This window comes from Haemophilus paracuniculus (assembly GCF_002015115.1).
GTDB classification, from domain to species: Bacteria; Pseudomonadota; Gammaproteobacteria; order Enterobacterales; family Pasteurellaceae; genus Haemophilus_E; species Haemophilus_E paracuniculus.
The window spans coordinates 115344-173014 of the sequence record NZ_MUYA01000007.1; the positions used below are offsets into that span (position 1 = coordinate 115344).

Sequence of the window (57671 nt, forward strand, 5' to 3'; positions counted from 1 at the left end):
CACTCGGACATTCCCGTGGATATTTTGTGCGATGATATTCGCCAAGTGGAAATCAAAAACGCCTCAATGGTGGTGCTGAATTTTACCTTGCAATTTTTGCCAAGATCCGACCGCTTGCAGCTGCTGACCAAAATCTATCAAGGGCTAAATCCGAATGGCATTTTGGTGCTTTCAGAAAAATTTACCTTTGAAAACAGTGAGATGAACGAATTGCTGATCGACCTTCACCACACCTTCAAACGTGCCAACGGTTACAGCGAACTGGAAGTCAGCCAAAAACGTTCCGCCCTCGAAAACGTAATGCTCACCGACAGCATCGATACCCACAAACAACGCCTACAACAAGCGGGCTTTTCCCAAGTAGAATTGTGGTTTCAGTGCTTTAATTTTGGATCGATGGTGGCGGTTAAAAGATAGAACTTTTATAAACAAAAAGGCTTTTTCAAAAAATGAAAAAGCCTTTTTACTTAGATGGCTAAATTAAGCACGTTTGAAGTCTAAGTGAACCAATTTTGGCTTGGTTGGGTGGCGTTGAATCGCTTGTACTTTTACTTGCTCTTCTTTGCCAGCAACAACGATGGTTAAAACTTCGTTGTAGAACGCATCTTGTGCTTGTGCGTTGTTTACTTTGTCGTGATCTAACACGATTGATACAGGCTCTGCGTTACCACCGTAGATGATTGCAGGCACTTGACCATTATGACGCAGGCGGCGGCTCGCACCCTTACCTTGCGTTGAACGAACTTCTGCTTCAAATTTGAATGACATAGTTTACATCTCTATAAAAATGGGAAAATCCCGTTAAGTTACAAAATAGCAGGCGACCCAGCTATTTCACGAATACTTCGACTAAAAAGTCGAGGGCGAATTATAGTGAGTTTGTCGCCATTAGTCAAACTCAAAACGATAGAATAAATCGACCGCTTGGTTGATGCTCGACATCCATTGCAAATACAAACTTGGGGCGAGGCGATAACGTAAAGTCAATTCCGTGAGTGGGGCAAAAATCCCGACCCCATATTTCACTTTAAAACGTGGGGTAAAGTTACCGCTTACCACTACTTTGGTGTTATCGCCAATCCCTGCGGTGGTTACGCTAAGGTCAGAAATGCCGAATGCACTACCTACCCCACCGACTAATTTACTGCTTTTCGACAGGCTCATACTGAGTAACGCTGCGGCGATTGAGTTGCTTGACCCTGCATCGCCACTATTTTCAAGGGAACGCCCCGTCAAAATATAGGATAAGGCTTGATCCTGCGACATTGACGGCTCAGAAAATACTTTAACCTCTGGGCTATCCGCCAAGCCCGTAATGCGTAGCCCCGCCACCACATTGGGGTTTTCCATTGCTTCTGGATTGCGGATCGCCTCGATGTTGAGGGTCGGCTGAGACGGCAAGCCCGCAAAGGTAATTACCCCACGGCGAATTAACAAATCTTGCCCAAAGGACGCATAACGCCCATTTTTGAGATTGACTTGCCCGTATAAGCCCAACCCTTGTTTGCCTTGACGAACGGTAATCAAACCGTCTAAATCAGTTTTGAGATCATAGGCACTTAGTTTCACATCGTTGCCGATATTGATTTTCACATTGGCTTTAACCGCCATTCCCGAGCTTTTCGGCTGAACAGGAATATCCAATTTGGTGGTTTTCTTCGAGACATTCGTGCCGTCAATAATGATTTCATCATCGCTGACCGTTACCGCACTTTCTGGCAAACTTTCCACCTCAATTCTCGCCCACGGAATATCAATAGTGCCGCCAAGCACTAGCTCTTTCGGGTTGGCTTTTACTTCGATATTTGGGGTAAATTCCACTTTTGCCATATTCGGAATTTCAACCCTAAATCTATCCGCTTTCGCACTGATACGGGTTTGCCACGCATCCAGTTTCCGCCAGTTCGCGTCGCCCTCTAAATAAAGGGCACTTTGATCCGTTTGCACTTTTCCGCTCAAAGTCGAACTCGTGCCGTTAAAGTTAATGTTCAAATTACCGTTAGTAACGTCAAACGGCATTGAAACGGATTTCGCTTTCAGGTTGGTTAAATTAAATTGACCGAATAACAACGGCGAAAGTGCCGTTCCCCCAACGGTTAAGCGAGCATTGATATTGCCATTGACGGATTCGCCACTGGATAAGAGCGGTTTAACCAGTTGCAGATTGATTTGATCGATATTGATCGAACCCGATAACGCACGTTTTTGGGCAATATCTTTAATCACTAAATCCGTGTTCAAACGCCCATTATTCTCAATTTTAACGTCCGTTTTCAGTTTTAAATTATTATCGGCAAGGTTCGCTACCACTTTCACGGGGGTTAACGTGAGAGGGAATTTTTTGCCCTCTAATTGCTGAACGAATTTAATCCCATTGGAATTTAATTCCACGTTTACTTGGGGCTGTTTATTTTTAAACCAAGAGGCATCGCCTTTGGCATTCACTTGCCCTGTTAATTGGCTGTCTGGGCTTAAATACTCTTTGATCGCCGCCAAATCAAAATTGCGAATTTCAAACGGCACATTCCCCTCTTGTCCTGCGTTAAAGGCACGCGGGAAACAGAGGTTTAATTTCGGATTTCGCCAGCAATGTGCCGACACATTCGCATTGATCTGCTTGTTGTTATAAGTGAGGTTGATCGCCTGATCATTTTTCCAGTCGCCGACAGGGGATTGAATGGTAATGTTACTCAACTGCCCTTTCCAGACCTGTTGCAAGCGGTCGAATTTCCCCGAAATTTGCAAATTCGCCCCCACTGGCGTGCCTTTTGAGGTCAGTTGCAATTTGTGATCCACCTCACTGCCCGAAGCCAAAATGGTGGCGTTATCCACTTTCACATCGCCAAACGCAAATTGACGCACCGCCAATTCCAGATCACCTTGAATAGTTTTTTCGGTGGTTACTTTGCCTTTTGCGGTCAGGCTATTCAGTTTGAATTGATCGTAACTCACATTATTCGCCACCAAATCCAAATTCAAACTCGGCTCGCTCACTTTACCTAATAAACGCACATTGCCGTTGATGTTGGCTTTGAGATTTGGCACTAGCCCTTGCAAATTCGGGGCTTTAATATCCGCCACAAAATCGGATTTTTCGCCTAAAATCCCTTTCATTGCGATGCTATTTTCGCCGTAAATCAGCGTGGCGTTATCCACGTTGAGTAGGGTTTTGGAATCCGCTTTTAACGCACCTTGCAACTGCAAATTTTTCTGCATTAAGTTGCCTTTCATATCCATATTGGATACGTCCACCGACCATTCATCGCCTTTCTCGCCACGCCCTGCATAGCCTTTGCTATTCAGCACGCCCGACAAAATTGCCGCCCATTCAGGGGTGAGGGATTTGGTGTTAATGCCGTCCAGTTGAGCTTTGGCGTCCCACTCTACCCCATTTTGCCAATCGACTTTCCCCACCAAATTCGCTTTGCCTTGCAAGGCGTTGAGGGTTAAATCGCTTAATTCAAATTGGGTTAATTCCCCTTTGCCTTTCAGTTGCAAATCGGCAGTTGGAATCCCCATTCCACTCGCATTCAGGCTAGTATCTAACTGATAATTAAGCAAATTTCCCGATAACGCCAAATTTACATTTTTCAATTTAAGGGGATCAACGCCCTTTTCTGGGACAAATGGATACGTTACATTGTCGCTTTTTATCGTTAAATTGAGGGGCGTTTTGGGTTGCGATAATTGCACATCACCCTTAATTGAAGCCGCAACCGCCCCTTTGGTCTCAATCGCTAACTTCGTTTTGCCGAATAGTTCGCCGTCCAAGTTCGCTTTGACTTCGCTTGCTGGCAATTTAAATTCAGGCAAAGCTGGCGAATTAGCGGTAAACGCCCACGCAAGGGGGTAGTTTCCGTCTAATTTTAGCGACCCTTTGCCTGCGATATTGCCCTTGTCGGTTTTCACATCAAATTTGCGTAGCTCAACTTTTTCCTCGTCCGACTGCCCTTCAATCAATGCAGAGGATACTTTAACGAGGGATTGTGGCGAGCCAAACGAGCCGTCTTTATTTTTGACTTTTTGCTCAATCTGAATATTTTTCGCCTCAATTTTAGGCACAGCTACATTCAGCGGTAATTTGATCGGATCGAGCTTCGTCAAAATCGGTTTTGCCAGTTGGGCTTTAATCTCTTTCCAATCCACCGCTTTTTTGGCTTTTGCCGATTTTTGCTCAGAACTCACCGCTTGTGGGGCGAGAGAAAGGGTCAAGCCCTCAATGGTGGTTGGCGAAAGTTGAATATCTTTCTCTTTGCCCGAAATGCCCGATTGAAAACGTTGCAAACTTACGTCCATTTCATCGACTTTCACTTGCACATTTTCGAGCGAGATATTTTTCACGGAAACGGGAATCGGCAATTTGATTTCGCCCAGCGGTTTGCTTTCCTCTTGGGATTGTGGCAATTTGCTGGTATCGACCGCCACCGACACATCTTTCAAGGCAAGATTTTCAAGGCACGCCTCTTTTTTCATCACACATTGGAAACCAATATGGATATTCGCCTCGCCTGCATTGACTTCCACGCCGTCCATTGTGTATTTGGCGTTCGTGAGCTTTAAGCCGTCTTGTAGCGTTCCCTCAATTTGGCTGAACGTGAGCTGATTATTCAAAAATCGCTCGACCATTTGTAATGCCGTGCGTTGCCCTGCCCCTGAAATCAAAAAGGCGATCAAGCCGATTAACAACAGCAATAACAGCCCAAAAATTCGGCAAAACCAATGTTTTTTCTTCGCTTTTGGTTTGGCTGGCGGTGGCGATTGTTCTGATTGAATTTGTTCGATTTGTGGTTCCATTTACAGCTCTGCCCCTAACCCAATATAAAACTTAATGCCTTTTTCTTTATTTGGCGAACGCACTGGGGTGGCGATGTCAAATTTGACCGCCCCAATCGGCGAAGCCCAACGCACGCCCACGCCGACACCACTATTTAGGTTGGTGCTTTTGAAATCGTTCGCCGCCAAGCCCGTATCATAAAAGGCTGCCGCCCACCAATTTGGGTAAACTTGATATTGATATTCGGCGGTTGCCGTCATCAAATGTGAACCGCCCGTGAGTTTGCCGTCTTTATCCCGTGGGGAAATGTTTTTATAGCCGAAACCCCGAATGCTATTGTCGCCCCCTGCGAAGTAACGCAAGGCTGGCGGAATGCGTTGAAATTCCCCTGCTTTCATATAACCGAGTTCGCCTCGTAGGAAGAAACGATGATTATCGAAGAAAGTGCGAATCCAAGCGGTTGAAAATTTGGCACTATAAAAATTCACGTCCGACAACCAAACTTTATTACCCCAATTTACTGTTAATTTGTGGGATTCGCCCCATAGCGGAAAACGGTTGCCATCTGACCGCTTGTAACCCACGGAAGCGGTCGGATAAATCAATAAAGTTTTAAATTTGTCGTTCCCCTGCGTAAAGGCATCGTAACGGGCTTTCACCCCCGTTGAAAAAGACCAACCCGTTTCGCTGTTCCAAAAACGTTGGAAACCTAAGTTTGCCGCCGTGGATTTGGTATCGTTTCGGTTTTCTCGCTCAATTCCCCCCGAAATTTGGTAATACTGATAGATCGGATCTTTCTTCACAGGAATGTTGTAACCAAATTCAAAAGATTGGCTAGGCTTAGAGAGATAAGTGTTGGTTTCTAAGCTATGCCCTCGATCATTAAGCCACGGCTTTTTCCAGTTAAGTTGCAGGCGTGGACCGTCATCGGTGGCATAGCCGATCCCGATTTCCACATCATTTTTCTTGCGAGGGTAAAAACGAACATCAAGATCCACCACCTTATTTTTTTCGTCAATATCTGGCTCAACCAACACGGACGAGAACCAGTTACTCGAAGAGTAATCGGTGGTGAGGGTGGATAAATCGTTGGCGAGATAAGGATCGCCCGATTTAATTTTGAGGATATTTTCCAAATAATCTTCCCGAATTTGGCTATCCTTAAAGGTAATTTTGCCGTAATGGTAGCGGTCGCCTGTGTCGTAGCCCAAACGCCAATCGGCGGAATGCTCTTTCGGATAAACTTCCAAGCGATGATAAAGCCATTCCGCATCAAAATAACCCCGCTTGTAAGCCAGCCCCTCTAAGCTACTTTTAAAACTATCGTAAACATTATGTTCGAGGATCGCCCCTTTTTTCGGGGCGGTTTTGACTAACTGCTCAAAGGCTTCATCGGTTTTGCCCTGCCCTGTGATGTTGATCTCAGTTTCGTCAATTTTGACACGCTCTTTATCGAGTTCCACATTCAGCACTAACAATGGCTTTTTGCCCGCCCGTGGCGTTTCGACAAATTGATATTTGGTGTTGTAATAGCCTTTGGCACGCAGGGCTTTATCCACCTGCTGCTGTAATTGATATTGAAAACGCTCTGAGCCATCTCGTTCTTCATTGGAAAAACGATCCACGAAGATCTTCACATTATCCCACGCCTCGGGGGCTTGTTCTTTAATCCCCTTAATTTCCAAATCAACCTTTGCCTCAACTTGTTCGGTAGCTTCTTGTTCGCTTGCTTCTTGCGTTTCCGTTGAGGTGGTTTCTTCCGCTAACGCCATTGTGCTAAATGCCAATAAACAGCAAGCCGTTAAATAATCTAATCGCATTAAATTCCCCTTTTTTCTAAAATTTTCCAACATCTAACCGCTTGCTATCGCACTAATTTGAGTGGATTTACTGCCGTTCCTTTTTGAGTAATACCAAAATAGAGTGCCGCTCGGCTTTGACCGCCCGAGTTGCCGACACTTGCAATCACTTGCCCAGCTTGAACACGGCTACCTTTTCGCACCGATAAGGATTGGTTAAAGCCGTAAAGCGAAATATCGCCGTTGCCGTGATCGATGCCGACCATTTGCCCGTAGCCTTGTAGCCAATCGGCAATAATCACACGTCCTGCGGCAATGGCTCGCACCGGCGAACCTTGCGGGGCTTGGATCACAATCCCATTCCAACCATTACCAAACGGCGTAACCACCTTGCCCGAAACAGGCATCATATATTTGCCCGATTTCGCCAAGCCCGAACCTGCTCGCACCTGCTGTTTTTCCTGCTCGGTGGCTTTGCGGTTCTGCTCTTTGTTGGTTTTTTCTTCCAGTTTGGCTATCGCCTCTTTTTCTTGGCGTTCTGCCTCTTGTTTCGCTTTCGCAAGTTGATCACGCAACGCTTTTTCGTTACTGCGTAACGCATCTAGCCGATTTTCATCTTGGGCGAGATCTTTATCAATCGAACGTAACGTACTTTCACGCTCGTTTTGCACCTTTTTCAACTCTTTTTCTTGCTTTTTCTGATCAGAAAGTTGCACCTGCTGACCTTTTTGTTGCCCGCGTAATTCATCACGGCGAGCTTTTAATTCTGCTTGGGTTTTGCGTAATTCGTGAATCGCATCAATTCGCACCTGATTCATATTTTTGTAATAGGTACTCATTCGATCTGCTTCTTTGGCATCCGCCGACAGCAATCGCTCTAAAATAGAGGGGTGAATCCCCGAACGGTATGCCGAATCAAGCTGTGCTTTTAACCGCTCTTTCTGCTCTGCCTCTTGTTTTTCTAGCTTTTGAATTTCTTGCTCGGTGTTTTTAATCGTTTTACGAATTTCCGAGAGGCTCATTTCCGTGCGTTGCAATTTATCCAGCACTCGCCCCATTTCAATTTCTTGATTTTTTAAGGTCGATTGCAACGAATCACGCTTTTTGCGTTGTTCGGCAATTTTGCTCTCTTGCTGTTTAATTTTTTGCTGGGCTTGGGAAAGATTGGTATTCGCCACCGCAGGCACGGCAACCACCGCCCCGAGCGAAATAAGCAAAATAGATAAACGATGAAATTGCACGGTAAATCCTCTACTCAAATCCGAAAACGAAAGAAAAATCTGACTATTCTAATCAAAATGGCTCTAAATAACTATATTAGGATTTATTTCCACCCAAAATGTTCCATTTATCCCGAATAAAGTTGACGTTTTTTGATCGAACGCAGAAAGTTTTGTTAAATTTTACGCTAAACTATTAACAATTTGTATGTTTTGAGGATAGAAAAATGGCAACGCTCTTTGTTGCAGGCACGGACACCAACGTAGGAAAAACTATCGTTACCCGTGCGATTTTACAAGTGCTAAATCAATATGAAATTCCCGTGGTGGGCTACAAACCGATTGCCTGCGGGGGCGATGATTCATTACCGACCGAACCAAACGCCGATGATTATGCCTGCGAAGATAATACGGACGTGCTGACTATTCAAGCCAGTTGTGCCACGCCCGTGCATTATCGAGAAATCAACAGTTATTCGTTCATTCATTCCAGCACCCCAGTGTTTGCAGCGTTGGACGCAGTACGGAATATCCACGTTGAAAAATTAAATGCAGATTTAGACCGCTTGCAGAAGAAATTCCCCCACGTTGTGGTGGAAGGCACTTACGGCTGGCTGACCCCGATCAATAAAAATCTTAGCTTTGCCGATTGGGTACAAAGCCACCAAATGCCCGTGATTTTAGTGGTCGGCATCAAAGAGGGTTGCGTCAATCACGCCCTACTCACCGCCGAAAAAATGAAACAACAAGGGGTAAAAGTGGTTGGCTGGGTCGCTAATCGGGTAAACCCTGGGCTACGCCATTATGCAGAACTGATCGAATTGTTAAGCCAAAAAATTGATGCACCGCTTTTAGGGCAAATTCCCTACATCGGCAGCCCTGAAAAGAAAGATTTGGCACAATTTATTCAAAATCCTGAACCTTTATTTCACTATTTCCGCAAGTAAATAATTTGACGAATAGCGTGAAACGATCTAGCATTCACGCTATTCTTTTTTCACTCAACGAGGGCTATCAAATGGCTGAAACCACCAAAAAACAATCGTTCCAAGATATGTTGGATTATGTGCATCTTTATCGCTTAAAAAATAAATTGCACCGTGAAACGGCGGATAACGACCGTAAAATCCGTGATAACCAAAAACGCGTTCTTTTGTTAGAAAATTTGGATCAATACATCACGAACGAAATGTCGATTGCTGACGTGCGTGCGATTATCCAAAATATGCGTGATGACTACGAAAGCCGTGTCGATGACTATATGATCCGCAACGCCGAACTTTCCAAAGAACGCCGAGCAATCCGCCATAAAATGGCAGAACACAAGCACGGTAAAACGGATAAGTAGTCAAAATTTTGAGAAATCTTACCCCTTACAGTTATGCTTTTTGAGCAACATTCTCTACCACATTCCCATTCAACACCGCTGGGTGCAGATGGACATCAAGCTGTTTGAACGCAAAACGGATATTATGCTCTTGGAACAGTTGGTTAATGCGGTAGTGTAGGAAATTGGTGGTTTCGGTGCGGTCGCCGAGTTCGCCGACAAAAACGATCAATTCGTGTTCCAACGCATTTTCGCTGAAATTAAGAATGTTTACTTCTGGTTTTGGATCGGCGATCACTTTTGGCGATTCACTAACTGCTTGGAATAACAGCTCACGCACTAAATCCAAATCCGCCCCGTAATTGACTTTGAGGAAAATTTGCAGGCGGGTGATCGTATTATTGAGCGTCCAGTTGATAAAGCGATCCGTAACAAAGGCTTGGTTTGGTAGTACCACTTCCATATTGTCGGAATTGATTAAGGTGGTGGAACGCAGGCGGATCTTAGTGATAAAGCCCGTATGCTGCCCTACGGTAACTTTATCGCCGACACGGATCGGGCGTTCAAACAGTAGGATCGAGCCAGAAACAAAGCTGCCGAAAATCTCACGCACCCCGAAACCGAGACCGACTGAAAGGGCGGTGAAGACCCATTGGATCTTGCCCCACGAGATTCCTAACGCCCCGAATGCGGATACGCTACCGATCACGATGATGATGTAACTCAACACGGCACTGACGGTGTGTGGCGTACCTTTGGCGAGCTTAATCCGAGAAAAGAGGGTAATTTCTAAAATACCCGCGATATTTTTCACGAGGGCGTAAGTTACTACGCAATACACCACCGCTCGTAGCAAGTTGAGCAAGGTAACAGTTTCGACCTGCGTGCCGTCCACGCTTTCCCATAAAATCACGCCGTCTAAATAGTAGGCAACGCTCAATAGATCCGACCAGATCATATAGAGCAACGTCCCTAAAATAACCCAGCCGATTAAGTTCGTCATTCGGTAAATTTGCTGATTGACTACCGAGAGTTTAATCACATCATCGGTTTTCTCTTTCGGCTCTTCTTTACCCGTTTCATTCAGTTGGGCTCGCAACGCTTCACGCTTTTCTTGCAAACGGCGATATGCCATTCGGCGGGCGGAAATTGCCACCGAGCGGTAAGCAAAATAGCGACCAAACACCCAAACTAACGCGACAAAATAGGTGTTGAGCAGGTGGCTAATTAAATAAACCGCCGTGTAGTAATAGCCCATTACAATCAGTACGATCAAGGTAAGCGGTGCGATAATTAAAACTAATTGCAACAGCTTAAATAGGCTGATACTACGGATTGTGCCGTCCTCGTTGCGGGTGTTGGCGTATTCTTGAATCCCTCTGCTGAGTAGCGGTCGCACCACAAATAAACACAACGCAAGGGCTACAATTGTCATTACCTGCCCGATCACATCATTGGCAAAACCGATAATTTCCACCTGAGACGGAACATAAGAAACCACCAACAATGCCACGATCCAGATCGACAAGCGGATAATTCGTTCAAAAATCGCATTACTCGCCTGTGGCATTCCAAAGTGGCGGAACGCAATGCCGTTCGGACGTAACAGCGAAAGCACGGTGGCGAAGAAAAGCCAAATTAACGACAACTGCAAGCCCCAACGCCAGCCTAACAGGGGATCATCAAAGAAAAAATAGACCACGACACTATACGACACCGTAAACAATAAGGTGCTTTGTAGTGCAAGGATTAGCGTCCAGAACATTGCCTCTGGGGTCAGCCAATGGCTATCTCGTTTGAGGGTGTTTACATCGTTGGCGATTGCCGATAAACGGCGTTTAATTTGCGGTTTTTTCCACACAATTAACGCATATAAAATCAGCAATAATGAAATAAATGCCAAAGTTGGGGCAAGGTTGGCATTTAAATTTTCAAATCCAATATAAGCCGATAATTCACTTAATTCAGAAATCGCCAATTTTGGAAAGGATTTTAACCACGCAAAATCAATCGGATTATTACTTTTTACCCAGAAACTTTGCTGTTGTAATTTCTGTTGTAATGAATCACTAATGGCGGTAACTTGTTTTTGATTACTTTCAATTTGATTAGAAATGGTTAATTCATTGTTTAGGGTTTTAATAATATCTTCTAAAATCGTTTTGCGTTCCGTCAATAAATTACGGAACGCCATTTCTTCCTCTTCTAAGAAAGGCTCTTCTTGGGTTTCATTTACCTTTTTAATATATTCATCAATATTATAAAGTTCATCGTGCTGTTGGGTATATTCAAAAATCGCCACCCGCAAATTGGCAATGGATGCCGATAAATTTTTAACGATATTACCCGTTGGTAATGATTGTTTCTGTTTATTGATAATTTGAGACAAGGCAAGCGTCCCTTGTAAAACGCTAATTTGTTCCTCAATGTTGCGTTGGGTTTGGGTTAAACTTTCGAGAACATTTTTAATTCGCAAATTATCTTGGGATAAACTATTTAAGCGTTGGGTTTGCTGTAAGAGATATTTCCCCAATTCGATATTGGTGTCTAATTCCTCTTTGATATAGTAATTTAAAATCGAACTATTCTCTTTTTGGCTTTCGATTTGCAAGGCTTTTTGCTGAGAATCTTTTAACCGTTTTTCATTCAGCACATCTTGCATCACCGTTAATTGCTTTTGCAATAATTGGGATTGTAAATTCGCCTCATTACGTTTGATTTCATCAAATTTAATAATGTTATCGCTGTATTGAATCAATAATGCATTATATTTTTCATCGGTTTGAATATAATCAATTTCAGCGGTTAATTTATCTTTTAATGATTGGCTCATTTGAATACTATTGCGTAGCCGATTGATTTCATCAAGGCGTTTTACATTTTCCGCAATCGCATTTTGACTGGTGGTAACTAAATTACGATCTAAATCCAAGGTGGAATTTAAATCGTTAATCGTAGCTTGAATCACCTGCAATTTCTGCTGGGTGCTTGTGTGGCGAGTTTCTAATTCTGCAATGGAAAGGGGCTGATAAGCATTCGCTGACACAGAGTTAATCGCTAATTTTAATTCTTGAATACTTTCAGCGATTTTATTATTTTCCGCAGGAAGATTTTTAATGCGTTCTTCTAATTGAACAATTTGAGCCTCTCTATTACGTTTTTGCTCAATAAAATATAATGCACTGCCCAAATTTTGCGTTTGAGCATTGGTATTTTGCGAGCCATTTACCCCCGATTTAATCGCATTGATTTGCGATTTAATATCTTCTTCGTTAATTTGACTATCATTCGCCATTACAGACGAAGAAATAATGGCTAAAAATAATGCTAACCAAATTTTTCTAAACATCATTTTTAAATTCCTTCACATATTCTTTTAATTGTTTACGAGAGACTTTAATCCCGCCCTGCTGCCATTTTTCGCTATCAAAGGGGAAATAAGAGATCGGCTGTTTAAATTTTTCCAGTCGCTGTTGAGCGAAAATTTTTAATAATCCGACCGCTTGTTCGTTAAATTCTGTTTCAAATTCCACCAAGGCAACGGGGCGTTCGCCAAATTCGATATCGTCAATCGGCACAACAAACACATTTTTCAGCAAATTCGACTGAAACAGCACCTTTTCAATCTGTTCGGGCTGAATGTTTTCCCCCCCCGAAATAAACATATTGTCCAGCCGCCCTTTTACTTGCAACTTGCCGTCTGACGTCCACTCGCCACCGTCTTTGGTGGCAAACCAGCCTTGTTCGTTTACAAGGGGTAGGATTTTTGGATTTTTCCAGTAGCCCAGCCCCAAACCAGCCCCTCTCACCCAAATTTCGCCCTGTTCGATCCGCACGTCCCGCCCTTTTAATGGCTTTCCGACCGTTTGTAAACCTTGCGGTTCCGCACAAATGGTTGATGCCATTTCCGTCATTCCATAGCCAGAAAACGTTACAACGTTTTGCTTTTTTGCTTGCTCAACCAAATTTTGCGGAATACTCGCCCCACCTAACAAAATTTTTTGTGAATGAGAATGGTGGGAAACGGTCTGCAAATAGCGTTGTAGTTGGGTTGGCACAAGTGAAGCGTGGGAAACCTGTTCAAGGGTGGGGTAAAAATCCGCTTTCTGCTCACAAATCACCAGGGTCGCCCCCTGCAACAACCAACGCCACACAATGCCCTGCCCCGAAACGTGGAACAGCGGCAAGCTCAACAGCCAACTATCTGCGTTGCCAAACGCCATTAACTCGCACACGCCCTCGGCATTATCGAGATGATTTTGAATGCTATGCACTACGGCTTTCGGCGATCCCGAAGATCCCGATGTGAGGGTAAATGTGGCGGGTTGTTCGGGGCAAAATTCCCCTAAACAAGCGGGTGGATTTTGTGAAATTTCAATAAAATCTTGATCGGTCAGACAAATTTCTACCCCATTTTCCGCCAAAATCTGTTGTTGCTGAAACTCGGTTAATTGAGGGTTGAGCATTAAAATTCGCCCGCCCAACGCTAGCACTGCACAATAGCAGAGCAAGTCCGTTAAACGGTGCGAGCCGCAATAGGCGACCAACGTATTCGGTTGAATTTTTCTTGCTTGTAACAGGGAAATGAGTTGGCGGATTTGCTGCTCCAATTCTGCCCAAGTGATTGTAATTTCAGAGGAATTTCCCCCTTTCCACCGAATAGCTACCTGTTGAGCAGACTGCTCTGCCCAGTAAGCGGTTGGAAAGCAAGGAAATTTAACCATTGGAATTATTGAAAGAGTTTTTGGGTTTTCTCGATAAGGGATTGAGGCACGTTCATCGCTTCCATTACCCCAATCAAAATCAGCCCTTTGCGAGCGGTATTATTATTGGTAATCACCCAATAAGAAGAATCAGGAATTTGCTTCGCTTTCACGCCGCTGCCCGTTGCCAGAATGGTTTGCTCGTTGTGAGCGAAATAACGGCGTTCGCTGCCTTGCACGCTTTCGGTGGCTCGGGCAAATCCCTCGGGATCTGCTTGATGAAGCACCCCTAACACCTGCAAAAATCGCACCACCATTTTGGTTTGTCCTTTAAATTCATTCGATTTAAACAAGGCTTCTAACTGCTGTGCAATTTCAGCACTATAATCTTTTTTCCCTTGTTTTTTCGGCGTGGCGAGTTCTTTCAAGCCCTCAATCGTGCCTTGTTGCACTAGCACGAACGGCTGCGGCGAAGACGGCAAACGCAATAAACGGCGAAGAATATCGGACGCACTTTCGCCGATAAATTGGGTGCGACTGGCAATATATTGATACAGTTCATCATCAACTTCGATCTGTTTCACTCGTGATCCCCTTGTTTGACGAATTAAAATTGATCCAAAAAAATTCTGCGTATTATAATACAGTTTTTGGATCTTTTAATAGGATCTCACCTGTTTAACCGTACAATTTTTCATACAATGCAAAAAAATTTATTACATTATCAATATCAACCTGCCGCCTTAAATCCCAAGGCAAAAACAATGGTTTTCCTGCACGGATTATTTGGGGATCTCAACAATCTCGGCGTGATCGCTCGTGGATTTTCCGATGATTACAACATCTTGCGGGTGGATCTTCGTAACCACGGACAGTCGTTCCATTCCGATGAAATGAACTACCCTGCAATGGCGGAAGATCTGCGAGATCTGTTCCAACATCTCAACCTAGATCCTGCGATTGTGGTCGGACATTCAATGGGGGGCAAAACCGCAATGATGTTGGCTCAACTCTCCCCTGAATGGATTGAAAAGCTGATCGTGATCGACATCGCCCCCGTTAAAAACCCCACCCACCGCCATAATCATATTTTTGCGGGATTATTTGCGGTGCAACAAGCCCAGCCCACCACTCGCCAACAGGCAAAAAATGTGATTGCCGAGCATATCCCCGTTGAGGGCGAACAGCAATTTATGCTGAAATCCTTTGATGCGGAACAAGCGGGGCGTTTCCGTTTTAATTTGGCAAGCCTACACCAAAACTATCTCAACATAATGGATTGGCAACCCGTTTATTTCGACCGCCCTACTCTCTTTATTAAAGGGGGATTGTCCGATTATATTCAGGCAGAAGATAGCGAAGCGATCCTCGCTCAATTTCCACAGGCGAAATTTTTTGTGGTAGCAAACGCCGATCATTGGGTACACGCCGAAAAGCCTGAGGCGGTTATTCGAGCAATTCAACGTTTTTTATAGTGTTCAATTTTGTTTACTTTCTATAAAAAAGTTTACACTGACTATTTCTCTGTTAGAATATCGTCCTTTTTATAACAACTCTCTTTGAGGTTTTACTATGCAAAACAAAACATTTGGTAGTGCCTTAATCGTTGCAGGAACAACGATCGGGGCGGGAATGTTAACAATGCCATTCGCATCCGCACAAATGGGTTTTGGCTATACATTAGTGCTGTTATTTGCACTTTGGGTTTTACTTTCATATAGTGCGTTACTGTTTGTTGAGGTCTATCAAAAAGCGGAACGCCAAGATGCAGGAATCGCTACCCTTGCTGAACAACACTTTGGAATGATAGGGCGTGTAGTATCCACGCTTACCCTCATTATTTTTATGTATGCTATTTTAACCTTTTATGCTGGTTGGGGTAGCGATACTCTTCCAATTCAATTTTTGTCTAACAACAAAGATATCTCAATTATTTTATTTGTAATTATTTTTGGAGGAGCTGTTTCAATTAGTACAACAACTGTTGATGGTTTTACTCGCGTACTATTTATATTGAAATTAATCACGTTTGTTTTCGTACTCTTTATGATGTTGCCGAAAGTGACAATAGAAAACCTCAGGGCAATGCCGTTGCAATACTTACTGATCATCTCAGCCAGTAACGTTTTCTTTACATCGTTCGGCTTCCACGTGGTGATCCCAAGTATTAACAGCTACCTTGACGGCGATGTAAAACGCTTACGCATTGCGATTATTGGCGGTACTGCCATTCCACTCGTTGCCTACATTTTATGGCAAATGGCAACCCACGGCGTATTCAACCAAATGCAATTCGTGGAAATTATCCGCCAAGATCCAACCCTCAACGGTTTAGTAGCAGCGACCTATCAAGCCACAGGAAGTAAATGGCTAAGTAACGCAATGTTTCTTTTCTCTGCACTTGCACTAATTACCTCATTCTTAGGGGTTTCTCTTGCATTGATAGATTGCTTAGATGATCTATTCAAACGTGTAAATATTGCGGCTAATCGAATCAGTATTAGCTTACTTACTTTTGTTCCAGTATTAGCACTTACATTATTTTATCGTAATGAATTTTTATCGGTGCTTGCCTTTGCAGGTCAAATGTTCACTTTCTACGGCTTAGTGCTACCCGTGGCAATGGCGTGGCGTTTAAGACAAAAACACCCAGACCTGCCATACCGCGTAATGGGCGGCAACCTCGGCTTGCTCGTGGCATTGGTGCTAGGCTTAATCATTATGTTCGTCCCGAACTTAATTGAAGCAGGTTTATTACCAAAAGTAGTGGGATAATCCACAATTTCCTTACAAGCGGTGGGATTAGCGAAAATTTCGCTAGTCCCATTTTTTATTCCATAAATAAAGATAGATATAAAAGAACAATACGATTTTCTAAAAATTCCTCTAAAGCCCCGAATACCCACACTTTTTTTGTAAATTTTATTGCAAACCCACTGCAAAAGACATAGCATATTGAGAATAAATCGTATTTGTAATTAAGTAAGGAGATTCTATGCGTGTTAAAGCACTTTCCCTCGCTCTTTCTACTCTGTTCGTTAGCGTCAATAGCTATGCGGTGGATTTGTCGAAAGAAACCAACGAATATCGTCAATATGTAATCGGGCAGATTGACCAACTCGTTACGGAAACGGAAAAATTTGCGGGTTATTTGAAAGCGGGCGAGGTGGAAAAAGCCAAATATGCTTACCCGCGTGTGCGTATGTATTACGAGCGTTCCGAGCCGATTGCGGAGAGCTTTGGCGATCTTGATCCCCGTCTTGATGCTCGTTTAGCGGATTTAACCGAAGAAGGCAAAACCGAGCAGGATTGGACAGGTTTCCACAAAATCGAAAAAATCCTGTGGGAACAAAATTCCACCAAAGGGACGGAAGCCGTTGCCGATCAATTATTGAAAGACATTAAAGAGTTGCGTGCCAAAATTCCAACCGCGGAAGTAACGCCTGAATTGATGATTACGGGATCGGTGGATTTGCTCAATGAGGTTTCCACCTCAAAAGTAACGGGCGAGGAAGAAATTTTCTCAAAAACCGATCTTTTCGATTTCAAATCGAACCTTGAAGGGGCGGAAAAAATCTATCATATTTTCAAACCGCAATTAGAAAAGAAAGATCCGAAACTCGCCAAAACCATTGGCAATCGCTTTGAGGCGGTCAATAAATTGTTGGAAAAACATAATCAAGCCAAAGACGGTGGCTACGATTATGTTGGTTACGACAAATTGAGCAAAGAGGATATTAAAGCCCTCGCCGAAGCGGTAAACAAGCTGGGCGAACCGCTTGCTCAAATGGGTATCTTATTAGGAAAATAAACGATGAACGACACCAACCATTTTGGTCGGCGTGATTTTCTGAAACAAATGACCCTCGCAGGGGCAGGCTTGATGACTGCCTCTGCGGTGGCTCAGCCAAATTGCACACCGACAACACCACAATCCTCTGCCCACGCCTTTTACGGACAACATCAAGCAGGCATCAGTACCCCTGTTCAAAAGCATATTTATTTCCTCGTGGCGGATTTAGCCACCACCGATCTTGCCGAGATTAAAGCAATGTTCCAAACGTGGACGGCATACAGCAAGCGGTTAGTTGCAGGGAAAAAAGTGCAAGAATACGGCTCGAACAGCTATATTCCCCCCGAAGATACGGGCGAGGCGGACGATTTAAATCCTTACAATCTCACTCTGACCTTTGGGGTTAGCCCGACCTTTTTCGATAAGCTCAACATTACCCACGCCAAACCTGCGGCGTTGGTTGATCTTCCCCATTTCCCTCGCGATCAACTGCAAGCCAACTACACGGGCGGCGACATCTGCATTCAAGCCTGTGCCGATGATCCACAAGTGGCGTTCCACGCCGTACGCAACCTTGTGCGAGCCGCACGGGGCGAAATTACGATGAAATGGTCGCAGGCGGGCTTTAATTCCTTTGAAAATGGCAACACCCCTCGCAATTTGTTTGGTTTCAAAGACGGCACGGGCAATCCGCAGACGGAAGATGATCTCAACAAAACCGTTTGGACGCAAAGCAACGACTGGCTAAATAATGGCTCTTATCTGGTGGTTCGCCGTATCCGCACCTTTTTGGAAACTTGGGATCGCACCAACCTCACGGGGCAAGAAGAAACCTTTGGGCGTTACCGCCAATCGGGTGCACCATTCGGCAGTCAAAAAGAGTTTGATGCGATTGACATCAACAAAAAAGACGAAAACGGCAAACCGATTTTCCCCGATATTTCCCACGTTACCCTTGCGAAAAAAGCAGGTTTTTCAATGCTCAGACGCTCTTTCTCTTACGCCTCAGGCATTGACGAAAAAGGGCAATTTGATGCGGGCTTGTTATTCATCTCATTCCAAGAAAATCCCGAACGCTTTATCAAAGTGCAAAACACAATGGGCAATCTGGATAAACTCAACGAATACATCACCCACATCGGCAGCGGACTTTTCGCCTGTTTTGCAGGGGTAAAAGATGAAAACGACTACCTCGGTAAGGTGTTGTTTGAAGCCTTGAAAATCTAACGGCAAGGGGTGAGATTTGATAAAATTTTCGTCAAATCTTACCCCTTGCAAACGTAATTCATTAGAAAAATTAAGGCAAACCCCGTCAAAGTGTGTAAAAAAACGGCATTTAAACCAAATTTAACTAATTTATGTGATAAATTTTTTTAATCCCTCTTTCCAAATGAAAAATGGCTTGTTAGACTTCCCCTCGTTTTAAACAACACAACATTTCAAACTTAAAATTTAATTCATTAGGAGTGCAAAATGAGCGACTTAAACGCCCTTTTCCAAAAAATCAAACAACGTGATCCTAACCAAGCACCGTTCCACCAAGCGGTGGAAGAAGTGTTCGGTAGCCTTGCTCCGTTCCTTGCTAAAAATCCGCAATACACCAAATATGGTTTGTTAGAGCGTATTGTTGAACCTGAGCGTGTGATTTCTTTCCGCATTACTTGGGTGGACGATCAAGGTCAAGTGCAAGTAAACCGTGGCTACCGTGTGCAAATGAACTCGGCGATTGGCCCGTACAAAGGCGGTTTGCGTTTCCACCCAACCGTGGATTTAGGCGTGTTGAAATTCTTGGCGTTTGAGCAAGTGTTCAAAAATGCCCTCACTACCCTACCTATGGGCGGCGGTAAAGGCGGTTCGGACTTCGATCCAAAAGGCAAATCCGATGCGGAAGTAATGCGTTTCTGCCAAGCCTTTATGAGCGAATTATTCCGCCACATCGGGGCAGATACGGACGTACCAGCAGGCGACATCGGCGTGGGCGGTCGTGAAATCGGCTTCTTATATGGTCAATACAAAAAATTACGCAATGAATTTACCTCAGTCTTAACGGGTAAAAGCCTCACTTGGGGCGGTAGTTTAATCCGTCCAGAAGCAACAGGTTACGGCACGGTTTACTTCGCTGAAAGTATGCTCAACACCCGTGGCGAGAGCTTTGAGGGCAAACGTGTAGTGATTTCAGGTTCGGGCAACGTGGCACAATATGCGGCAGAAAAAGCGATCCAAAAAGGGGCGAAAGTGCTTACCGTGTCTGACTCAAACGGCTATGTGTTATTCCCAGCAAGCGGTATGACCGAACAACAACTTGCCGACTTACTCGTGTTGAAAAATGAACGCCGTGAACGTTTATCGGTGTATGCGAAAGAGCAAGGCATTCAATACTTTGAGGGGCAAAAACCGTGGGGCGTGGCGTGTGAAATCGCACTACCTTGTGCAACGCAAAACGAATTAGACACCGAAGATGCGAAAACCCTACTCAAAAACGGCTGTTACTGCGTAGCTGAGGGGGCGAATATGCCATCAACCTTAGGGGCAGTGGAAGTCTTTATCAGTGCCAAAATCCTTTACGCACCAGGTAAAGCGTCAAACGCAGGTGGCGTAGCAACTTCGGGCTTAGAAATGAGCCAAAATGCGATCCGTCTCTCTTGGACGCGTGAAGAAGTGGATCAGCGTTTATTCGACATTATGGCGAATATCCACCAAAACTGCGTAGAGAACGGCTCAGAAAACGGCTTCGTGAACTATGTGAACGGTGCGAACATTGCAGGCTTCAAAAAAGTGGCGACCGCAATGTTAGAGCAAGGGGTGGTTTAATTCCTCCCCCCTCCCTCCCCCTCCCCCGCAAGCGGGGGCGGGAATTTAGTTACCGAATGAGCGATCATTCGGTTTTTTTATGGCAAAAATTTTCCAAGATCTGACCGCTTGTTTTTGTTAAAATCCCGCCAATTTTAATTTTTGTGAACTGGCTCACATTTTTGTTAAGGTTTATTCGTTATGATTAAACCATTCTTAAATTATTGCAGAGGGACGAATGATGAAATTTGCATTACGCTCATTGGTGTTAGGGTTAGGCTTTGTGGCAGTGGCACAGGCGAATCCGTTGGTCGGGGTCAGTTTTTACAACTATGATGATAATTTTATTCAGCTAATGCGTGAAAAATTTGAGCAAAAAATCGCACAAAAACCGCATTTAACCGTGCTATTAAATGATGCTCAAAATTCCCAAACGGTGCAAAACGATCAAGTCCAAACCCTACTCAACAAAAAAGCCAAAGTGATTGCGGTCAATTTGGTTGATCCTGCGGCAAGCGTTACCGTGATCGGTAAAGCGAAAAATCAGCTCAACACCCCCGTGATTTTCTTCAATAAAGACCCTGGCGAAAAAGCGATCAATAGCTACAATAACGCCTACTATGTGGGAACAGATCCACAGCAATCGGGCAAAATTCAAGCCGACTTAATCGAAAAACATTGGAAAGCGAACCCAACCCTCGATTTAAACCACGATGATGTGATTCAATATGCCCTGCTCAAAGGGGAATCAGGACACCCCGATGCGGAAATCCGCACCCGTGCTGTAATTGAGGCGTTAGAGGCGAAAGGCTTTAAAACGGAAGCGGTGGAATTTGATTCGGCAAAATGGAATAAACAGATTGCCAAACAGAAAGTTACCGAATGGTTGGCGGGGGATAACCGCGACAAAATCGAAATTATCATCGCCAATAACGATGCAATGGCATTAGGGGCATTGGAAGCCACCCGCACCCAACGCAAACATTTGCCGATCTACGGTGTGGACGCAATGCCCGATGCGTTGAAATTGGTCAAAGCAGGCGAACTAGCTGGCACGGTGCTAAACGATACCGACCGTCAAGTGGCTGAAATTTTGAGCTTAACCGAAAAATTGGCAACGGGTCAAACGGTTGAAAATCGCGTAATCCGTGTGCCTTATGTGGCGGTGGATAGCCAAAATATCTCGCAATTTATCAAATAAAACGCACACAAAAAGAAAGGGGCAAAACGCCCCTTTTTTATTTGAGTAATTCTGCAAAATTCCAACCAAATCGCTCGCCTAAATCCAACCATTGCTGATCAAGGGGTGCGTTAATTGAAATTTTTTGAGCGGTTCGAGGGTGAACAAAGCCCATTTGGTAGGAATGTAACATCAGCCGATCACAGCCCGTTTGTGCCGTTAAAGCTCGATTTTGGTGCAGATCGCCGTAGTTAGTATCGCCCAAAATCGGGTGAAACAGATGCTTCAAATGCCGTCTTAGCTGATGTTTCCGCCCCGTTTGCGGAAAAAGTGCCACCAGCGAATAGCGAGCCGTTGGAAATTTCCCTGCGGGATAAGGCATTTCCACTGTTGCGAGGGAATGATAATCGGTAATCGCCTGTTGCGGCTCTTTCGCTTGGGAAAATTTATCGGCAATTTTATCCAACTGCACTTTGAGGGGATAATCTACCCTGCCCTCGCCCAATAAATAGCCCCGCACCACCGCCAAATAGCCTTTTTGCACCTGATGTTGCTCAAACTGCTCGCTCATTATCCGAGCCATTTCGCTGTTTAAGGCAAACAGCAACACGCCAGAGGTGGGACGATCCAAACGATGAATCGGAAAAACATGCTGCCCGATTTGATCCCGCAAAGTCTGCATTGCAAACACCGTTTCGTGCTTGTCCAACCAACTGCGATGCACCAACATTCCCGCAGGTTTGTTGATCGCGATTAGCTCATCATCTCGATATAAAATCTCTAATTCCATTAGGCGGTTTTCAATTTTTGTTCTAATGCTAACAGTGGCTGACACAAGGCGGAAAGATAAGGCTCGTTCTTCAACGCCTCTTCCAAATAGGGGGTAATCGCAAAATTAGTCGGTAAATCAGCATTGGCGTCAAGCAAAGCATTCATTCGGGGAATGAAAATCCATTGTAACCATTGGGTTGGGCTGAGTGTGCCTACGCAAAATGGCTGATCGTTCGCCAAATCTTCCGCGGAGGGCGGCGTGGCTTCCCAAAGTTGGTGGATTCGCAGGGCTAATTGTAAATCGGTCAAATGTTGTCGAATTTCTCTTTTCATTTTTATAGACAATTTCTCGTTGAACGGTAATAATGCGGAAAACGCAAATTTTACCACTATCTTTCAACAACAATCTATTTCTATGCAAAACAATCAACCAACCATTCTGCAAAAAATCGTGCAAGACAAAGCCCGTTGGGTGGAAAATCAGCAAGCTAAACAACCCCTCGCCAGCTTTCAAGCTCAAATTCAGCCGAGTGATCGGGATTTTTACCACGCATTCGCAAAAAGTTCGCACAATCTACCCGCTTACATTTTGGAATGTAAAAAAGCCTCGCCCTCAAAGGGTTTGATCCGTGCCGATTTTGATTTAGATGCCATCGCCCAAGTCTATAAAAATTACGCCACCGCAATTTCCGTTTTGACTGATGAACAGTATTTCCAAGGGGATTTCCGCTATATCAAGCAGGTGCGAGATCAAGTGCCACAGCCGATTTTGTGCAAGGATTTTATGATTTCCCCTTATCAAGTTTACCTCGCCCGTTATCATCACGCAGACGCAATTTTGTTGATGTTGTCGGTGGTGGACGATCAAACCTACCGTGAACTGAGCGATCTCGCCCACCAGCTCGGAATGGGGGTGCTGACCGAAACCAGCAACGAGCAAGAATTTGAACGTGCCTTGGCGTTGGGGGCAAAAATTATCGGGGTGAACAACCGTGATTTGCATACTTTGACGATTGATATGAATCGGATTGTCGATTTGGTGCAGAAATATGCGGATAAAATCCCACCAGAGGTGCGTTTGGTGAGCGAATCGGGCATTTACGATCATCAGCAGGTCAAGCAAATCAAGCCTTACGCCCACGCGTTTTTGATCGGCAGCAGCCTAATGGGTAGCAAAGATCTGAATAATGCGGTGCGAGCGGTGATCTTCGGCGAAAATAAAGTGTGTGGCTTAACCCGCCCGCAAGATGTGCAAGCGGTTTATCAAAACGGGGCGTTATACGGCGGGCTGATTTTTGCGGAAAATTCCCCCCGCCAGCTTTCCCTGCGTCAATCCCAAGAATTGGTGGTGCAAGCCCCGTTGCGTTATGTGGGCGTGTTCCAAAATCAAGCGGTCGGATTTGTCGAAAAAATTGCTAAACAGCTTGAACTCTATGCAGTGCAACTGCATGGCAATGAGGACGAACACTATATCGCCGAATTAAGCGAAAAATTGGGCGATAAAATTCAAATTTGGCAGGCGATTTCTTTTGATAGCCAAGATCAAAAAAATGCCACAATCACACCGCTTGCGTGGCAGGATAATCCCCGCGTGGCTCGCTACATTTTAGATAGCAAAACTGCCCAGCAACAAGGCGGCACGGGCAAAGCCTTTGATTGGTCGCAAATTCCTGCGGAAATCAAAGCCAAAGCTCTGCTCGCAGGGGGGATCAACCTTGACAATATCGACCAAGCCCTACAACAGCAATGCTTGGGTGTGGATCTCAATTCAGGGGTGGAAAGCGGGAAAGGAATCAAAGATCATCAAAAATTATCACAAATTTTTTACAAAATTCAGCAAAATTAGCTCTTTTTTGTATCGTTTGTGGCGAGATTCTGATAACCTTAGCCACTTTGCAAATCCCCAAACGAAAAATAGGATTTAAAATGAACTGGAAAGCATATAAAAATTGGGCGTTATTAACCGCCACGGTTCTCGCGTTAGCAAGCTGTTCGTCAGCCCCGAAAAAAACCAGCAAAAGCGGTTATAACCAAACTGAAATGGCGAAATTGGGGGCGGTTTATCAAGGTCGCCAATTTATGCCTGAATATATGAATTTTGCCCGTGTGCCAAAAGTGGGCGTAAATAAAGAGATCGTCAATCAACGTGATTTCGTGTCGCAACTTAACTATGTGCGAGCCTACTCGGCAGGCATCACAGGTCGTTACGCAGGCGTTTACAGCAAGGTGCAACGCTGGGTGCAAGCGGGTGGAAAAATCAGTGATTTAGCAAAATATGGGATTAACGCCAACATTATGCGTGGCAAAGACGGCTTCCAAAACGTGAATATGACAGGCTACTACGCCCCCGTGTTAAAAGCTCGCTACACGCAACAAGGCGAATTTCAACACCCACTTTACGCAATGCCAACCAACAAACGCTTCACCCGCGCCCAAATTTACGCAGGGGCATTAGAGGGCAAAGGCTTAGAACTCGCCTACACCAACTCAATGGTGGATAACTTCTTCCTCGGCGTGCAAGGCAGCGGCTTTATTGATTTCGGCAATGGACGTTTACAACACGTTGCCTACGCAGGGCAAAACGGCTTTAAATATGCAGCAATCGGTCGTTTATTAGTGGAAGACGGCGAAATTCCAAAAGAGAAAATGTCGAGCCAAGCGATCAAAGATTGGGCGAAACGCAACCCAAGCCGTGTGCAATCTTTATTGGAACGCAACCCCTCTTACGTTTTCTTCCGCTTTGACGAAACCCAAGACGTAAAAGGCTCGGCAGGTGTGCCGTTAGTGCCTCTCGCCTCAGTCGCTTCCGACAAAAACCTCGTGCCGTCTGGCAGCGTGCTGTTAGTTGAAATGCCGTTAATCGACAAAAACGGCAACTGGACGGGCAAAAACGAAATGCGACTAATGGTCGCCCTTGATGTAGGCGGTGCAGTAAAAGGACACCACTTCGACATTTACCAAGGCATCGGCGAAAAAGCAGGCCATACCGCAGGCTTACTCAAACACTACGGACGAGTTTGGGTGTTGAACTAATCATTTTCCCCTTATAATTTTTTTATAAAGTAGCCAGTTAAACTGGCTACTTTATATATTTTTCTTGCCTTATTAACGAAAGGTATTTATAATTCGAAGCCTTGCACTTTAGTGCAATCCTATGAGGGCATTGTTGGTATCTCGCAACGATATTCGGCTTACTTAGTCAGGTTCGGAAGAAAGCAGCTTGGGTCGAAATTCTCGTGTGCCGAGAATAGCTGGCAATGTCCTCTCCCGTTTCTGCTTGCATATAAATTTCCTAATATCCTACCGCTTGCTATTCAGGGTCTAACCCCAAGCGTATGGCAAATCGCATAACTCAATTCAGAACGGTTGAGAGTGTAGAAGTGGAAATCTTTCACGCCCTCTTTTGAGAGGATTTTTACCATATCCATTGCGATGCTTGCCCCCACAAGGTTACGGGTGGTTTGGTCATCGTCTAAGCCTTGATACATTTTGCTCATCCAGCTTGGGATTTTCACGTTGGTGATTTTCGCCATTTTTTCGAGTTGCTTGAAGTTGGATACGGGCAAAATCCCCGGCACGATTTCCACATCAATCCCCACGGTGGCACAACGATCACGGAAGCGTAAATAGCTGTCGATATCGAAGAAGAATTGCGTAATCGCACGGCTTGCCCCTGCATCAATTTTTTGTTTGAGGTAGAGCAGATCCGATTGGGCTGATTTCGCCTCTGGGTGAACCTCAGGATACGCCGCCACCGAAATTTCAAAATCTGCCACCTCTTTCAATAATGCGACCAAATCTGACGCATAAAATGGCTTTTTCGCATAGCCCGCAGGCTCATCGCCACGCAGGGCAACAATGTGGCGAATGCCGTTATCCCAATAATCTTGGGCGATTTGACGAAGTTCATCGGGGGTTGCGTCAATGCCCGTCAAATGTGGTGCCGCAATGATCCCTGTTTCTTGTTGAATGGTTTTCACGATGGAATGGGTGCGATCACGCTCGCCCGAGTTCGCCCCGTAGGTTACAGAAACAAATTTCGGTTTAAGCACTTTGAGACGATGAATTGAATCCCACAACAGGTTTTCCATTTTTTCATTTTTCGGCGGGAAGAACTCAAAAGAGACGTTAATTTTGCCGTTCAAATCGGCAACGCTTTGATTTAAAAGGTCAATTTCTTTGGCGTAGCTCATAGGCTTTTCCTTATTATTCGTGGGTATGAGGTTTAGTTTGCATACTGAACGGCGGTGTTGTTGATTTAATTTAAGACGTTCAGCCGTTTAGACGGCTAAAACTTTAACGAGAATGGGTTGGGGTGTCAATTTAATAATTTTCACGATCAAGATAAATAATTTTCATATTAACTAATCGTAAGCGGTAAGATTTCTAGTAAATCCTCAGAATGCCCAATTTTACCTGATAAAAAACCCGTTCCGCTGAACGGGTTTTCTGTTTTTTAGGTTATTTGGTTAAATCAACTTGATATACCGCAAACCCTGTTTCGTCCGTACCCACTTTTTCCATTGGATATTGAGCATTCTCTTTGATGAATTGAGCCGCTTTTTCCGTTGGTGAAGTTTCAAAACGCACATCAAGTTTTACCTTGCTGTTGATTGGGGCGATTCGCCAGTTTTTATCTGCCGTTGGGCTGACTTGACCTTTCGCCTTGCTTTCCGCAGAAATGTAATTCGCAAGGATTTGGCGGTTTTCATCAGGGGCGGCGAAAACGATATTTTTGTCGCCCGTGCCTGGGAATTTACCACCGTAAGCACGGTAATTGTTGGTCGCAATCAAAAACTCAGCTTTTGGATCAACAGGTTTACCGTTGAATGTTAAGTTGGTTACACGGTGTGAATTTGGATCAATCAATTTACATTCGCCGTCATAACGAGCGGGTTTGGTAATGTCGAATTGATAATTTACCCCGTCAATCACATCAAAGTTATAGGTGCGGAAACCTGTCCAATTCAATAAACTTTGTGTTTTTTCGCTGGTTGGGGCGATTTGATTGAACATTCCTGCACTACATTCGAGCCACTCTTTCAGCTCTTCGCCTGTGATTTTTAATACCACTAAGGTGTTTGGATAGAGGTATAAATCCGCTGCATTACGGAAAGTTAATTCGCCTTTGTCCACTTCGGTGTAGCCCGTTGGATCGTTTTTACGACCACCCGCTTTAAATGGTGCACCTGCACTTAAAATCGGCAAGCCAGCCAGTTGTGGTAAGCCTTTCACCACGTTTTCCACATAGGCTTTTTGGGCTTGGTTTACGATTTGAATGGTTGGATCGTCTTGCACTAAGGCTAAGTAGCTGTACATATTGTCGGTCGCTTTACCGATTGGCTGCGACACAAATTTACGGGTTGCCTCGTGGGTATCTTTCAATAACGCCACCATTTCTGGGTGGTTTTCCACGAGGGATTTTTTATTTTCCGCATCGTAGATTGGGCGTAATGCCGCTTTGCCGTCCACCACTGCCCATTTACCATTTTGTTCGGCAAGGCTTAAATCAATCACACTGATATTGTTACCCCAATACCCTGCCATACTTTCTGGCACGCCTTTCATTGTGCCTTTCACGATGTCCGCATTTGGCGATTTTTCAAACTCTTTATTTGGGAACAAGCGGTGCGAATGCCCGAAAATAACCGCATCAATGCCTTTTACATCGGCGAGGTAGAACGCACAGTTCTCTGCCCCCTCTTTATAAGGTTCATCAGACGGACCTGTATGTGCCAACGCCACCACAATATCCGCCCCTTTTTCTTTCAAAATCGGCACATATTTTTCAGCGGTTTTAACAATGTCTCTCGCCTCAACTTTACCCTCTAAATTTGCCTTATCCCACACCATTACTTGCGGTGGCACAAAACCGATATAACCGATTTTAACCGTTTGATTTTTACCGTTTTGGTCGATAATCGTTTTTTCTTGGATCACATAAGGGGTAAAGGCGGGTTCGTCTGTGCCAGCTTTTACGATGTTCGCATTGATAATCGGGAAATTCGCTTGCTTGATCGCTTTATCTAAATAATCCAAACCGTAGTTAAATTCGTGATTACCGAGCGTTCCCACTTCATATTTCATCGCATTCAACGCCATAATGGACGGCTCTGGTTTATTCTCTTTTGAGCCTGCGGCGGCTTGATAATCTGAAATTGGATTACCTTGAATTAAGTCGCCGTTATCCACTAACACGCTGTTTTTCACTTCTTTGCGAGCTTGGTCGATCAAGGTTGCGGTGCGAGTGAAACCGAATTTGTCGGTCGGTGCGTCTTTGTAGTAGTCAAAATCGGTTAAGAAACCGTGTAAATCGGTGGTCGCAATAATGCGTAAATCCGCCTGATTCGCACCGCTTGCAAAGGCAAAACGGTTCGCCCCTAGCACTAACATTGCACTTGCACTTAATTGAATAAATCGACGTCTGTCCATTTTAGATTTCCTCTGTTGTAGAAATAAAAATAACCCCACCACATTGTGGGCAGGGTTTAAAAATTAGAAAGTTTCTTTGGCTTGTTTGGTTAATTCCGCAGGCAAGTTAATGCCTAGCTCATTTGCCGTTTTTTGGTTAATCGTGAGTTCCAACTGCTCTACTTGCTGGGTTGGAATTGAGCCAGCTTTATCGCCACGCAACACTTTCGCCGCCACTTTTGCCGTTGCCACGCCAATATCATATTGATTGACTGAATAAGCGGCTAATGCACCTCGTTTTACCGTGTCTTTATCCGAGGCGAAAACAGGCAATTTTGCTTCCAATGCCGCTTTGTGTAAGGCTTCATAAGCGGAAACCACCGCATTATCTTCGGAAATATAGATCGCTTGCACCTTGCCATTTAAGCTACGAGCCGCCGTACCAATGTCCGCACTACGTTGCACCGCCACTGGAACGATTTTGATCCCAGCCGTTTTGCTCGCTGTTTCTAACTCTTTCAGCACGCTCACGGAATTTGCCTCGCCTGCACTATACACATAGCCTAAGGTCGTTAAATTTGGCACCACGGTTTTGATTAAGTTAAGTTGTGGCTCAATTGGACGATGATCAGAAACGCCCGTTACGTTCGTACCGCTTGCGTCCCAAGATTTAACTAATTTCGCCCCAACAGGATCAGTTACCCCTGAAAACACAACGGGAATGGTTTTAGTTGCTGCCACAACAGGTTGAGCAGACGGGGTGGTAATCGGAATAATCACATCGGCTTTGTCGCCCACAAATTTACGGGCGATTTGAGCGGCTGTCGCAGAGCTACCTTGTGCTGATTGGAAATCAATTTTGATATTTTTGCCTTCCACAAAGCCTTCACGAGCCAATTCCTCGATCACCCCTTGGCGAATAGTGTCTAACGCTGGGTGTTCAACAATCGCGGTGATTGCCACATTTTGCACTTTATCTTGGGCAAAAGCACTGACAGCAAAGGCACTTAATGCAGTAACTAATAACGTTTTGCGTAATTTCATTGTGATCTCCTTTTCGATCTTGGGTTATTTTGCTGTACTATCTTTACTGTACTAGCTTGATAGTACAAAACATCGTTAAGATATGCGAAAGCCTGATAAATAGCAATTCTTGCACGGTGCAAGCGGTTAAATTGTAGACAATCTTTACAAATTCGCCAGCAAAAAACAAAAACCGCTTATAGCGTTCGCTACAAGCGGTCAGTTTGTAGCGAATTTTTAAGATCGCTTAAACTAATTTCAAATGTGATTTCTTTTTCGGACTACTCTGCCCTGCGTTCGTTTCAGCCTGTGCCTGATGACGAGCCAAATAGCTCTCTTCGCTATAATGCTCTTCTTCTTGGAACATCACGCCATCGCCACTCTCTTGGGCGTATAACGCCACTGCCGCACCAAATGGAATGTAGAGATCCCGCAACATTCCTTGAAATCTCGCACTAAAACGAATGGCTTCATCATCGACCACATACTGCCCAATTGAGCGAGGGGCGATATTAAGAATGATTTTGCCGTCTTTAATAAATTCAATCGGCACATCCACATCGGGATAATCCGTATCCACCAACAGATATGGGGTCAAATCATTATCAATAATCCAGTTATAGTAGGCGTGATAAAGGTAAGGGCGTAACGGTTTCATTAGTCTTTATCGTCCATTAAATGTTTCGGGGCGGCACCGCCAACGGATTGCATAAATGAATCACGTTGGAAAACACGGTTCATATAGGCTTTGATCTGCTTACCACCATTGCCAGGGAACTCTACGCCGAGGCTGGTCATTCGCCATAATAATGGGGCAACGTAGCAGTCAATTAAGCTAAATTCATCACTCATAAAGAATGTATTTGCCGCAAAAACAGGGGCAACGGCGAGAATATCCGAGGTTAATTGAGTAAGGGCTTTTTTACCCTCTTTCGATTCGGGATCTTTATTCACAATATCAATCAACGAATACCAATCATTTTTAATGGTGTGCATTGTTAAACGATATTTGCCCCGTTGCATCGGATAGACAGGCATCAACGGCGGATGTGGAAAACGCTCGTCAAGGTATTCCATAATGATGTGAGCATCAAACAGGGTAACTTCACGATCAACAAGGGTTGGAATTGAACCTCTTGAATTATGTTCCAATAAATCTTCTGAAATTGTACCTTGTGGGATATTTTCAATATCGTGCGGAATCCCCTTCTCGGCTAACACGATACGCACTTGGTGGCTATACACATCTGTTTTTTCTGAATATAACGTCATTCCTGCACGCTTACTTGCACTCGTCATTTTCTACTCCGATAAATTAAAAATTCTGCGGATTATACCATTTCCAACCCAAAGATAACAGCCCAAAACCGCAAATAAAAAAGACCACATCAGTGGTCTTTTTATCCAAATTACATATTTAGAGGAAAATCAAACAATCACTTCCAATCCGCCCATATAAGGTCTTAACACTTCTGGCACGGTGATTGAACCGTCGGTGTTTTGGTAGTTTTCGAGGACGGCAACGAGAGTGCGTCCAACCGCTAAACCAGATCCGTTGAGGGTGTGGACGAGGCGAGGTTTTTTCTCGCCTTTGGCACGGCAACGGGCTTGCATACGGCGAGCTTGGAAATCCCACATATTTGAGCAAGAAGAGATCTCACGGTAGGTGTTTTGAGCTGGCAACCATACTTCCAAATCGTAGGTTTTGCACGCCCCGAAACCCATATCGCCCGAGCAAAGTAGCATTTTGCGGTATGGCAAGCCGAGTAATTGCAACACTTTTTCCGCGTGGCCTGTCAATTCTTCGAGGGCTTCCATTGATTTTTCAGGGGCAACGATTTGTACCATTTCCACTTTGTCGAACTGGTGCATACGGATCAAGCCACGGGTATCACGCCCGTAAGAACCCGCTTCGGCACGGAAACACGGGGTGTGAGCGGTCAGTTTGAGCGGTAAATTTTCTTCCTCTAAAATTTCATCACGCACGAGGTTAGTAACAGGCACTTCGGCAGTTGGAATGAGGGCAAACGGCTTTTGCACCACGTTCGGATCTTGACCTGCTAAGGGTTGGGTGTGGAACAGATCTTCGCCGAATTTCGGTAACTGCCCTGTACCGAAAAGGGTGTCGTGATTGACCAGATACGGCACATAGGTTTCCGCATAACCGTGTTGTTCGGTGTGCAGATCCAACATAAATTGCGATAAAGCACGGTGCAAGCGAGCGATTTTGCCCTTCATCACTACAAAACGGCTACCCGCCAATTTTACGCCCGCAGGGAAATCTAGTCCGTCCAACTGCTCGCCAAGGGAAACGTGATCTTTCACTTCAAAATCAAATTGACGTGGCTCGCCCCAACGTGAAATTTCAAGGTTTTCACTATCATCTTTGCCGATTGGCACTTCGTCCGCTGGCAAGTTTGGCACGGAAAGCAACAAATCACGGATTTCCCCTTGCACTTTATCCAATTCCGCTTTGGCGATATCAAGTTCTTCCCCCATTGAATTCACTTCTTCTCGCAGAGCGGAAATATCCTCGCCCCTCGCTTTTGCCGCACCGATATTTTTTGAGCGAGCATTGCGTTCTGCCTGTAAATTCTCGCTTTTCACTTGCAAGTTTTTACGTTGTTCTTCAAGGGCTTTCACACGCTCAACATCAAGGCTAAACCCACGTTTGGTTTGCAAAATGTGAGCCACTTCGTCTAAATTGGTTCGCAGTAAATTTTGATCAATCATTGTAATTCCTTTGAATAGCTAAAATTTTCAGATAACCGACCGCTTGTTAGCCACGGTTGGCGTTTTTCATAATCCGTTCTTTGGCGACTTTCCATTCACGATCTTTGATGTCTTCACGTTTATCGTGCAATTTCTTCCCTTTCGCCACCCCAATTTTGACCTTCGCCCACGCATTTTTCCAATAAAGGGAAAGTGCCACCACAGTAAAGCCATCACGGTTCACTTTTCCGTAGAGCGAGTCTAATTCTTTCTTATTTAACAATAACTTACGGGTGCGAGTGGGGTCGCAAACGATGTGGGTGGAAGCCATATTTAACGGCGTGATCGTGCCGCCAAATAAAAAGGCTTCGCCGTTGCGGAACATCACATAACTATCGCCGATATTCGCCTTGCCAGCTCGCAAGGATTTCACTTCCCACCCTTGCAATTCCAGCCCTGCTTCAATCTCTTGCTCGATAAAATACTCGTGTCTGGCACGCTTGTTGAGGGCAATCGTGTTTGAAGCAACTTTTGGTTTTTTTGCCATAATTCCGTTCAATCCAATAAAAAATTAGGCGTGATTTTACCTTAAATCACGCCTGCTCGACAAATAATTACCGAAATTTTTAACAATCTACCCGCTTGCTTTTGCCTGTTGTTGGGCTTTTTGACGGCGGATCTCTTTCGGATCGGCGATCAAAGGGCGATAAATCTCAATGCGGTCGCCATTTTCGACCATATCCGTCAATTTTGCAGGGCGACTAAAAATCCCCACTTTATTTTCTCGCAGATCAATTTCAGTAAATTTTTCCAACACCCCCGACTGCAAAATCACATTCTGCACGGTGGTTAAATGTTCTAATTCCACTTTTTGCAGAAAATAACGCTCGGGGTAAGCGTAAACCACCTCAACCACTAATTTTTCAGACACCATACACCTCTTTCGCTCGCTGTTTAAAGGCATTGACCATTTTAGCGGTCAGTTCTTGGAAAATTTGCCCAAACACCATTCCAATCATCGGGTTGGAAAATTCAAATTCCAAATACAGGGAAATTTTGCAACTCTGCTCGTCAAACGGCTCAAATGTCCACGCCCCTTTTAACTGGCGAAAAGGGCCGTTCAATAAATTCATTTCAATTTTTTGGTTGGGAATCATTTTATTGTGGGTGCTGAACGTTTGGCGAATCCCCAATTTTTGAATATCTAACTCGGCACTCAACGCATTTTCGCCGAGGGACAACGTTCTCGCCCCCACACATCCCGACAAAAACTGCGGATATTGTTCATAATCGTTCACTAAACGATACATCTGCTCGGCACTATACGGCACAAGGCTGGATTGGTTTACGGTTGGCATAAGTAATAACAAAATAAAATTTTGAGCAAGTATAGCAAATCTTATCGCTATCCTAAACTTCAAATATGCAGTTTTAATCTAATGGGTAGATTAAAAAATTTTTTTCAAATCTACTCGCTTGGTTTATATACATTTTATTAAACTTTACCAATTTTTATAAAATTTAAGCAACCGTTTGCCACCCTTGCAAAATCTTGCGTTTTACGTTTAAAAATCGCTTTTTTTTTTGTAAAAGGCTTGTTATAGTACGCACCTCTTTTGTTCAATTTGAGAACCGTTATGACCGCACAAATTGCCGTGATTATGGGCAGTAGTTCCGATTGGGAAACGATGAAAAATGCTTGCGAGATACTCGATCAATTCGGGGTGAGCTACCACAAGCAGGTTGTTTCCGCTCACCGTACCCCTGATTTAATGTTTGAATTTGCTGAACTCGCCCGTGAACGAGGCTTTAAGGCGATTATTGCTGGGGCTGGCGGTGCGGCTCATTTACCGGGTATGGTGGCGGCAAAAACCACTTTGCCTGTAATCGGGGTGCCAGTGCAGTCCAAAGCCTTGAACGGTATGGATTCGTTGCTCTCAATCGTACAAATGCCGGGGGGCGTGCCAGTGGCGACAATGGCGATCGGCAAGGCTGGGGCAATTAACGCAGGGTTATATGCGGTGCAGTTGCTTTCCGCCTTTGATGAAAATCTTGCCGAAAAACTGACCGCTTACCGCCAAACCATTTCTCAACAAGCTCAAGCGAGTGATGTTCAACTCTATGAATAATCCCTTTTTGAATACCACCATCGGCATTATCGGCGGTGGTCAGCTCGGTAAGATGATGGCACAATCGGCGAAGCGACAAGGCTACCGTGTGATTGTGCTTGATCCGCAAGCCGATTGCCCCACTTCGCAAGTGTGCGATCAACAGATTGTGGCAGGCTATGATGAGCCGCAAGCCTTACGCCAACTTGCTGAACAGTGCGATGTGATTACTTACGAATTTGAAAATGTCGATTGCGACACCATCGCCCAAACCCTTTCCCCAACCCTCTTTCCCCAAGGGATTCGCACCTTGCAGGTTTCCCAAAATCGCTTGGCTGAAAAAGCCTTTTTAACGGAACAAAATATCCCAGTTGGGGCGTTTCAAACGGTGCGATCCGTGCAAGATTTAGCCAGTGCGATTGAAAAAATCGGCTACCCTGCGGTGTTGAAAACCACCCGTTTCGGTTATGACGGCAAGGGGCAAGTGGTGCTAAAAAGTGAGGTGGATTTAGATAAAGCTCGCCAGCTCGCCGAAAGCCAAGAGTGCGTTTTAGAGGCGTGGGTCAATTTCGAAAAAGAAGTGTCGATAATGATCGGGCGGAATTTGAACGGCGATTGCTCGATTTTCCCTGTGTCGGAAAATATTCATCTCAACAACATTCTGCATTTATCCATTGTGCCAGCACGCATTTCGCCAAGTCTTGCCGAAAAAGTGCAAGCCTGTGCCGAGAAAATCGCCAATGCGTTGAATTTAGTGGGAATGTTAGGCGTGGAATTTTTCGTGACCGAAAACGAGGTGTATGTGAATGAAATCGCCCCTCGTCCGCACAATTCGGGGCATTATTCGATTGAAGCCTGTAATTTTTCCCAATTTGATACGGCGATTGCGGCGGTGTTGAACTTGCCAATGCCGAAAATTCGCCTGAATTCGCCGGTGGTAATGGTAAACGTGTTAGGGCAACATCAACAAGCGGTTTACGCCGAAAAAGCACGCCAGCCACAGTGGCATTTCCACGACTACGGCAAGCACGAAAGCAAACACAATCGCAAAATGGGGCATATCACGATCTTAGGTGAGATCGAAGCGAGCCTGAATGCGATTACCCAAACGCAGATTTGGTAACAGGTACAGGGTGCGTCTCTGTACCTTTTTTATTTTAATTTTTTGCCCCCTACCCCGCCTATGGCGGCACTTCCCCCGTAAACGGGGGAAGTGGTCGAGCAAAACGAGACCGAAGAGGGCAAACAAGCGGTCAGATTTTTGTAAACATTTACGAGGAACTATGAATAAACGTATCTTTGTCAGAAAAAAAGCGGACTATCGTCAAGAGAGCGAGGGGTTACGCCAAGGGTTAAATCAAGCCTATCAACTCGGTTTGAATCAGCTTGATAGCTATATCATTTATGATATTTACCAAATCAGCGAGCAAACCTATCAGCAAGCTAAAACCTCAGTATTTTCTGAGGTAATGGTTGATGAGGTGTTTGAGAACCTTGATTTGGTTGAGGGCAAATACTTCGCTTATGAAACCTTGCCAGCTCAATACGATCAACGTGCCGATAGTGCGATGCAATCGATCCGCTTGTTGGATACCCAATCCCAAGCGGTAGTTCGTTCGGGTAAAGTGATCGTGTTCGATAAAGCCTTGACCGCCGAGCAACTGGCAAAAGTGTCGCAATATCTGGTGAATCCGATTGAAGCCCGTGAAAAAGATATGCAAAGCCTTGCGTTTTCAATGGATTCCACCCCAAAACCGCTCAAAGATTTAACGGGCTTTAACGCATTTTCTGAGGCGGAACTGACCGCTTTAAAAGCGGAAATGTCGTTGGCAATGCCCCTTGAAGATATGCAGTTTATTCAACAATACTTCCGTAGCGAGCAGCGTGATCCGACTGAAACGGAAATTTACGTCCTCGACTGCTATTGGAGCGATCACTGCCGTCACACCACTTTTGAAACGGTGCTAGACAGCATTGAGATCCAATCCGCCCTGTTCCGCCAAGAAATGCAATCCGCCTTTGAGGATTACCTCGCCTTCCGCCAAGGGCTAAACAGCGAAAAACCGATTACGCTAATGGATATGGCGAGCGTGGTCGGCAAATATCATCGCAATGTGTTGCAAGATAGCACCATTGAAGTGAGCGAAGAAATCAACGCCTGTTCGTTCTTTACCACCATTGAAAACAACGGCAAGCCCGAGCAGTGGCTGATTCAATTTAAAAACGAAACCCACAACCACCCGAGCGAAATTGAGCCGTTTGGCGGCGCGAGTACCTGTATCGGCGGTGCAATTCGTGATCCGCTGTCGGGCAGAAGTTATGTCTATCAAGCAATGCGAGTGTCGGGCAGTGGCAACATTCTGCAAAAACGAGAGGACACCCTCGCCCACAAATTACCGCAAGTGGAGATTTCCACCGGCACGGCAAAGGGCAATTCCTCGTACGGCAATCAAATCGGACTGGCGACCACCTATGTGAAAGAGCTTTACGATGATTCCTATGTGGCAAAACATATGGAAGTGGGGGCGGTTGTCGGGGCAGTGAAAGTCGGCGATTTCAAACGTGAAAGCCCTGCAAGCGGTGACATTGTGATTTTAATTGGCGGTCGCACGGGGCGAGACGGCATTCAAGGGGCAAGCGGTTCAAGCGTGGTGCATACCAACGATTCCCTCGAAACGGCGTCCAGCCAAGTGCAAAAAGGCAACCCGATTGAAGAACGCAAACTGCAACGCCTGTTCCGCAACCCTGCCGTGACTCGTTTAATCAAAAAATGTAACGATTTCGGGGCAGGCGGTGTATGTGTTGCGATTGGCGAACTTGCCGAGGGGATTGAGATCCACTTGGACAAAGTGCAAGTTAAATATCAAGGTTTAAACGCCACCGAACTCGCCACCAGCGAATCCCAAGAGCGTATGGCAGTGGTGATCGATCCGAAAGATTACGATCAATTCGTGGCAGAATGTATCAAAGAGAATATCGAATACGCCCACGTTGCGACCATTACCGACCGCAGACGATTAGAGATGTTCTACTTCGGCGAAAAAGTGGTGGATATGGGTGCCGATTTCTTAGCCACCAGCGGCGTTCGCCAGCACGCTAATGCGGTGTTAGTCGATAACGCTGCCGCAAATCCATTCCAACCAAAACCATTTAGCAAATCGGCACTCTTAGCAGAATTAGCCAGCCTCAACGTGGCTTGTCAAAAAGGTATGGCACAACAATTTGATAGCAGTATCGGGGCGACCACTGTGTTAATGCCGTTTGCCGGCAAACACCAATTAACCCCTGTGCAAGCCAGCGTGCAAGCCTTGCCAACCCTTTACTCAACGAGCGACACCGCCACGATCTTAACCTACGGCTTTATCCCTGCGATTTCGCACTACTCGCCGTTCCTTTCCTCAATTTATGCGGTGTTGGAATCCCTCGCCAAAGTCTATGCGGTGGGCGGAAATAAAGAGAGCCTCTATTTTTCATTCCAAGAATATTTTGAGAAATTAGGTAAAGATCCGCACAAATGGGGCAAAGTTACCCAAGCCCTACTCGGCTCGATTTACGCTCAAAAAGCAATCGGTTGCCCGAGTATCGGCGGAAAAGATAGTATGTCCGGCACATTCAACGATTTAAATGTGGTGGAAACCTTAATTTCTTTCGCTTGTACCCCTGTCAAAATCGCCGATGTGATTACCCCAGAGCTGAAAAAAGCAGGCAACAAACTCTACTTCGTGCCAGTCGTCAAAGATGAACGTGGCTACCCAGATGTGGCGAAAACCGTGGCGAATTACGAACAAATTCATCAGCTTATCAAACAGCAAGCGGTGGTTTCCGTCTATGTTTTAGAGCAAGCGAGTTTGGCGGCTTCCCTCGTCAAAATGGCAATCGGCACCGATTTAGGCTTTACCATTCAAAGCGAAAACGCCCTTGATTTCGCCCCTGCTTCCCTTGTGTTAGAAGCCACTGGCGACTTGCCGTTTGAGTTAATCGGCGAAGTGAGCGACAGATTCCAAATCAACGGCGAAAACTTTACCCGTGGCGAGATCGAAAATGCCTATTTGCAAACTTTCGAGGCAATCTACCCGCTTTATCAAAACACGAATAAAGGCAACTGCGAAAACCTTGCCGCCCAAGGGAAAACCAAACGCTACTACCCTGAATTTGTCGAAAATGTGAAAGTGGTGATCCCAGTTTTCCCAGGCACAAACTGCGAATACGACAGCGAAAAAGCGTTCCGTGATGTGGGGGCAAGCACTCAAACCGTGCTGATCCGCAATAAGCGTGAGGGTGATATTGAACAATCGATTGATGAATTGGTGCAAGCGATTGAAACCGCCCACATCATTATGTTCCCCGGTGGTTTTTCCAGTGGCGATGAGCCAGACGGCAGTGCCAAATTTATTGTGAACGTGCTGAAAAATGCCAAAGTGAAACAGGCAATTCATCAGCACCTCGCTCAGCAAAAACTGATTTTAGGTATTTGTAACGGCTTCCAAGCCTTAATCAAATCGGGCTTGTTGCCGTATGGTGAGATCCGTGATTTGGACGACAACGATTTGACCCTCTATCACAACGACAGCCACCGTCATATTTCGACCACCGCTCGCACCCGTGTGGCGAACACCAATTCGCCGTGGACACAAGGCTTTGAGCTTAACCAAATCCACGAAGTGATTTTCAGCCACGGCGAGGGCAAATTAGTGGGCGTAGATGTGGAAAAATTCAAACATCTGACCGCTTTCCAATACTGCGACTTTGACGGCAACGCCAGCGAACACGGTAAATTCAACCCGAACGGCTCACATTATGCGATTGAGGGCTTAATCAGCGAAAACGGCTTGATCCTCGGCAAAATGGGACATAGCGAACGCTACGGCACGGGGCTTTACAAAACCCACACAATTTCTGATCGCCAAGACATTTTCAAAAATGGCGTGGCATATTTCCAACACAACGAGGTGAACTAATGAAACTGCTCTATGAAGGCAAAGCCAAACAACTGTTTGAATGTGAAGATCCAAACCAAATCTATGTGCATTACAAAAATAGTGCCACCGCATTCAATGGCGTGAAAAAAGAAGAATTTGAGCAAAAAGGCGTGCTAAACAATAGCATTACCTCGCTGATCTTCGACTATCTCGCCAAAAACGGCGTGAAAACCCACTTTATCAAGAAAGTGAACGACACCGATCAGATTTGCCAACACGTTCAAATCGTTCCCCTTGAAGTGATTATCCGCAACATCGTGGCAGGTTCAATGGCGACTAAATACGGCATTGAAGAAGGTCGCGTGCTTGCCAAACCTGTGTTTGAATTGAGCTACAAAAACGATGCGTTGAACGATCCGCTGATCAACAACGATCACGCCGTGGCACTCGGCATTGTGAGCGAAAGTGAATTAGAGGACATCAAGCAACAGGCGTTAAAAATCAATGAGTTACTCAAAGCCTTGTTCTTGAAAGCGAATTTAACCCTTGTCGATTTCAAAATTGAGTTCGGTAAAACCAAAGACGGCGAAATCATTCTTGCCGATGAAATCTCGCCTGACACTTGCCGTTTATGGGAAGTTGGCACGCAGGAAAAACTGGATAAAGACCGCTTCCGCCGTGATTTGGGCGGCGTAATGGACGCTTACCGTGAAGTGTTACGGAGATTAGAGAATGTATAAAAGTTTAAATGAGGAATGTGGCGTTTTCGGGGTGTGGAATCACGCCGAAGCCAACCAAGTGGTTTACTACGGTTTGCATAGCTTACAGCACCGTGGACAAGAAGCCGCTGGGATCGTGGTTGCCGATCACGACACAATGCGAGGACACCGTGATCTCGGCTTGTTGGCGGAAGTGTTCCGTGATAAACAGAAACTCGAACGCCTCAAAGGACACGCGGGGATCGGACACGTTCGCTATGCCACTTCGGGCAGCAGCAGCGTTCGCAATACCCAGCCGTTTTTATACCGCTTCCACGATTTAGACGTGGCGATGTGCCATAACGGTAACTTGATTAACAGCCGTACCCTACGCAAATCCCTTGAACAAAAAGGGGCGGTGTTCTATTCCTCGTCTGATACGGAAGTGCTGATCCACCTGATCCGCCATAGCCAAAAACCAACCTTTGAGGAACAACTGAAAGAGAGTTTACGCACCATTAAAGGCGGTTTCACTTACCTGCTTTTAACCAAAGACACTCTGTACGGTGCGGTCGATCCAAACGGCTTACGCCAATTAGCGGTCGGCAAAATGCAAAACGGGGCTTACGTTCTCGGCAGTGAAACCTGTGCGATTGATGCGGTTGGGGCAGAATTTGTCTGCAATATCAAAGCAGGCGAATTAGTGATTATCAACAACGAAGGAATGCGGATCGAGCCTTACACCCAAGTGGAACGTGAAGCGATTGCGGCAATGGAATACGTTTATTTCGCTCGCCCTGATTCCGATATTGCCGAAGTGAATGTCCACGCCGCACGCAAACGTTCGGGCAGAATCCTCGCCCGTGAATATCCAACCCCGAATGCGGATATTGTGATCGGCGTACCAAATTCTTCTCTTTCGGCAGCGACAGGCTATGCGGAAGAAAGCGGTTTGCCTTACGAAATGGGCTTAATCAAAAACCAATATATCGCTCGCACCTTTATTCAACCCACCCAAGAATTGCGTGAGCAAGGGGTGCGAATGAAGCTCTCGGCGGTGCGTAGTATCGTCAAAGGTAAATCGGTGGTAATGGTGGACGACTCGATTGTGCGAGGCACAACCAGCCAACGCATCGTCCGCTTGCTGAAAGAAGCAGGGGCGAAAGAGGTTCACGTTCGAATCGCTGCCCCACCGCTGATCTTCCCAAGCTATTACGGCATTGATATTTCTCGCTCTGGCGAGTTAATCGCTGCCAACAAAACCATTGAGGAAATCTGCGAATACTTAGGGGCGGATTCCCTCGGCTATTTAAGCGAACAGGGCTTAATTGATGCAGTGGGCTTAGACACCGATCAGCCTTACGGCGGTTTATGTATGGATTGCTTTAACGGCGACTATTGTGCCGGTCTTTATGACTACGAAGATGAGTTCTACCGTGAGCTTACCCCAATCCAAAAAGCCTTTTTACAACATCGATCAAACAAGGAATAACAATGTCATACGCATATAAACAAGCTGGCGTGGACGTGCACGCTGGTTACGAAACCGTAGAACGTATCAAAAAACACGTCGCCAAAACTCACCGCTTTGGCGTGCTAGGCGGATTAGGTGGCTTCGGTGGCTTATTCGACCTCGGTAGCCTCAACTACAAACACCCAATTTTGGTCTCTGGCACGGACGGGGTTGGCACCAAATTACTACTCGCCATTCAACAGCAAAAATTTGACACCATCGGGATCGACTGCGTGGCAATGTGCGTAAACGATGTGGTAACGGTCGGGGCAGATCCGCTCTACTTCCTCGATTATGTGGCGGTCGGCAAAAACAAACCCGAAGTGGTGGAACAGATCGTGGCTGGCGTGGCGAAAGGTTGCGAACTGGCAGGCACGGCGTTAATCGGTGGCGAAACGGCGGAAATGCCCGATATGTACGCCCCCGAAGATTTTGACCTCGCAGGCTTTACCGTGGGCGTGGTCGAAAAAGACGAAATGTTACAGCCAAACCAAGTACAGGCTGGCGATGTGTTGATCGGTTTAGCGTCTAGCGGTATCCACTCAAACGGCTACTCGCTGGTGCGTAAATTATTCTTCAAAGATAATCAATTTGGCTACGATCACCAATTCCCTGAGCTCAACGGCAAAACCCTCGGCGAAGAATTGCTGACCCCAACTCGCATTTATGTGAAAGAGATCCTCGCCCTGCACAAACAGAAATTAGTCAATGGCGTGGCACACATTACAGGGGGTGGCTTTATCGAAAATATCCCGCGTATGTTCAGCGAAGATCTGACTGCTAAAATCCAAATGGGTAGCTGGGAAGTGTTACCGATTTTCTCGCTAATGCAAAAACTCGGCAACTTCTCACAAGCGGAAATGCTCGGCACATTCAACCTCGGCGTGGGAATGGTGGTGGCAGTGAAACCTGAAAATGTAGAGCAAACCCTCGCTACCCTCGCCCAATTTGGCACGACCGCCAGCGTGATCGGCGAAGTGGTAAAAAAATCAGAGAATCTGACCGCTTTAACAGGCAATGAGGTTGTACTATGAAACCTTTCCGCCTTGCGGTAATGGCAAGTGGCAACGGCTCAAACTTTTCCGCCATTCAGCAAGCCACCCAAGACGGCAGGATCAGCGGTGAGATCGTCTGCTTGATTTACGACCGCAAAGAGGCGTTCGTGCAAGAACGAGCCAAACAAGCTGGCGTGCCAAGTTTTTATGTGAGCCTCAAAGCCAGCGGTTCAAAAGTGGCTTATGAACAGCAAATCGTGCAGATTTTGCGAGATCATCAGGTCGATTGCGTGATTTTGGCAGGCTATATGAAAATCGTGGGCGAAACCCTACTTGCCGCCTACGAGGGCAAAATGCTTAATATCCACCCTGCTTTTCTGCCTGAATTCCCAGGGAAACAGGGCATTTTAGATGCGTTCAACGCAGGCGTTTCGCAAACGGGCGTCACGGTGCATTTGGTTGATGAAGGGGTGGACACGGGCAAAATTCTGTTGCAAGAACGGGTGCCAGTGCTGCCCGAAGATAGCCTCGACAGCCTCGCCGAGCGGATTCATCAAGTGGAACATCGCCTTTATCCGCAAGCGATTGAGGCATTTTTAACCCAATTTGAAAAGGAATAACGATGAAATTACTTGTTATCGGCAGCGGCGGTCGCGAACACGCCATTGCCAAAACTCTCAAACAGTCGCCGAGCGTGTCCGCCGTGTATTGTGCCAAAGGCAACCCACGAATGAAACAAGACGGCATTATCACGGTAAACCTCAGCGAAACAGACGGCAAAGCCATTGTCGAATTTGCCCAAGCCAACCAAATTGATTGGGTGTTTGTCGGGCCAGAGATCCCACTCTTTTATGGCGTGAGCGATGCGTTAGAACAGGCTGGCATTCCCGTTTTCTCACCAAGCCAAGCGGCGGCAAAATTGGAATATTCCAAAGATTTCGCCAAACAAATTATGCAAAAATATGGCGTGCCAACCGCCAAATCCGCCACCTTTACCGATTTTGAACAAGCAAAAGCCTATGTGCTGGAACAAGGTGCGCCGATTGTGATCAAGGCAGACGGCTTAGCCGCTGGCAAAGGCGTAGTGGTCGCAATGAGCGAAGCGGAAGCCATTTCCGCCCTTGAAATGATGTTGGTTGATGAGCTTTATGTGAACCAAGACGACCAAGCTCGCGTGGTGATCGAGGAATTTTTAGAGGGCGAAGAATTTTCGCTATTCAGCTTCGTCAATGGCGACAAAGCGTGGTTTGCCGGCATTTCGCAGGATCACAAACGAGCCTATGACGGCGATCAAGGCCCAAACACAGGCGGAATGGGGGCATATTCCCCTGTGCCACAATTCGGACAGGACGTGATCGATGAAGCGATGAAAATCGTGGTGCAACCAACGATTGAAGGGCTAGTAAAAGAAGGCACGCCATACAAAGGCGTTCTCTACGCAGGTTTGATGATGACCAAAGACGGCATCAAAGTGATCGAATTTAACGCCCGTTTCGGCGACCCTGAAACCCAAGTGGTGCTACAACGCTTCGAGAGCGATTTCGCCCAACACATCAGCGACATTCTCAACGGCAAAGAACCGCAAATCAAATGGAAAACCCACGGCATTACCCTCGGCGTAGTGGTAGCTGCCGAAGGCTACCCAGCCAAAGCAGAAAGCGGTTTTGACCTCGGCGAATTAAGCGTCCCAGCCGACAGCAGCCTGCAACTGTTCGGGGCGGGTATTACCAAACAAGGCGACAAATTCATCGCCAACGGCGGCCGCCTATTCCTCGTATCCGCCACCGCCGACAACGTCAAACAAGCCCAACAGCAAGTTTACGCCTACCTCACCGATAACCCAATCCCTCACACTTTCTACCGAAAGGATATTGGGTTTAGGGCTGAGAAATAGCTCTAATAGCAAGGGGTAGGATTCTGCGAAATTTGTAGATTCCCCCCACTGCACAAAATCGTGATTCAGGGGATTGAAAGCCAAATGTTTTTCGTGGGCAGGCATTTAAGGCTTGCTCTACGCGTTCAACATCAGCTTGGGTAATCTCGCTTAAATCACTCCCTTTTGGAAAATACCGACGGACAAATCCGTTGGTATTTCCGTTTACACCCCACGCAAAAGCCCCCGCAAGCGGTCGAAAAAGGGCAAAATTAAGCAACAAGCAATGTTCGCCAAACTTAAAACCGCCCGATTTATGCGACAAACGGCAAACGCCCAAGGACTAAGCCTTGGCTACACAGGGCAAAATGCCTTTATTGCTAACGTACACCAATTCGGCTTATCTAGCCGTGTGTCGAAACGAGCAAGATACAAAGTCAAATACGATCAACGGGAATTGTTAGGTTTTACCGAACAGGATATCGAAATGATTGAGGATTTAGTGATTGAAAGGCTAGCGAAGGGGTAATAAAAAAGGCGGTTAAAACCGCCTTAACATTACCGATAGTGAGGATTTTTACCGAGGCGTTTAATGCTCTCGATTTCGGCTTCTATGCTATTTTCTTTTACTTCCGTTTCTTTATCTGAATTTTCTGAAACAAACCATAGAACAACCGCTAAACCAAATAAAATACTTAACGTGAGCGGAATATCTTCAAACATTAAAAACAGTAAAAACCAGCCCAAGAAAAGCCCTAATCCAATCGCAATGAAACGCCAAAATACCACAACTAAGGATAGAGCTATCACACCAATAAAAACCGATGCAGCTACGGCTATAATGATCCCCAAAATAGAAAACCAAAACAGACCACCAAAGAATAACGCTACACCAAAGAAGTAAATTAACCCAATCATTGCACTTCCCCCTATCAATTTTCCTTAAATTAAAACCTCTTTTCGATAATGTCAATACTAAAACCACACTAACACAAAAAATTTACAATCTAAGAAATATCTATAATTTATTCTTTGAACTAAGGATACTACGTCTATGGCAAATAGTAATTTGAAACTCGAAGTCATTTTATCGGCTGTTGATAAACTTACAGCACCGTTCCAAAATGCGAGTAAAAAAGTAATCGAACTCGCAAAACAACTCTCTAAAACAAAAAGAACATTGGGTGAATTAAGTTCACAATATAGTGATAATCAACGAAAAATTAACCTATATGCAAAAACATTAAATCCTCTCAAAAATCAACTTACAGAAACCAACCGAAAGCTCAAAGAAGCCCAAAATGAAGCTCAACGTTTAGCAGATAAATTTAATGCAACGGCGAATCCCTCAAAGCGTTTAACCAAACAATTTGAACGTGCAAAAAATGCCGTAAAAAAATTAGAGCAAGCCCAACAAGCACAAAATCTCAAATTAGAAACCGCTCGCAAAAAATTAGCGGAAAGCGGGATCAATACCGCACGTCTCGCCCAAGCACAACGTGAGCTACGCAATCGAATGAATGAGGCGAATGCCTCTATTGATCGCCAACAAAGAAGATTGCAACAACTCAATCAACGAGCGAAAGCCAATGCAGTTTATAGCAGACGAGTTCAATCCGTTAAGCAGATGAGCGAGTTTACAGCTAATTTAGGGCAACGAGCTATGGTTCAAAGCTATGCGGTTGGGCGAGCAATGGTATTGCCGCTATTTGTTGCTATTTTCCCTTTCGAGAGCATTCCTACTTGCACTATTTCAATTTCCCCTACGCAGGATTATCAATATCAATAAATTCCACCTCTACCCCATAGGTTTCGGCGAGCCATTCGCCGAGGGCTTTTACGCCGTCTCGTTCGGTGGCGTGATGACCGCAGGCGTAGAAGTAGATGCCTTGTTCACGGGCGGAATGGGTGGTTTGTTCGGAAATTTCGCCCGTGATAAAGGCGTCAATTCCTTTGGCGGCGGCGAGGTCGATGTAGCCCTGCCCGCCCCCTGTGCAGATCGCCACGGTTTTGATCGGTTTTTGGGGGAAATCAGGGTGGAAGTCGCCGCAGAAAGTGGGTTGGCGGTTGAGTGCTTTTGCTAACCGTTGGTAAAGTTCGTCCGCCGAGATCGGTTCGGCAAATTCGCCGTAAACGGGGATTGAGTTCGGTTTATCTTCTAAACCTTGCAAGTTAATCGCCCCAATATGGTTGGCGAGTTGGGCGTTATTGCCGAGTTCGGGGTGAATGTCGAGGGGCAGGTGGTAGCCAAACAAGTTGATGTCGTTTACCAGCAGGGTTTTAATCCGCTTGCCTTTCATTCCACGAATACACGGGCTTTCGCTTTTCCAAAAATAGCCGTGGTGTACCAAAATCGCATCGGCGTTTTTTGCGACTGCTTTTTCAATTAGCGGCAAACTAGCGGTAACCCCCGTGATGATTTTGCGGATTTCCCGTTTGCCCTCGACCTGCAAGCCATTTGGGGCGTAGTCGGCAATCGCTTTACTGTTGAGTTTTTCGTCTAAAATTTGTTCGAGTTGAAGATTGGTGAGCATTGTTCTTCCTTTTATCAATAAAAATTTTGAGCAGTATAGCACGGTTTATTCCGTGCAGAATTTTGAGTATGATACGCCCTCGTAAAAATTTCCGAAAATCAGACCGCTTGTAGGGGCAAAATGGCAAAAAAACGAATCATTGTGGGGATCAGCGGGGCGAGTGGCTTTCAATATGGCTACCACACCCTGCGGATATTGCGGGCGTTGGGCGAGGTGGAAACCCATTTAGTGATGTCGAAAGGGGCGGATCTGACCCGTTCCTTAGAAACCGATTATCGCCGTGAGGATTTAATCGCCCTCGCCGATCAGGTACATTCCATTCAAGATGTGGGGGCAAGCATTGCCAGCGGTTCGTTTAAAACGCTGGGAATGATTGTCGCCCCTTGCTCAATGCGAACCCTCGCTTCGGTGGCGAATGGGTTTAGCGACAATTTGCTGACCCGAGCCGCCGATGTGGTGCTGAAAGAACGCCGCCGTTTGGTGTTAATGGTGAGAGAAACGCCGTTCAATTTGGCACATTTGGACAATATGCGAAAGGTAACGGAAATGGGGGGGATTATTTTTCCGCCCGTGCCAGCCTTCTATCAAAAGCCGACTTCGGTGGAAGAAATCATTACCCACAGCGTGCAACGGGCGTTGGATCTGTTTGAGTTGGATATTAAGATGAAACGTTGGGGCGAATAGCCCCAACTTTTTGGCTAAACCAGTTGCCCGTTGTCGATTTTTAGCACTTGATCGAAGTTTTCCAGCCCTTGCAAGCGGTGGGTTATCATCAATAAAGTGCGATCTTGGCAATGGTTAAAAATCAGTTGTAGGATCTGCTGTTCCGTGGTGCGATCCAGCCCTTCGGTTGGTTCATCGAGCAACAATAATTCCGCCTCGCTCAACAAGAGACGAGCTAGCCCCAAACGGCGTTGTTCCCCGCCAGAAAGAGGGCGACCGCCGTCCCCCAGCCATAAATTCAAGCCGTCTGGTTGATCGGCGAGATAGCCCAAACCGACTTTTGCCAACACGTCCAACAATTTTTCATCACTGGCTTGCGGATTCCCCAATTTGAGATTATCCGCCAAACTGCTGCTAAAAATATGCACTCGCTGACTTAACACCGCCGTTTTTTGGCGTAGGGTATTTTCGGCATAGTCGGCAATCGGGTAAGCATTTAGCCAAATCTGACCGCTTGTAGGATCATAATTACGGGTCAAAAGTTGGAAAATGGTCGATTTGCCACTGCCCGTTTTGCCTAAAATCGCCACTTTCTGCCCTTTCAAAATCTCAAAAGAAATGTTGTTCAACGCAGGTTGGATCGATTGCGGATAGGCAAAAGCGACCTTTTCAAAGCGTACAAGGGGTGCGTTTTCCGAAAATTTCTGCCATTGCTGCGAGCCATTAAACTGCACCGTTGGCGATTGTTCAGTGATTTCATTGAGGCGATCCGCCGCCGCAATCACCTGCCCTAGGTGCAAAAAGGCGATTCCGATTGGGGTTAAAATTTCCAACGAAGCGAGGACACAAAAAATCACCAACGCAATCAAGGCTTCGCCATATTCCACATTTGGCATTGTCGCCGTGCTGAACAGCAAAATCACGGTGCAAACTAACAGCCCGTTCGCCACCAACAATAACGCATTGGACAATCCGCCAAGCTGACTTTCTCGGCTTTGGGCAGCAAGCCAGTGTTTTTCCGTCTGTTGCAATTTTTCGGTGGCATTTTGTTGCACGCCAAACAGTAAAAATTCCGCATTGAGCTGAATCCACTCAATAAATTGGGAACGATAACTCGCCCGAGCCTGCACCACATTTCGCCCCGTTTTCTGCCCTAAACGGTAGAAAATAGTCGGAAAAATCGCCAATAAGGCAAGCAACGTGCCGCAAATCACAAGGGCTAACAGCGGCGAAATAAAGGAAAGCCCGATACCCATAAAGGCGATTACCATTACCGCACTCACAAACGGCGAAAGCAGATTGAGATAAAGGGTATCGAGGGTATCCACGTCCGCCACCAAGCGGTTCAATAATTCACTATGGCGATAGCGATTTAACCCCACAGGGCTAAGGGGAATCAGCTTTTTGAACACTGCCACTCGCAAACTCGCCAACACACGGAAAGTGGCATCGTGAGTAACGAGGCGTTCAAAATAGCGAGCGATCGTGCGTAGAATTGCCAATCCTCGCACCCCTGATGAGGGATAGAAAAAATTGAAAACAAAGATTGATCCCGCCAAAAATGAAGCGGTTAAAAACCAGCCCGACAAGCTCAATAAGCCAATGCTGGCGGTTAAGCCCGTAATCGCCAGCACCATACCCAACAACAACCGCCCGAAATGGGTGCGGTAAAGGGTTAGAAAAGGAAAAAGTGATCGCATTATCAAAAATTACCTATGATGATTTGGTTTTAGATTGCTTTTTCATTCGTTCTACATAACGATTTAAGCCAATCGCCAAACAAATTAAAAATAAGGCGAAACCTGCGAGGGGGAATGTTAAGTCCATCATTTTTCTCCTATAAATTGCGTTTTATTATTTCTCAGTAATTTAGCAATAATCAAACACGCATAAACGACACATAATAATAAGAAACTATTTCCACATTTGACTAATAAGGTTTTATCGCCGTATAACACAACAGGGATTGCAAGTACGGCGACTTTGGCAATATCTTCTAAAATTTTCGCCCACGCTTCAATAGTTTCAATCGTATTGGGTAAACTTAATAAATTCCACATTGCAACATCTCCTTTTGATATTTAATGTCGCAAGTCTATACCAAATTATTCCCCTTGAAATATTGAGATCTCAATTAGTCGATCAAGATCACAAAATAAATTTACTGCTTTAACGTTTCTGCAAATAAACCCATTTTTTCAAGCATTGCAAAATCGCCTTTTTGCACAATCTGCCCCTGTTTCATTACCCAAATTTGATCGCATTGTTTGAGATCTTCAATACGGTGGGTGATCATTAGGGTGGTTTGCTCTCGACTGAGATTGTGCAAGGCGGCTAAAACCTGCTGTTCCGACTGCATATCAAGGCTGGCGGTAGGTTCATCTAATAAAAGTAGCTGATAAGGTCGCAACAAGGCTCGGGCGATGGCAATCCGTTGGGCTTGCCCGCCAGAAATGCCTGCGTTGCCGTCTTGCACTTGACGATCAAAACCAAGCCGATAGACAAATTCATCGGCTTTGGATAATGCTAACGCCCGCTCTAATTCGGCATCGGACACATTCGGATTACCGAGCAAAATGTTCTCTTTGAGCGTGCCTTTCATCAGTTGCGGATTTTGCCCCACCCACGCCAATTTTTCACGCCACACGGCAAGGTTCAGCTCTCGCAATTCCACCCCGTTAATCGCAAGGCTTCCCTCGTAAGGCAAAAAGCCAAGCAACAGATTCATCAACGAGGTTTTGCCCGCCCCACTCTGCCCGATTAAGGCGATATGCTGATGGGCGTTAATCTCAAAATTAAGGGGCTGCGAAAGGGGCTTACCTTGTGGCGAAAGCACCACACAATCCTTCGCACGGATTGCAAGCGGTTGGTTTGGCAAAAATTTCTGCCCTTCCGCTGGCACTCGCACTTCTTGGCTGAGAAAATCTTCTAAACTGTCCGCCGCCCCAATCGCCGCCGCTTTGTCGTGATAATAAACGCCCAATTCACGCAGGGGTTGGTAAAACTCGGGGGCAAGCATTAGACAGAAAAAGCCGATAAACAGCGACACGCTCGTGCCGTAATCGCCAAAGGTGATTTCCCCCAAATAGTAAAAACCAAAATAGACCGCCATTACCGCTATCGACACCGCCGTAAAAAATTCCAACACGGCGGACGACAAAAACGCCATTTTCAAGACGTCCATTGTGCTAAGGCGAAATTGCTCGGTACTTTGATGAATTTGCTCAGTTTGAGCCTCGGCTTGTCCAAACAGGCGAATGGTTTCCAGCCCTTTCAAGCGGTCTAAAAATTGCCCGCTTAAACGGGATAACGCCCCAATATTGCGTTGGTTGGCTTCGGTCGCTTTAAAACCCGCTAACGCCATAAAAATCGGCAAGAGTGGCAAGGTAACAAAGAGGATTACCCCCGCTGCCCAGTTGAGGGGAAACACAAAACAGAGAATGGCAAGCGGTACGATTAACGATAAAAACTGCTGCGGCAAATAACGGGCGTAGAATTGATGAATGTTATCCACCTGTTCCAACATCATTGTCGCCCAACTGCCGACAGGGCGTTGTGAAATGGACATCGGTCCTGCAAGGGAAAGTTTTTCGATCACTAATTTTCGCAAATGCAAACGTAAAGTCTGCCCCGCATTAAAACCTGCTCGCTCTCGCCCCCAAATCAGCACCGCTCGCCCCACAAAACAGCCAAACAGGGCAACAATTTGCCAGAGAAAATCGCTCGGCAACTGTTTTTGCACAATCATTTTTTCCAACATTGAGGCAAGCAAGCCCATTTGGGCGATCATCAAAATCGCACTCAATCCGCCCAGTAGCACATTCAAATAGAGCCACTTTTTGACGACTTTTTGTTGCTGCCGCAACCATTTTTGCAGGTATTTTTGTCGCTGTTTTTCCATTTTGCGTTTTCGTTTTCTTCTCAATGGGTTAGAAGTATAATGCAAAACCGATTTCAATCCCAACCATAGAGGAAAAATAATGAAAACTATTGAGCAATTTGTGCAACTTATCGCTCGTTTGCGTGATCCTGAAAACGGCTGCCCTTGGGATTTAAAACAAGATTTTAACTCAATGCTTCCCCATTTATTAGAAGAAACTTACGAAGTTGCCGAAGCGATTCAACAGCAGGATCGCACCGCTTTACGCGAGGAATTGGGCGATTTGTTGCTACAAGTGGTATTTCTTAGCCAGTTGGCGAGCGAGGAAGGAACTTTCACTTTTCAAGACGTACTAAACGACATTCACGACAAAATGATTTACCGCCACCCCCACGTTTTTGGCGATAAATCCGCCCAAAATAGCGAAGAAGCCCTCAAAAATTGGGAAGAGCAAAAAGCCAAAGAAAAAGCAAAAAATACGAAACATCATTCCATTTTAGATGATTTACCTTTCGCCCTGCCTGCCCTCACCCGAGCCAATAAATTGCAAAATCGTTGTGCCAAAGTCGGTTTTGACTGGAAAAATCCGCAGGACGTGCTTGCCAAAGTGGAAGAAGAACTCGCCGAAGTGAAAGCAGAAATGGCGGATTTTCCACAAGGAGCCAGCCAACTAGAAGAAGAGTTGGGGGATTTGATGTTCGCCACCGTTAATCTCTGCCGTCATTACAAAATTGACGCAGAAACCAGTTTACGCAATGCCAATCTTAAATTTGAAAAGCGGTTTAGAAAGGTGGAACAAGCGGTGCGATCCCAAGGAAAAAAGGTGAAAGATTGTACCCTCGCCGAACTTGATGCGGTTTGGGAGCAGATAAAAAATGTAGAACAAATTGACAAAAATTGCTAAAATCGCCACACAAAACGACATTGTCAATGAAACTTGAATTTTCGTTTACAGAAAAACAACACTAGTCGAAAAATAGGAACAACTATGCCAAAGATTTTATTAGTTGATGACGATATTGAATTAACCGAACTACTCGCCGAATTGCTTGCCCTCGAAGGCTTTGATATTCACGTGGTGCATAATGGGCAAGAGGCATTGAACGAGCTAGAATTACAATCCTACGATCTGATTTTGCTAGATGTGATGATGCCCGTTCTCAACGGCATTGAAACCCTCAAACAACTGCGTCAGAAATATGCCGTTCCCGTGTTAATGTTGAGTGCCAGAGATGATCAAATCGACCGTGTTCTCGGCTTAGAACTGGGTGCGGACGACTATCTACCAAAACCATTCAACGACCGTGAATTAGTCGCTCGAATCAAAGCGATTTTACGCCGTGCCAATATGCAAACCCCATTGCATTTGGAATTGCAATCAATCAACACCGAAGATAACGGCAAACAGCTCTCGTTCGGGGGGGTTGATCTTCACCCTGGTCGCCAACAAGAGATTTTTGAGGGCAAGGATCTCGACCTCACTGGCACGGAATTTGCTCTATTACAAATGTTAATGCGTAACCCAGGGCAGATTCTCTCGCGTGAGCTGTTGAGCCTTGAAATCCTTGGCAAACGCCTCACCCCTTACGACCGTGCGATTGATATGCATATCTCAAATCTGCGTAAAAAATTGCCAGAGCGTAACGATAATTTACCTTGGTTCAAAACCTTGCGTGGTCGGGGTTATTTACTGGTTACGGAAAAATAAATCACTCAATCCCTCGTTTTACGAGGGATTTTTCTACTCACTTCTTTCAACATTTCAACCCAATGAAAAAAATATTCGCCCTGTTCGGCTCGATCCGACAATACCTCACCTACCAAATTTTCGCCTATTTTGGCTTAGTGTTTGTGATAATGCTCGCCATTGCCTTTATTTTGCCAAAACTCGATGCCCGTGCATTCAGCCATTTGGAAACCGATGAAAAAGCCTTTTATCAGCAAGAAAGCCAAACTCTGCTCAACAAATACAATATGGACGAAGTATTTGAGCGGAAACTCGCCCTTGACAGCCCGAATGGCTTGAATTTGATCGTATTTGATCCGAAAACCAGCATTTTTATCGGGGCTTCGCCAAAACAAGTGAAACCTTTGCAGGTGTTTATCTACCGCGCCCACAGCCCCGAACAGCCCCTACGCCGAATGTTCGACAACATCGAAATTTACGGGCCGTTTTCGGTGAAATCCGCCCAACGTGAGTATTATCACTACTTCGTCAAAACCGTTGATCCGCAACAAGAGCTGTTTAACATCTTCTTTGATTCACCGTGGCTAATGCTTTTCATCTTGCTAGCGGTCAGTATTCCAATCCTTTTTTGGCTTTCTTACAAAATCGCCCAACCCGTCCACGCCCTACGCCTGTCGGCGAATGCGGTGGCTTCGGGCAATTTGGCGATCAATCCCGAACTCGAAAACGGCTCAATTTACGAAATTCGAGAGGTGGGCAGAAGTTTCAACCAGATGATTCAATCCCTGCAACAACTTCGCCTGCACCAACAGCGATTGCTGTCGGACATTTCCCACGAGCTAAAAACACCGCTTGCGAGAATGCAACTCGCCACCGCCATTCTTCGCCACCGTTCGGGGGAATCGAACGAACTGACACGGATTGAGAACGAAATCCAAAAACTGAACGCAATGGTGCTGGATCTGCTTTCCCTCTCTCGCCAAGAATTGAACCAGCACCTCACCCGTGAGATTTTCCCTATCGAACAGATTTGGCAAACGGTGCTAGACGATGCCAATTTTGAAACGGAACAAAACGGCATTATGTTGCTGATCCGCAACCGCATTTTTTCGTCCAAACCAAATTTAATCAACGGCAACGCCAACATTTTGGCAAGTGCGGTGGAAAATGTGATCCGCAACGCCCAAAAATACGCCAACCAACGGATCAGCGTAATGCTCTACCTCGACAAACAAACCCTTGTGATTGCGATTGAAGACGACGGCGAAGGCGTGCCGGAACACGAATACGAACAAATTTTCCGCCCGTTCTACCGCGTTGATGAAGCCCGTGCCAGACAAACAGGCGGCACAGGCTTAGGACTCGCCATCGTGCAAAACGCCATCCAACAACACAACGGCACTGTCGCCGCCTCAAAAAGCCAACTCGGTGGTTTAAAAGTCGAAATTCGGCTACCGCTTTGGATTGAGTGATACAAGGGGTGGGATTTTGGGAAATTTCGTTGTTCATTTGTAACAAAGGCGGATATAAAATCCGCCTTTACAAATTATTATCTCGCTCGATCAAACTTCCCCCGTCACTTTGCGTTGAGCGGTTTCGTCAATTTCAAAATAAAAGGACGCCAGCGTGGCGTCCCTACCGTAGGGACGCGATGCTCGCGTCCCCAAATTTTCAAAAGCAAGCGGTAAGATTTTTTAAAATTTCTCTTATCCTTAGTTTTCCTATCCCCAAAATAAAAAGCGAACCGCCAAAACGATTCGCTTTTTATCAAAATAAGATGAGCCGGTCGATAAGCCGAGTTCTGTCGTGGACAATCATTCATCTAGACGTACGTTCGCACGCACGTTCAAGCAACCTACCCGAACTCTGAGCGGGCAACCCATTGAGTTCCTATTTGGTCTTGCTACGAGTGGAGTTTACCCTGCTGTGGAATGTTACCACCCACACGGTGCGCTCTTACCGCACCCTTTCACCCTTACCGAAATATCGGCGGTCTGCTCTCTGTTGCACTGGTCGTAGGCTCACGCCCCCCAGACGTTATCTGGCACTCTGCCCTGTGTAGCTCGGACTTTCCTCTCGTTCACTTGTCCCCTAGTTCTCGCAAAGCGAATTTGAGGGCTTCAATAAACCAGCGATTGTCTAACCGACTCAGGGGGCGGATTATATCCTCTTTATTCCCTTTTTGCAAAAATCAAATTTAATATTCTCAAGAACATAAAATCCCACCCCTTGCATATCCTTCCTGAAAAGCGTATCTTTCCGCCAAATTTCCTTTTCCGACTCTCATCACAATGCTTGACCTCAAAACCCAACTTGCCGATTTTAATCAACAGCAAAAAAATGATTTTGCTCAATCTGATATTTTTGATCTATTGCATCAACGCAGCGATTTTTACGATCAACTTTTGATCCAACTTTGGCAAGAATATGGCTTGACGGAACGGGCGGATCTTGCCTTGATTGCGGTGGGAGGCTATGGGCGGAAAGAGATGTTTCCGCTGTCGGATTTGGATATTTTAGTGCTGACCGAGAATCCAGTTGATGAACGAACGCGAAATCAGCTTAATCAACTGTTCAATCAGCTTTGGGATAGTAAATTTCAGCTCGGCACGGCGATTCGTACGGTGGCGGAAAGTGTTGAAATTGGGCGGGCGGAAATTTCGGTGGCGACCAATATGCTGGAAAGCCGTTTTATTACGGGCAATTTTGCCTTGTGGCAGCAACTTTCCAATGCGATGCAACAAGCAGATTTTTGGCGAATCGAGGATTTTTTCGCGGCAAAAATCGCTGAAAAAAACGAGCGTTACGCCCGTTATCACAACACCAGCTACAACCTCGAACCCGACCTCAAACATAGCCCAGGTGGATTGCGAGATCTGCACCTGATTGGCTGGATTATGCTACGCCATTACGGCACTTATTCCTTTGAGGATCTGCTACGGCGGGGGATTTTATTCCCCGAAGAATACAAAGAATTGAGCCACGCCCAAGCGGTGCTGTTTCGTATGCGGTTTGGCTTGCACCTGCAACTGAAACGCTACGACAACCGCCTACGCTTTGATCGCCAACTGCAATTAAGCGAACAGTTGGGCTATCAAGGTTCGGATAATCAAGCGGTGGAAGCGATGATGAAAGCCTTTTTCCAAGCGACCCAATCGATCTCGCAACTTAGCCAACTGCTGTTGGATAACTTTAAACGCACGGTGTTGCTACCACCAAAATTAGCCGAAAGGCAACCGCTTGACCCCCATTATTTTGTGCAAGATAACGTTATTTTCGCCGAAGATTACGCCATTTTTGAGCAAAAACCTTATACAATTTTAGATCTGTTTTTACATCTCTGCCAAAACCCTAACAGCTCACCAAGCGTTACAACGCTACGCTTTTTACGGTTAAGTCTGCAAAAATTGCGTTCGCCATTAAGCGAATGTCCGCAAGCTCGTCAGCGATTTATCCAACTTTTTTCCCAACCCAACCCGATTTCACGGGCGATTGTGCCAATGCACCAACTCGGTGTACTCGACCGCTATTTACCCCAATGGCACGCAATCAAAGGCTTAATGCAATTTGATCTTTTCCATATTTACACCGTTGATGAACATACGGTGCAGGTAATGTTACAGCTCGAAAGTTTTTTAGCGGAAAAATCGGCTCAAACCCACCCGCTTTGTTCGGCGTTATTTACGCAATCAACTCATCGCCCTCTGCTCTATTTAGCTGGGCTATTCCACGATATTGCCAAGGGACGAAATGGCGATCACGCCACACTCGGGGCGGTGGATATGTATGAATTTGCGATTCAGCACGATTTCAGCCCTGAACAGGCGGAACAAATGGCGTGGCTAGTGCGAGAGCATTTGACGATGTCAATTACCGCCCAACGCAGGGATATTCACGATCCTGCGGTGATTGAGCAATTTGCTCAAATTGTCGAAAATCAGACCGCTTTAAGCGATTTAGTCTGCCTGACCGTTGCCGATATTAAAGCCACCAACGAAACCTTGTGGAACGATTGGAAACGTTCCCTATTCACCCAACTCTACCAATTAACCGCTCAACAGCTCAACAAGCGGTTAGATTATCAACAAATTGCTCAACAGCACCGCTTGCAAGCGTTGGAATTGATAAAATTTACCCTCACCCCAAGCCAACACAAGCTGCTACGCGATTTTTGGCAGCCTTGCCCCGAGAGCTATTTTTTACGCAACACGCCGAAACAGTTGGTTTGGCACGCCCTCGCCTATTTAAAAACGCCAAAGCGACCGCTTGTGTTGGTCAGCAACGAACACGCACGTGGG

49 protein-coding genes and 2 other RNA genes (2 of these 51 cut by a window edge) are annotated in these 57671 nt (G+C 45.6%); 27 read left to right on the top strand and 24 right to left on the bottom strand.

Annotated elements, in window-relative coordinates; genetic code table 11:
• On the top strand, positions 1–417 hold the 3' portion of the coding sequence (cmoA, locus tag B0187_RS05550; RefSeq protein WP_078236870.1) for a carboxy-S-adenosyl-L-methionine synthase CmoA. It extends 309 nt beyond the left edge of the window; 417 of the gene's 726 nt are visible here — the last part of the coding sequence; its start codon lies off the left edge, out of view; the stop codon is at positions 415–417.
• A 63-nt stretch (positions 418–480) separates the two neighbouring features.
• On the opposite strand, the gene rplY is transcribed toward cmoA, so the two are convergent.
• The 4 genes from rplY to envC all read right to left on the bottom strand — a co-directional run bounded on the left by rplY (position 481) and on the right by envC (position 7793).
• Entirely contained in the window at positions 481–768 is a 288-nt protein-coding gene (gene rplY / locus B0187_RS05555) for a 50S ribosomal protein L25 (RefSeq protein WP_078236871.1), read from the bottom strand.
• Positions 769–888: 120 nt separating this feature from the next.
• Complete coding sequence (gene tamB, locus B0187_RS05560) at positions 889–4794, bottom strand: autotransporter assembly complex protein TamB (protein ID WP_078236872.1); 3906 nt, start codon at positions 4792–4794, stop codon at positions 889–891.
• On the bottom strand, positions 4795–6594 hold the full coding sequence (gene tamA, locus B0187_RS05565; RefSeq protein ID WP_078236873.1) for an autotransporter assembly complex protein TamA: 1800 nt from the start codon (positions 6592–6594) through the stop codon (positions 4795–4797).
• Between the two features lie 44 nt (positions 6595–6638).
• Positions 6639–7793, bottom strand: coding sequence for a murein hydrolase activator EnvC (envC, locus tag B0187_RS05570; protein WP_425432439.1), 1155 nt, complete (start codon positions 7791–7793; stop codon positions 6639–6641).
• 227 nt (positions 7794–8020) lie between these two features.
• Between envC and bioD the strand changes: the two genes are divergently transcribed.
• Positions 8021–8740, top strand: a complete 720-nt coding sequence (bioD, locus tag B0187_RS05575; protein WP_078236875.1) for a dethiobiotin synthase — start codon at positions 8021–8023, stop codon at positions 8738–8740.
• Positions 8741–8811: 71 nt separating this feature from the next.
• Complete coding sequence (locus tag B0187_RS05580) at positions 8812–9141, top strand: DUF496 family protein (RefSeq protein ID WP_078236876.1); 330 nt, start codon at positions 8812–8814, stop codon at positions 9139–9141.
• Between the two features lie 31 nt (positions 9142–9172).
• Here B0187_RS05580 and mscK read toward each other — a convergent pair whose 3' ends face one another.
• The 3 genes from mscK to seqA are packed head-to-tail and all read right to left on the bottom strand — an operon-like array spanning position 9173 to position 14407.
• Complete coding sequence (gene mscK, locus B0187_RS05585) at positions 9173–12472, bottom strand: mechanosensitive channel MscK (RefSeq protein ID WP_078236877.1); 3300 nt, start codon at positions 12470–12472, stop codon at positions 9173–9175.
• On the bottom strand, positions 12462–13844 hold the full coding sequence (menE, locus tag B0187_RS05590) for an o-succinylbenzoate--CoA ligase (RefSeq protein ID WP_078236878.1): 1383 nt from the start codon (positions 13842–13844) through the stop codon (positions 12462–12464). The genes mscK and menE overlap by 11 nt, the downstream gene beginning before the upstream one ends.
• 5 nt (positions 13845–13849) lie before the next feature.
• Entirely contained in the window at positions 13850–14407 is a 558-nt protein-coding gene (gene seqA / locus B0187_RS05595) for a replication initiation negative regulator SeqA (protein ID WP_078236879.1), read from the bottom strand.
• Positions 14408–14524: 117 nt separating this feature from the next.
• Between seqA and B0187_RS05600 the strand changes: the two genes are divergently transcribed.
• From B0187_RS05600 to B0187_RS05625, 6 genes are all read left to right on the top strand, one after another.
• Positions 14525–15298, top strand: coding sequence for an alpha/beta fold hydrolase (locus tag B0187_RS05600; protein WP_078236880.1), 774 nt, complete (start codon positions 14525–14527; stop codon positions 15296–15298).
• 97 nt (positions 15299–15395) lie between these two features.
• Entirely contained in the window at positions 15396–16598 is a 1203-nt protein-coding gene (locus B0187_RS05605; RefSeq protein WP_078236881.1) for an aromatic amino acid transporter, read from the top strand.
• A gap of 220 nt (positions 16599–16818) precedes the next feature.
• Positions 16819–17634 (top strand): iron uptake system protein EfeO, encoded by an 816-nt coding sequence (efeO, locus tag B0187_RS05610; RefSeq protein WP_078236882.1) that lies wholly within the window; start codon positions 16819–16821, stop codon positions 17632–17634.
• A 3-nt stretch (positions 17635–17637) separates the two neighbouring features.
• Complete coding sequence (gene efeB, locus B0187_RS05615; RefSeq protein ID WP_078236883.1) at positions 17638–18843, top strand: iron uptake transporter deferrochelatase/peroxidase subunit; 1206 nt, start codon at positions 17638–17640, stop codon at positions 18841–18843.
• Between the two features lie 246 nt (positions 18844–19089).
• Positions 19090–20427 (top strand): NADP-specific glutamate dehydrogenase, encoded by a 1338-nt coding sequence (gene gdhA / locus B0187_RS05620; protein WP_078236884.1) that lies wholly within the window; start codon positions 19090–19092, stop codon positions 20425–20427.
• A gap of 217 nt (positions 20428–20644) precedes the next feature.
• A complete protein-coding gene (locus tag B0187_RS05625) occupies positions 20645–21607 on the top strand; it encodes a substrate-binding domain-containing protein (RefSeq protein WP_078236885.1) in 963 nt (320 codons plus the stop codon).
• Positions 21608–21644: 37 nt separating this feature from the next.
• Here the strand turns inward: B0187_RS05625 and truC are convergent, their stop codons facing one another.
• On the bottom strand, positions 21645–22376 hold the full coding sequence (gene truC / locus B0187_RS05630; protein WP_078236886.1) for a tRNA pseudouridine(65) synthase TruC: 732 nt from the start codon (positions 22374–22376) through the stop codon (positions 21645–21647).
• A complete protein-coding gene (locus tag B0187_RS05635) occupies positions 22376–22690 on the bottom strand; it encodes a YqcC family protein (RefSeq protein WP_078236887.1) in 315 nt (104 codons plus the stop codon). The genes truC and B0187_RS05635 overlap by 1 nt, the downstream gene beginning before the upstream one ends.
• 82 nt (positions 22691–22772) lie before the next feature.
• Between B0187_RS05635 and trpCF the strand changes: the two genes are divergently transcribed.
• From trpCF to ffs, 3 genes are all read left to right on the top strand, one after another.
• Positions 22773–24203 carry a bifunctional indole-3-glycerol-phosphate synthase TrpC/phosphoribosylanthranilate isomerase TrpF gene (gene trpCF, locus B0187_RS05640; RefSeq protein WP_078236888.1) on the top strand — a complete coding sequence of 477 codons (1431 nt, stop codon included), beginning with the start codon at positions 22773–22775 and terminating at the stop codon, positions 24201–24203.
• Between the two features lie 80 nt (positions 24204–24283).
• Positions 24284–25390, top strand: a complete 1107-nt coding sequence (mltA, locus tag B0187_RS05645) for a murein transglycosylase A (RefSeq protein WP_078236889.1) — start codon at positions 24284–24286, stop codon at positions 25388–25390.
• 130 nt (positions 25391–25520) lie between these two features.
• Positions 25521–25618, top strand: an RNA gene (ffs, locus tag B0187_RS05650) — signal recognition particle sRNA small type.
• 53 nt (positions 25619–25671) lie between these two features.
• Here ffs and metF read toward each other — a convergent pair.
• From metF to B0187_RS05695, 9 genes are all read right to left on the bottom strand, one after another.
• Positions 25672–26550, bottom strand: a complete 879-nt coding sequence (metF, locus tag B0187_RS05655; RefSeq protein ID WP_078236890.1) for a methylenetetrahydrofolate reductase — start codon at positions 26548–26550, stop codon at positions 25672–25674.
• A 268-nt stretch (positions 26551–26818) separates the two neighbouring features.
• Positions 26819–28789 (bottom strand): 2',3'-cyclic-nucleotide 2'-phosphodiesterase, encoded by a 1971-nt coding sequence (gene cpdB, locus B0187_RS05660; RefSeq protein WP_078236891.1) that lies wholly within the window; start codon positions 28787–28789, stop codon positions 26819–26821.
• 63 nt (positions 28790–28852) lie between these two features.
• Complete coding sequence (locus B0187_RS05665; RefSeq protein ID WP_078236892.1) at positions 28853–29812, bottom strand: ABC transporter substrate-binding protein; 960 nt, start codon at positions 29810–29812, stop codon at positions 28853–28855.
• 226 nt (positions 29813–30038) lie between these two features.
• Positions 30039–30449: a ClpXP protease specificity-enhancing factor gene (locus tag B0187_RS05670; protein WP_078236893.1), complete on the bottom strand. Its 411-nt coding sequence runs from the start codon at positions 30447–30449 to the stop codon at positions 30039–30041.
• Entirely contained in the window at positions 30449–31090 is a 642-nt protein-coding gene (locus B0187_RS05675; protein WP_078236894.1) for a glutathione S-transferase N-terminal domain-containing protein, read from the bottom strand. The genes B0187_RS05670 and B0187_RS05675 overlap by 1 nt, the downstream gene beginning before the upstream one ends.
• 129 nt (positions 31091–31219) lie before the next feature.
• Positions 31220–32524, bottom strand: coding sequence for a serine--tRNA ligase (gene serS / locus B0187_RS05680; RefSeq protein ID WP_078236895.1), 1305 nt, complete (start codon positions 32522–32524; stop codon positions 31220–31222).
• A gap of 46 nt (positions 32525–32570) precedes the next feature.
• Positions 32571–33053, bottom strand: a complete 483-nt coding sequence (smpB, locus tag B0187_RS05685; RefSeq protein ID WP_211272712.1) for an SsrA-binding protein SmpB — start codon at positions 33051–33053, stop codon at positions 32571–32573.
• 84 nt (positions 33054–33137) lie between these two features.
• On the bottom strand, positions 33138–33437 hold the full coding sequence (locus B0187_RS05690; protein WP_078236897.1) for an RnfH family protein: 300 nt from the start codon (positions 33435–33437) through the stop codon (positions 33138–33140).
• Positions 33427–33861, bottom strand: coding sequence for a type II toxin-antitoxin system RatA family toxin (locus tag B0187_RS05695; protein WP_078236898.1), 435 nt, complete (start codon positions 33859–33861; stop codon positions 33427–33429). Before B0187_RS05695 ends, B0187_RS05690 begins: the two co-directional genes overlap by 11 nt.
• A gap of 279 nt (positions 33862–34140) precedes the next feature.
• On the opposite strand from B0187_RS05695, the gene purE reads away from it, so the two are divergent.
• From purE to B0187_RS05740, 9 genes are all read left to right on the top strand, one after another.
• Positions 34141–34632: a 5-(carboxyamino)imidazole ribonucleotide mutase gene (gene purE / locus B0187_RS05700; RefSeq protein ID WP_078236899.1), complete on the top strand. Its 492-nt coding sequence runs from the start codon at positions 34141–34143 to the stop codon at positions 34630–34632.
• The gene (gene purK / locus B0187_RS05705; RefSeq protein ID WP_211272710.1) at positions 34613–35734 is read left to right on the top strand and encodes a 5-(carboxyamino)imidazole ribonucleotide synthase; all 1122 of its coding nucleotides are present in this window, start codon (positions 34613–34615) and stop codon (positions 35732–35734) included. The genes purE and purK overlap by 20 nt, the downstream gene beginning before the upstream one ends.
• 160 nt (positions 35735–35894) lie before the next feature.
• Positions 35895–39569, top strand: a complete 3675-nt coding sequence (locus B0187_RS05710) for a phosphoribosylformylglycinamidine synthase (protein ID WP_078236900.1) — start codon at positions 35895–35897, stop codon at positions 39567–39569.
• On the top strand, positions 39569–40270 hold the full coding sequence (gene purC / locus B0187_RS05715) for a phosphoribosylaminoimidazolesuccinocarboxamide synthase (protein ID WP_078236901.1): 702 nt from the start codon (positions 39569–39571) through the stop codon (positions 40268–40270). The genes B0187_RS05710 and purC overlap by 1 nt, the downstream gene beginning before the upstream one ends.
• On the top strand, positions 40263–41720 hold the full coding sequence (purF, locus tag B0187_RS05720; RefSeq protein ID WP_078236902.1) for an amidophosphoribosyltransferase: 1458 nt from the start codon (positions 40263–40265) through the stop codon (positions 41718–41720). Before purC ends, purF begins: the two co-directional genes overlap by 8 nt.
• Before the next feature lie 2 nt (positions 41721–41722).
• Positions 41723–42775 carry a phosphoribosylformylglycinamidine cyclo-ligase gene (gene purM, locus B0187_RS05725; protein ID WP_078236903.1) on the top strand — a complete coding sequence of 351 codons (1053 nt, stop codon included), beginning with the start codon at positions 41723–41725 and terminating at the stop codon, positions 42773–42775.
• Positions 42772–43356 (top strand): phosphoribosylglycinamide formyltransferase, encoded by a 585-nt coding sequence (gene purN / locus B0187_RS05730; RefSeq protein WP_078236904.1) that lies wholly within the window; start codon positions 42772–42774, stop codon positions 43354–43356. Before purM ends, purN begins: the two co-directional genes overlap by 4 nt.
• Positions 43357–43358: 2 nt before the next feature.
• Positions 43359–44630, top strand: a complete 1272-nt coding sequence (gene purD, locus B0187_RS05735; RefSeq protein ID WP_078236905.1) for a phosphoribosylamine--glycine ligase — start codon at positions 43359–43361, stop codon at positions 44628–44630.
• Positions 44631–44826: 196 nt separating this feature from the next.
• Positions 44827–45138: a phage virion morphogenesis protein gene (locus tag B0187_RS05740; protein WP_281247599.1), complete on the top strand. Its 312-nt coding sequence runs from the start codon at positions 44827–44829 to the stop codon at positions 45136–45138.
• A gap of 29 nt (positions 45139–45167) precedes the next feature.
• Here B0187_RS05740 and B0187_RS05745 read toward each other — a convergent pair whose 3' ends face one another.
• Complete coding sequence (locus B0187_RS05745) at positions 45168–45527, bottom strand: hypothetical protein (protein ID WP_078236907.1); 360 nt, start codon at positions 45525–45527, stop codon at positions 45168–45170.
• 136 nt (positions 45528–45663) lie between these two features.
• Here B0187_RS05745 and B0187_RS05750 point away from each other — a divergent pair, with 136 nt between their 5' ends.
• Positions 45664–46398: a hypothetical protein gene (locus B0187_RS05750; RefSeq protein ID WP_078236908.1), complete on the top strand. Its 735-nt coding sequence runs from the start codon at positions 45664–45666 to the stop codon at positions 46396–46398.
• Here the strand turns inward: B0187_RS05750 and B0187_RS05755 are convergent.
• Positions 46373–47143 carry a Nif3-like dinuclear metal center hexameric protein gene (locus tag B0187_RS05755; RefSeq protein ID WP_078236909.1) on the bottom strand — a complete coding sequence of 257 codons (771 nt, stop codon included), beginning with the start codon at positions 47141–47143 and terminating at the stop codon, positions 46373–46375. The two genes, B0187_RS05750 and B0187_RS05755, sit on opposite strands and share 26 nt — an antisense overlap.
• Before the next feature lie 120 nt (positions 47144–47263).
• On the opposite strand from B0187_RS05755, the gene B0187_RS05760 reads away from it, so the two are divergent.
• Positions 47264–47827: a UbiX family flavin prenyltransferase gene (locus B0187_RS05760; RefSeq protein ID WP_078236910.1), complete on the top strand. Its 564-nt coding sequence runs from the start codon at positions 47264–47266 to the stop codon at positions 47825–47827.
• Positions 47828–47841: 14 nt separating this feature from the next.
• Here B0187_RS05760 and cydC read toward each other — a convergent pair whose 3' ends face one another.
• From cydC to cydD, 3 genes are all read right to left on the bottom strand, one after another.
• Positions 47842–49506 carry a heme ABC transporter ATP-binding protein/permease CydC gene (gene cydC / locus B0187_RS05765; RefSeq protein ID WP_078236911.1) on the bottom strand — a complete coding sequence of 555 codons (1665 nt, stop codon included), beginning with the start codon at positions 49504–49506 and terminating at the stop codon, positions 47842–47844.
• A gap of 126 nt (positions 49507–49632) precedes the next feature.
• A complete protein-coding gene (locus B0187_RS05770) occupies positions 49633–49866 on the bottom strand; it encodes a hypothetical protein (protein WP_078236912.1) in 234 nt (77 codons plus the stop codon).
• Between the two features lie 101 nt (positions 49867–49967).
• Positions 49968–51707, bottom strand: coding sequence for a heme ABC transporter permease/ATP-binding protein CydD (gene cydD, locus B0187_RS05775; protein WP_078236913.1), 1740 nt, complete (start codon positions 51705–51707; stop codon positions 49968–49970).
• A 79-nt stretch (positions 51708–51786) separates the two neighbouring features.
• Between cydD and mazG the strand changes: the two genes are divergently transcribed.
• From mazG to cpxA, 3 genes are all read left to right on the top strand, one after another.
• Positions 51787–52590, top strand: a complete 804-nt coding sequence (gene mazG / locus B0187_RS05780) for a nucleoside triphosphate pyrophosphohydrolase (RefSeq protein ID WP_078236914.1) — start codon at positions 51787–51789, stop codon at positions 52588–52590.
• Positions 52591–52674: 84 nt separating this feature from the next.
• Entirely contained in the window at positions 52675–53394 is a 720-nt protein-coding gene (locus tag B0187_RS05785) for a response regulator (RefSeq protein ID WP_078236915.1), read from the top strand.
• A 62-nt stretch (positions 53395–53456) separates the two neighbouring features.
• Positions 53457–54845, top strand: a complete 1389-nt coding sequence (gene cpxA, locus B0187_RS05790; RefSeq protein WP_078236916.1) for an envelope stress sensor histidine kinase CpxA — start codon at positions 53457–53459, stop codon at positions 54843–54845.
• 302 nt (positions 54846–55147) lie between these two features.
• Here the strand turns inward: cpxA and rnpB are convergent.
• Positions 55148–55524, bottom strand: an RNA gene (rnpB, locus tag B0187_RS05795) — RNase P RNA component class A.
• A 140-nt stretch (positions 55525–55664) separates the two neighbouring features.
• Here rnpB and glnD point away from each other — a divergent pair.
• On the top strand, positions 55665–57671 hold the 5' portion of the coding sequence (gene glnD / locus B0187_RS05800) for a bifunctional uridylyltransferase/uridylyl-removing protein GlnD (protein ID WP_078236917.1). 540 nt of this gene lie beyond the right edge of the window; the window shows 2007 of its 2547 coding nt (coding positions 1–2007); its start codon is at positions 55665–55667; its stop codon lies beyond the right edge, outside the window.

Coding starts and splice junctions, on each gene's coding strand:
- rplY (WP_078236871.1), bottom strand. CDS start 768: ATGTCATTCAAATTTGAAGCAGAAGTTCGTTCAACGCAAGGTAAGGGT.
- tamB (WP_078236872.1), bottom strand. CDS start 4,794: ATGGAACCACAAATCGAACAAATTCAATCAGAACAATCGCCACCGCCA.
- tamA (WP_078236873.1), bottom strand. CDS start 6,594: ATGCGATTAGATTATTTAACGGCTTGCTGTTTATTGGCATTTAGCACA.
- bioD (WP_078236875.1), top strand. CDS start 8,021: ATGGCAACGCTCTTTGTTGCAGGCACGGACACCAACGTAGGAAAAACT.
- B0187_RS05580 (WP_078236876.1), top strand. CDS start 8,812: ATGGCTGAAACCACCAAAAAACAATCGTTCCAAGATATGTTGGATTAT.
- mscK (WP_078236877.1), bottom strand. CDS start 12,472: ATGATGTTTAGAAAAATTTGGTTAGCATTATTTTTAGCCATTATTTCT.
- menE (WP_078236878.1), bottom strand. CDS start 13,844: ATGGTTAAATTTCCTTGCTTTCCAACCGCTTACTGGGCAGAGCAGTCT.
- B0187_RS05600 (WP_078236880.1), top strand. CDS start 14,525: ATGCAAAAAAATTTATTACATTATCAATATCAACCTGCCGCCTTAAAT.
- B0187_RS05605 (WP_078236881.1), top strand. CDS start 15,396: ATGCAAAACAAAACATTTGGTAGTGCCTTAATCGTTGCAGGAACAACG.
- efeO (WP_078236882.1), top strand. CDS start 16,819: ATGCGTGTTAAAGCACTTTCCCTCGCTCTTTCTACTCTGTTCGTTAGC.
- efeB (WP_078236883.1), top strand. CDS start 17,638: ATGAACGACACCAACCATTTTGGTCGGCGTGATTTTCTGAAACAAATG.
- gdhA (WP_078236884.1), top strand. CDS start 19,090: ATGAGCGACTTAAACGCCCTTTTCCAAAAAATCAAACAACGTGATCCT.
- B0187_RS05625 (WP_078236885.1), top strand. CDS start 20,645: ATGATGAAATTTGCATTACGCTCATTGGTGTTAGGGTTAGGCTTTGTG.
- truC (WP_078236886.1), bottom strand. CDS start 22,376: ATGGAATTAGAGATTTTATATCGAGATGATGAGCTAATCGCGATCAAC.
- B0187_RS05635 (WP_078236887.1), bottom strand. CDS start 22,690: ATGAAAAGAGAAATTCGACAACATTTGACCGATTTACAATTAGCCCTG.
- trpCF (WP_078236888.1), top strand. CDS start 22,773: ATGCAAAACAATCAACCAACCATTCTGCAAAAAATCGTGCAAGACAAA.
- mltA (WP_078236889.1), top strand. CDS start 24,284: ATGAACTGGAAAGCATATAAAAATTGGGCGTTATTAACCGCCACGGTT.
- metF (WP_078236890.1), bottom strand. CDS start 26,550: ATGAGCTACGCCAAAGAAATTGACCTTTTAAATCAAAGCGTTGCCGAT.
- cpdB (WP_078236891.1), bottom strand. CDS start 28,789: ATGGACAGACGTCGATTTATTCAATTAAGTGCAAGTGCAATGTTAGTG.
- B0187_RS05665 (WP_078236892.1), bottom strand. CDS start 29,812: ATGAAATTACGCAAAACGTTATTAGTTACTGCATTAAGTGCCTTTGCT.
- B0187_RS05670 (WP_078236893.1), bottom strand. CDS start 30,449: ATGAAACCGTTACGCCCTTACCTTTATCACGCCTACTATAACTGGATT.
- B0187_RS05675 (WP_078236894.1), bottom strand. CDS start 31,090: ATGACGAGTGCAAGTAAGCGTGCAGGAATGACGTTATATTCAGAAAAA.
- serS (WP_078236895.1), bottom strand. CDS start 32,524: ATGATTGATCAAAATTTACTGCGAACCAATTTAGACGAAGTGGCTCAC.
- B0187_RS05690 (WP_078236897.1), bottom strand. CDS start 33,437: ATGGTGTCTGAAAAATTAGTGGTTGAGGTGGTTTACGCTTACCCCGAG.
- B0187_RS05695 (WP_078236898.1), bottom strand. CDS start 33,861: ATGCCAACCGTAAACCAATCCAGCCTTGTGCCGTATAGTGCCGAGCAG.
- purE (WP_078236899.1), top strand. CDS start 34,141: ATGACCGCACAAATTGCCGTGATTATGGGCAGTAGTTCCGATTGGGAA.
- purK (WP_211272710.1), top strand. CDS start 34,613: ATGTTCAACTCTATGAATAATCCCTTTTTGAATACCACCATCGGCATT.
- B0187_RS05710 (WP_078236900.1), top strand. CDS start 35,895: ATGAATAAACGTATCTTTGTCAGAAAAAAAGCGGACTATCGTCAAGAG.
- purC (WP_078236901.1), top strand. CDS start 39,569: ATGAAACTGCTCTATGAAGGCAAAGCCAAACAACTGTTTGAATGTGAA.
- purF (WP_078236902.1), top strand. CDS start 40,263: ATGTATAAAAGTTTAAATGAGGAATGTGGCGTTTTCGGGGTGTGGAAT.
- purM (WP_078236903.1), top strand. CDS start 41,723: ATGTCATACGCATATAAACAAGCTGGCGTGGACGTGCACGCTGGTTAC.
- purN (WP_078236904.1), top strand. CDS start 42,772: ATGAAACCTTTCCGCCTTGCGGTAATGGCAAGTGGCAACGGCTCAAAC.
- purD (WP_078236905.1), top strand. CDS start 43,359: ATGAAATTACTTGTTATCGGCAGCGGCGGTCGCGAACACGCCATTGCC.
- B0187_RS05745 (WP_078236907.1), bottom strand. CDS start 45,527: ATGATTGGGTTAATTTACTTCTTTGGTGTAGCGTTATTCTTTGGTGGT.
- B0187_RS05750 (WP_078236908.1), top strand. CDS start 45,664: ATGGCAAATAGTAATTTGAAACTCGAAGTCATTTTATCGGCTGTTGAT.
- B0187_RS05755 (WP_078236909.1), bottom strand. CDS start 47,143: ATGCTCACCAATCTTCAACTCGAACAAATTTTAGACGAAAAACTCAAC.
- B0187_RS05760 (WP_078236910.1), top strand. CDS start 47,264: ATGGCAAAAAAACGAATCATTGTGGGGATCAGCGGGGCGAGTGGCTTT.
- cydC (WP_078236911.1), bottom strand. CDS start 49,506: ATGCGATCACTTTTTCCTTTTCTAACCCTTTACCGCACCCATTTCGGG.
- B0187_RS05770 (WP_078236912.1), bottom strand. CDS start 49,866: ATGTGGAATTTATTAAGTTTACCCAATACGATTGAAACTATTGAAGCG.
- cydD (WP_078236913.1), bottom strand. CDS start 51,707: ATGGAAAAACAGCGACAAAAATACCTGCAAAAATGGTTGCGGCAGCAA.
- mazG (WP_078236914.1), top strand. CDS start 51,787: ATGAAAACTATTGAGCAATTTGTGCAACTTATCGCTCGTTTGCGTGAT.
- B0187_RS05785 (WP_078236915.1), top strand. CDS start 52,675: ATGCCAAAGATTTTATTAGTTGATGACGATATTGAATTAACCGAACTA.
- cpxA (WP_078236916.1), top strand. CDS start 53,457: ATGAAAAAAATATTCGCCCTGTTCGGCTCGATCCGACAATACCTCACC.